62 protein-coding genes and 1 tRNA gene are annotated in these 54468 nt (G+C 70.1%); 35 read left to right on the top strand and 28 right to left on the bottom strand.

What is annotated here, in order from left to right; translation table 11 throughout:
- Together ACWPOB_RS26340 and ACWPOB_RS26335 are read right to left on the bottom strand one after the other, a co-directional pair.
- Nucleotides 1-748: 4-hydroxyphenylacetate 3-hydroxylase N-terminal domain-containing protein (locus ACWPOB_RS26340; RefSeq protein ID WP_455402628.1), on the bottom strand; the 748-nt coding region annotated here is incomplete at its 3' end.
- Nucleotides 749-798: 50 nt separating this feature from the next.
- Nucleotides 799-1362 carry a flavin reductase family protein gene (locus ACWPOB_RS26335; protein ID WP_100055493.1) on the bottom strand — a complete coding sequence of 188 codons (564 nt, stop codon included), beginning with the start codon at nt 1360-1362 and terminating at the stop codon, nt 799-801.
- 243 nt (nt 1363-1605) lie between these two features.
- Between ACWPOB_RS26335 and ACWPOB_RS26330 the strand changes: the two genes are divergently transcribed.
- Nucleotides 1606-2535 carry an AraC family transcriptional regulator gene (locus ACWPOB_RS26330; protein WP_455402627.1) on the top strand — a complete coding sequence of 310 codons (930 nt, stop codon included), beginning with the start codon at nt 1606-1608 and terminating at the stop codon, nt 2533-2535.
- Nucleotides 2536-2541: 6 nt separating this feature from the next.
- On the opposite strand, the gene ACWPOB_RS26325 is transcribed toward ACWPOB_RS26330, so the two are convergent.
- Nucleotides 2542-3312: an IclR family transcriptional regulator domain-containing protein gene (locus ACWPOB_RS26325; RefSeq protein WP_455402626.1), complete on the bottom strand. Its 771-nt coding sequence runs from the start codon at nt 3310-3312 to the stop codon at nt 2542-2544.
- Between the two features lie 196 nt (nt 3313-3508).
- On the opposite strand from ACWPOB_RS26325, the gene catA reads away from it, so the two are divergent.
- The 5 genes from catA (at nt 3509) to ACWPOB_RS26300 (ending at nt 8185) form a co-directional block, all read left to right on the top strand.
- Nucleotides 3509-4360, top strand: a complete 852-nt coding sequence (gene catA, locus ACWPOB_RS26320) for a catechol 1,2-dioxygenase (RefSeq protein WP_100055490.1) — start codon at nt 3509-3511, stop codon at nt 4358-4360.
- 129 nt (nt 4361-4489) lie between these two features.
- Nucleotides 4490-5617, top strand: coding sequence for a muconate/chloromuconate family cycloisomerase (locus ACWPOB_RS26315; protein WP_100055489.1), 1128 nt, complete (start codon nt 4490-4492; stop codon nt 5615-5617).
- A gap of 69 nt (nt 5618-5686) precedes the next feature.
- Nucleotides 5687-5971: a muconolactone Delta-isomerase gene (catC, locus tag ACWPOB_RS26310; RefSeq protein ID WP_029546509.1), complete on the top strand. Its 285-nt coding sequence runs from the start codon at nt 5687-5689 to the stop codon at nt 5969-5971.
- Nucleotides 5972-5998: 27 nt separating this feature from the next.
- The gene (locus tag ACWPOB_RS26305; RefSeq protein ID WP_455402625.1) at nt 5999-7132 is read left to right on the top strand and encodes an alkaline phosphatase family protein; all 1134 of its coding nucleotides are present in this window, start codon (nt 5999-6001) and stop codon (nt 7130-7132) included.
- Nucleotides 7133-7207: 75 nt separating this feature from the next.
- On the top strand, nt 7208-8185 hold the full coding sequence (locus ACWPOB_RS26300) for an alpha/beta hydrolase (protein ID WP_455402624.1): 978 nt from the start codon (nt 7208-7210) through the stop codon (nt 8183-8185).
- Between the two features lie 97 nt (nt 8186-8282).
- On the opposite strand, the gene ygiD is transcribed toward ACWPOB_RS26300, so the two are convergent.
- The 3 genes from ygiD to ACWPOB_RS26285 form a co-directional block, all read right to left on the bottom strand.
- Nucleotides 8283-9125, bottom strand: a complete 843-nt coding sequence (ygiD, locus tag ACWPOB_RS26295; protein WP_100055501.1) for a 4,5-DOPA-extradiol-dioxygenase — start codon at nt 9123-9125, stop codon at nt 8283-8285.
- 25 nt (nt 9126-9150) lie between these two features.
- Complete coding sequence (locus tag ACWPOB_RS26290; protein WP_100055487.1) at nt 9151-9987, bottom strand: alpha/beta hydrolase; 837 nt, start codon at nt 9985-9987, stop codon at nt 9151-9153.
- A 99-nt stretch (nt 9988-10086) separates the two neighbouring features.
- Nucleotides 10087-10989, bottom strand: a complete 903-nt coding sequence (locus ACWPOB_RS26285; RefSeq protein ID WP_100055486.1) for a LysR family transcriptional regulator — start codon at nt 10987-10989, stop codon at nt 10087-10089.
- A gap of 142 nt (nt 10990-11131) precedes the next feature.
- Between ACWPOB_RS26285 and ACWPOB_RS26280 the strand changes: the two genes are divergently transcribed.
- Nucleotides 11132-12499: an NAD(P)/FAD-dependent oxidoreductase gene (locus ACWPOB_RS26280; protein ID WP_455402630.1), complete on the top strand. Its 1368-nt coding sequence runs from the start codon at nt 11132-11134 to the stop codon at nt 12497-12499.
- A gap of 177 nt (nt 12500-12676) precedes the next feature.
- On the top strand, nt 12677-13429 hold the full coding sequence (locus tag ACWPOB_RS26275; RefSeq protein WP_455402623.1) for an isocitrate lyase/PEP mutase family protein: 753 nt from the start codon (nt 12677-12679) through the stop codon (nt 13427-13429).
- A 64-nt stretch (nt 13430-13493) separates the two neighbouring features.
- On the opposite strand, the gene ACWPOB_RS26270 is transcribed toward ACWPOB_RS26275, so the two are convergent.
- Nucleotides 13494-13907: a VOC family protein gene (locus tag ACWPOB_RS26270; protein ID WP_455402622.1), complete on the bottom strand. Its 414-nt coding sequence runs from the start codon at nt 13905-13907 to the stop codon at nt 13494-13496.
- Nucleotides 13908-13995: 88 nt separating this feature from the next.
- Here ACWPOB_RS26270 and ACWPOB_RS26265 point away from each other — a divergent pair, with 88 nt between their 5' ends.
- The 17 genes from ACWPOB_RS26265 (at nt 13996) to ACWPOB_RS26185 (ending at nt 28471) form a co-directional block, all read left to right on the top strand.
- Nucleotides 13996-14979: a helix-turn-helix transcriptional regulator gene (locus tag ACWPOB_RS26265; RefSeq protein ID WP_455402621.1), complete on the top strand. Its 984-nt coding sequence runs from the start codon at nt 13996-13998 to the stop codon at nt 14977-14979.
- A 265-nt stretch (nt 14980-15244) separates the two neighbouring features.
- Nucleotides 15245-15781: a MarR family winged helix-turn-helix transcriptional regulator gene (locus ACWPOB_RS26260; RefSeq protein ID WP_006938322.1), complete on the top strand. Its 537-nt coding sequence runs from the start codon at nt 15245-15247 to the stop codon at nt 15779-15781.
- Between the two features lie 256 nt (nt 15782-16037).
- Entirely contained in the window at nt 16038-17600 is a 1563-nt protein-coding gene (locus ACWPOB_RS26255; protein ID WP_455402620.1) for an aldehyde dehydrogenase, read from the top strand.
- Nucleotides 17597-17968 carry a RidA family protein gene (locus ACWPOB_RS26250; protein ID WP_455402619.1) on the top strand — a complete coding sequence of 124 codons (372 nt, stop codon included), beginning with the start codon at nt 17597-17599 and terminating at the stop codon, nt 17966-17968. Before ACWPOB_RS26255 ends, ACWPOB_RS26250 begins: the two co-directional genes overlap by 4 nt.
- Nucleotides 17969-17998: 30 nt before the next feature.
- On the top strand, nt 17999-18517 hold the full coding sequence (locus ACWPOB_RS26245; protein ID WP_006938328.1) for a cupin domain-containing protein: 519 nt from the start codon (nt 17999-18001) through the stop codon (nt 18515-18517).
- A 108-nt stretch (nt 18518-18625) separates the two neighbouring features.
- Nucleotides 18626-19513, top strand: coding sequence for a PDR/VanB family oxidoreductase (locus ACWPOB_RS26240; protein ID WP_455402629.1), 888 nt, complete (start codon nt 18626-18628; stop codon nt 19511-19513).
- Between the two features lie 17 nt (nt 19514-19530).
- Complete coding sequence (locus ACWPOB_RS26235; RefSeq protein ID WP_455402618.1) at nt 19531-20532, top strand: VOC family protein; 1002 nt, start codon at nt 19531-19533, stop codon at nt 20530-20532.
- A complete protein-coding gene (locus ACWPOB_RS26230; protein ID WP_455402617.1) occupies nt 20529-21314 on the top strand; it encodes an alpha/beta fold hydrolase in 786 nt (261 codons plus the stop codon). Before ACWPOB_RS26235 ends, ACWPOB_RS26230 begins: the two co-directional genes overlap by 4 nt.
- Nucleotides 21314-22051 carry an SDR family oxidoreductase gene (locus ACWPOB_RS26225; RefSeq protein WP_100058844.1) on the top strand — a complete coding sequence of 246 codons (738 nt, stop codon included), beginning with the start codon at nt 21314-21316 and terminating at the stop codon, nt 22049-22051. The genes ACWPOB_RS26230 and ACWPOB_RS26225 overlap by 1 nt, the downstream gene beginning before the upstream one ends.
- Before the next feature lie 40 nt (nt 22052-22091).
- Entirely contained in the window at nt 22092-22877 is a 786-nt protein-coding gene (locus ACWPOB_RS26220; protein ID WP_100058843.1) for an SDR family oxidoreductase, read from the top strand.
- Nucleotides 22878-22908: 31 nt separating this feature from the next.
- Nucleotides 22909-24594 carry a thiamine pyrophosphate-binding protein gene (locus ACWPOB_RS26215; RefSeq protein WP_455402616.1) on the top strand — a complete coding sequence of 562 codons (1686 nt, stop codon included), beginning with the start codon at nt 22909-22911 and terminating at the stop codon, nt 24592-24594.
- Entirely contained in the window at nt 24591-25061 is a 471-nt protein-coding gene (locus ACWPOB_RS26210) for an alpha/beta fold hydrolase (protein WP_455402615.1), read from the top strand. The genes ACWPOB_RS26215 and ACWPOB_RS26210 overlap by 4 nt, the downstream gene beginning before the upstream one ends.
- Entirely contained in the window at nt 25058-25300 is a 243-nt protein-coding gene (locus ACWPOB_RS26205) for a recombinase-like helix-turn-helix domain-containing protein (RefSeq protein WP_100058459.1), read from the top strand. Before ACWPOB_RS26210 ends, ACWPOB_RS26205 begins: the two co-directional genes overlap by 4 nt.
- A gap of 1 nt (nt 25301) precedes the next feature.
- On the top strand, nt 25302-26399 hold the full coding sequence (locus ACWPOB_RS26200) for a Rieske 2Fe-2S domain-containing protein (protein ID WP_100058460.1): 1098 nt from the start codon (nt 25302-25304) through the stop codon (nt 26397-26399).
- An 11-nt stretch (nt 26400-26410) separates the two neighbouring features.
- Nucleotides 26411-26728 carry a hypothetical protein gene (locus ACWPOB_RS26195; RefSeq protein WP_043802519.1) on the top strand — a complete coding sequence of 106 codons (318 nt, stop codon included), beginning with the start codon at nt 26411-26413 and terminating at the stop codon, nt 26726-26728.
- The gene (locus ACWPOB_RS26190; protein WP_029546490.1) at nt 26725-27129 is read left to right on the top strand and encodes a RidA family protein; all 405 of its coding nucleotides are present in this window, start codon (nt 26725-26727) and stop codon (nt 27127-27129) included. The genes ACWPOB_RS26195 and ACWPOB_RS26190 overlap by 4 nt, the downstream gene beginning before the upstream one ends.
- A gap of 52 nt (nt 27130-27181) precedes the next feature.
- Nucleotides 27182-28471: an MFS transporter gene (locus ACWPOB_RS26185; protein WP_455402614.1), complete on the top strand. Its 1290-nt coding sequence runs from the start codon at nt 27182-27184 to the stop codon at nt 28469-28471.
- Between the two features lie 54 nt (nt 28472-28525).
- On the opposite strand, the gene ACWPOB_RS26180 is transcribed toward ACWPOB_RS26185, so the two are convergent.
- From ACWPOB_RS26180 to pcaH, 6 genes are read right to left on the bottom strand one after another with little or no spacing between them, the layout of a single operon-like run.
- A complete protein-coding gene (locus ACWPOB_RS26180; RefSeq protein WP_455402613.1) occupies nt 28526-29734 on the bottom strand; it encodes an acetyl-CoA C-acetyltransferase in 1209 nt (402 codons plus the stop codon).
- Nucleotides 29735-29760: 26 nt separating this feature from the next.
- Entirely contained in the window at nt 29761-30567 is an 807-nt protein-coding gene (locus ACWPOB_RS26175) for an IclR family transcriptional regulator (RefSeq protein WP_100058421.1), read from the bottom strand.
- Nucleotides 30564-31733, bottom strand: coding sequence for a bifunctional 3-oxoadipate enol-lactonase/4-carboxymuconolactone decarboxylase PcaDC (pcaDC, locus tag ACWPOB_RS26170; RefSeq protein WP_100058420.1), 1170 nt, complete (start codon nt 31731-31733; stop codon nt 30564-30566). Before pcaDC ends, ACWPOB_RS26175 begins: the two co-directional genes overlap by 4 nt.
- Nucleotides 31730-33082: a lyase family protein gene (locus tag ACWPOB_RS26165; RefSeq protein WP_455402612.1), complete on the bottom strand. Its 1353-nt coding sequence runs from the start codon at nt 33080-33082 to the stop codon at nt 31730-31732. The genes pcaDC and ACWPOB_RS26165 overlap by 4 nt, the downstream gene beginning before the upstream one ends.
- 13 nt (nt 33083-33095) lie before the next feature.
- Nucleotides 33096-33689: a protocatechuate 3,4-dioxygenase subunit alpha gene (pcaG, locus tag ACWPOB_RS26160; protein ID WP_455402611.1), complete on the bottom strand. Its 594-nt coding sequence runs from the start codon at nt 33687-33689 to the stop codon at nt 33096-33098.
- Nucleotides 33682-34401, bottom strand: a complete 720-nt coding sequence (gene pcaH / locus ACWPOB_RS26155) for a protocatechuate 3,4-dioxygenase subunit beta (protein WP_100056364.1) — start codon at nt 34399-34401, stop codon at nt 33682-33684. Before pcaH ends, pcaG begins: the two co-directional genes overlap by 8 nt.
- Nucleotides 34402-34570: 169 nt before the next feature.
- Between pcaH and ACWPOB_RS26150 the strand changes: the two genes are divergently transcribed.
- Together ACWPOB_RS26150 and ACWPOB_RS26145 are read left to right on the top strand one after the other, a co-directional pair.
- Nucleotides 34571-35317, top strand: coding sequence for a CoA transferase subunit A (locus ACWPOB_RS26150; RefSeq protein ID WP_455402610.1), 747 nt, complete (start codon nt 34571-34573; stop codon nt 35315-35317).
- Nucleotides 35314-35967: a CoA transferase subunit B gene (locus tag ACWPOB_RS26145; protein ID WP_455402609.1), complete on the top strand. Its 654-nt coding sequence runs from the start codon at nt 35314-35316 to the stop codon at nt 35965-35967. Before ACWPOB_RS26150 ends, ACWPOB_RS26145 begins: the two co-directional genes overlap by 4 nt.
- Before the next feature lie 75 nt (nt 35968-36042).
- On the opposite strand, the gene ACWPOB_RS26140 is transcribed toward ACWPOB_RS26145, so the two are convergent.
- The gene (locus tag ACWPOB_RS26140) at nt 36043-36609 is read right to left on the bottom strand and encodes a carboxymuconolactone decarboxylase family protein (RefSeq protein ID WP_455402608.1); all 567 of its coding nucleotides are present in this window, start codon (nt 36607-36609) and stop codon (nt 36043-36045) included.
- Between ACWPOB_RS26140 and ACWPOB_RS26135 the strand changes: the two genes are divergently transcribed.
- Together ACWPOB_RS26135 and ACWPOB_RS26130 are read left to right on the top strand one after the other, a co-directional pair.
- Nucleotides 36602-37135 carry a MarR family winged helix-turn-helix transcriptional regulator gene (locus ACWPOB_RS26135; RefSeq protein ID WP_455402607.1) on the top strand — a complete coding sequence of 178 codons (534 nt, stop codon included), beginning with the start codon at nt 36602-36604 and terminating at the stop codon, nt 37133-37135. The genes ACWPOB_RS26140 and ACWPOB_RS26135 overlap by 8 nt on opposite strands.
- 104 nt (nt 37136-37239) lie before the next feature.
- Nucleotides 37240-37791 carry a peroxidase-related enzyme gene (locus ACWPOB_RS26130; RefSeq protein WP_100056368.1) on the top strand — a complete coding sequence of 184 codons (552 nt, stop codon included), beginning with the start codon at nt 37240-37242 and terminating at the stop codon, nt 37789-37791.
- A 3-nt stretch (nt 37792-37794) separates the two neighbouring features.
- On the opposite strand, the gene ACWPOB_RS26125 is transcribed toward ACWPOB_RS26130, so the two are convergent.
- From ACWPOB_RS26125 to ACWPOB_RS26115, 3 genes are all read right to left on the bottom strand, one after another.
- A complete protein-coding gene (locus tag ACWPOB_RS26125; RefSeq protein ID WP_455402606.1) occupies nt 37795-38934 on the bottom strand; it encodes an AI-2E family transporter in 1140 nt (379 codons plus the stop codon).
- Nucleotides 38935-39118: 184 nt separating this feature from the next.
- Nucleotides 39119-39195: transfer RNA gene (locus ACWPOB_RS26120), tRNA-Met, on the bottom strand.
- Nucleotides 39196-39207: 12 nt separating this feature from the next.
- A complete protein-coding gene (locus ACWPOB_RS26115) occupies nt 39208-39948 on the bottom strand; it encodes a FadR/GntR family transcriptional regulator (protein ID WP_100056370.1) in 741 nt (246 codons plus the stop codon).
- Nucleotides 39949-40025: 77 nt separating this feature from the next.
- On the opposite strand from ACWPOB_RS26115, the gene ACWPOB_RS26110 reads away from it, so the two are divergent.
- On the top strand, nt 40026-40427 hold the full coding sequence (locus tag ACWPOB_RS26110) for a PPOX class F420-dependent oxidoreductase (protein WP_100056371.1): 402 nt from the start codon (nt 40026-40028) through the stop codon (nt 40425-40427).
- 7 nt (nt 40428-40434) lie between these two features.
- Here the strand turns inward: ACWPOB_RS26110 and ACWPOB_RS26105 are convergent, their stop codons facing one another.
- Nucleotides 40435-42102, bottom strand: coding sequence for an L-lactate permease (locus ACWPOB_RS26105; protein WP_455402605.1), 1668 nt, complete (start codon nt 42100-42102; stop codon nt 40435-40437).
- Nucleotides 42103-42289: 187 nt separating this feature from the next.
- Between ACWPOB_RS26105 and ACWPOB_RS26100 the strand changes: the two genes are divergently transcribed.
- From ACWPOB_RS26100 to ACWPOB_RS26090, 3 genes are read left to right on the top strand one after another with little or no spacing between them, the layout of a single operon-like run.
- Nucleotides 42290-43054 carry a (Fe-S)-binding protein gene (locus ACWPOB_RS26100; protein WP_455402604.1) on the top strand — a complete coding sequence of 255 codons (765 nt, stop codon included), beginning with the start codon at nt 42290-42292 and terminating at the stop codon, nt 43052-43054.
- A complete protein-coding gene (locus tag ACWPOB_RS26095; protein ID WP_455402603.1) occupies nt 43051-44553 on the top strand; it encodes a LutB/LldF family L-lactate oxidation iron-sulfur protein in 1503 nt (500 codons plus the stop codon). Before ACWPOB_RS26100 ends, ACWPOB_RS26095 begins: the two co-directional genes overlap by 4 nt.
- The gene (locus ACWPOB_RS26090; RefSeq protein WP_100056373.1) at nt 44550-45173 is read left to right on the top strand and encodes a LutC/YkgG family protein; all 624 of its coding nucleotides are present in this window, start codon (nt 44550-44552) and stop codon (nt 45171-45173) included. The genes ACWPOB_RS26095 and ACWPOB_RS26090 overlap by 4 nt, the downstream gene beginning before the upstream one ends.
- 91 nt (nt 45174-45264) lie before the next feature.
- Here ACWPOB_RS26090 and ACWPOB_RS26085 read toward each other — a convergent pair whose 3' ends face one another.
- The 10 genes from ACWPOB_RS26085 to ACWPOB_RS26040 form a co-directional block, all read right to left on the bottom strand.
- Complete coding sequence (locus ACWPOB_RS26085) at nt 45265-45636, bottom strand: hypothetical protein (RefSeq protein ID WP_455402602.1); 372 nt, start codon at nt 45634-45636, stop codon at nt 45265-45267.
- Nucleotides 45633-46853: a hypothetical protein gene (locus tag ACWPOB_RS26080; RefSeq protein ID WP_455402601.1), complete on the bottom strand. Its 1221-nt coding sequence runs from the start codon at nt 46851-46853 to the stop codon at nt 45633-45635. Before ACWPOB_RS26080 ends, ACWPOB_RS26085 begins: the two co-directional genes overlap by 4 nt.
- Complete coding sequence (locus ACWPOB_RS26075; RefSeq protein ID WP_455402600.1) at nt 46853-47221, bottom strand: hypothetical protein; 369 nt, start codon at nt 47219-47221, stop codon at nt 46853-46855. Before ACWPOB_RS26075 ends, ACWPOB_RS26080 begins: the two co-directional genes overlap by 1 nt.
- A 666-nt stretch (nt 47222-47887) precedes the next feature.
- Complete coding sequence (locus tag ACWPOB_RS26070) at nt 47888-48508, bottom strand: LON peptidase substrate-binding domain-containing protein (protein WP_100056377.1); 621 nt, start codon at nt 48506-48508, stop codon at nt 47888-47890.
- Nucleotides 48508-48981 (bottom strand): DUF309 domain-containing protein, encoded by a 474-nt coding sequence (locus ACWPOB_RS26065; RefSeq protein ID WP_006940659.1) that lies wholly within the window; start codon nt 48979-48981, stop codon nt 48508-48510. The genes ACWPOB_RS26070 and ACWPOB_RS26065 overlap by 1 nt, the downstream gene beginning before the upstream one ends.
- Nucleotides 48974-49732, bottom strand: a complete 759-nt coding sequence (locus ACWPOB_RS26060; RefSeq protein ID WP_455402599.1) for an ESX secretion-associated protein EspG — start codon at nt 49730-49732, stop codon at nt 48974-48976. The genes ACWPOB_RS26065 and ACWPOB_RS26060 overlap by 8 nt, the downstream gene beginning before the upstream one ends.
- Nucleotides 49729-51006: a WXG100 family type VII secretion target gene (locus tag ACWPOB_RS26055; protein ID WP_455402598.1), complete on the bottom strand. Its 1278-nt coding sequence runs from the start codon at nt 51004-51006 to the stop codon at nt 49729-49731. Before ACWPOB_RS26055 ends, ACWPOB_RS26060 begins: the two co-directional genes overlap by 4 nt.
- Before the next feature lie 294 nt (nt 51007-51300).
- Nucleotides 51301-51627, bottom strand: coding sequence for a hypothetical protein (locus ACWPOB_RS26050; RefSeq protein WP_100056341.1), 327 nt, complete (start codon nt 51625-51627; stop codon nt 51301-51303).
- Between the two features lie 9 nt (nt 51628-51636).
- Nucleotides 51637-52320 carry a DUF3558 domain-containing protein gene (locus ACWPOB_RS26045; protein ID WP_455402597.1) on the bottom strand — a complete coding sequence of 228 codons (684 nt, stop codon included), beginning with the start codon at nt 52318-52320 and terminating at the stop codon, nt 51637-51639.
- A 32-nt stretch (nt 52321-52352) separates the two neighbouring features.
- A complete protein-coding gene (locus ACWPOB_RS26040; protein WP_100056343.1) occupies nt 52353-52955 on the bottom strand; it encodes a TetR/AcrR family transcriptional regulator in 603 nt (200 codons plus the stop codon).
- A gap of 110 nt (nt 52956-53065) precedes the next feature.
- On the opposite strand from ACWPOB_RS26040, the gene ACWPOB_RS26035 reads away from it, so the two are divergent.
- Both ACWPOB_RS26035 and ACWPOB_RS26030 read left to right on the top strand, forming a co-directional pair.
- Entirely contained in the window at nt 53066-54211 is a 1146-nt protein-coding gene (locus ACWPOB_RS26035; protein ID WP_006940667.1) for an acyl-CoA dehydrogenase family protein, read from the top strand.
- A 36-nt stretch (nt 54212-54247) separates the two neighbouring features.
- The coding region (locus tag ACWPOB_RS26030; protein WP_455402596.1) for a thiolase family protein at nt 54248-54468 on the top strand (221 nt) is incomplete at its 3' end.

Genomic DNA, 54468 nt, shown 5'->3' with positions numbered 1-54468 from the left:
CCATCGGCACCGTGCAGATCAGGGCGAATTCCTTCTTCTTGATCGGCAGGCCGTAGTGGGCGATGAAGTTGTAGTTGGTGATCGCCGAGCCGGTGGCGACGACCTTGGCGCCGGAGACGATCAGGCCGGCGTCGGTCTCCTTCTCGACCTTCATGAACACGTCGCCGACCTGGTCCGGGGGCAGCTGCCGGTCCACCGGGGGGTTGATGATGGCGTGGTTCCAGTACAGGACCTTTTCCTGCGATTCGCGGTACCAGCGCTTGGCGTTGTCCTGGAACGGGGCGTAGAGCTCGCTGTTGGCGTTGAGGGTGCCGAGGAAGGAGGCCTTGTAGTCGGGGGACCGGCCCATCCAGCCGTAGGTCATCCGCGCCCAGGTGGCGATGGCGTCGCGCTCGGCGAGCAGGTCGTCGGCGGAGGTGGGGGTGCGGAAGAACGGCATGGTCACCCCGCCGTTGCCGGTGTCGGTGGGACAGGTGAGGGTGTCGACGTGCTCGCCGGTGTGCAGCGAGTCGTAGAGGCGGGCGGTCATGCGGATGGAGTTGCGGAACGCCGGATGGTTGGTGAAGTCCCTGACCCGCTCGCCGTGCAGCCAGATCTCGCGGCCGTCCTTGATCGATTCGATGTACTCGTCCCCGGTCATCGGCCGCGTGGCGAAATTCTGCTGCCGGTTCGCCGGGGAGTCGGCGGCGACGTTCACTGTGGAGCGGTCGATCGTGTTCTCGCCGGGACGGGACTCGAGAGTGGTCATGGATATCTCCTTGCGGGTGAAGGGAACTGGTAAGTGGTTCCGGGCGGTGGTCAGTTCACCGCGGCATCGAGGTGGAGCGGGGTGAACCGGGTCCGAGCGTCGAACCAGCCGCTGTGCGGATCGTCCATCGAGCCGTTCCATGCGGCGGAGGCGCTCGGCGCGCCGAGTTCGTGGAAGGTGCTCCGGTAGAACAGCAGCGGGGCGGTGTCGCGGCACTGGGCGTCGACGATCTCGCCGATGTAGATCACGTGGTCGCCGCCGTCGTACTCGCGCCACGGCACGCAGGACAGGGTCGCCGCGGCCCCGGCGAGCACCGGCGCCGTGGGTCCGTCCTCGAACACCGGACCGGGGGTCTGGGGCCGGCCGGCGAAGTGCAGGGCGGTGTCGACCTGATCCGCGGCGAGGATGTTCACCGCGAACGGTGCGCCGGAGAGGAAGCCGCACGCCTTCGACGTGCGGGTCAGGGTGACCTGGCACAGCCGGGGCTCGAGGGACACGGCGGTGAACGCGGTGACCGTCGCGCCGTGGGGTGTGCCCTCCTGGTTGGCGCAGGTGATCACGGTGACGCCACTTGCGAACTGTCCGAAGATGTTCCGGAGCCGACGCTGTTCCATTTCGGCGCTCCTCCCGGGTCGATCCGTGCTGGTGTGATGTAGACCATAGGAGCGGGTGGGCGCCGGCTGCGATCCGCTGAACGCGGTCGCTATCCGGTTTGCGCGGTCGGCGTGACCGATGGCCTCGTTTGCCCGGAGACGTGTTGCCCATCACACTGGGCAGTGGGTCCCGGGTATACCGGGACGAAGGTCCCGAGTGGCGAACAGCGCCGAAGGTCCCGGGGACGGAAACGGAGGTACAGGGTGAGGTCGACGCCTGATCCGGCCGATTGGGGCGAAGCCGAGCATGTGGTGTCCGACGCGTACTTCCCGCACACCCTGGCTCCGCTGGCCGCCGGCACGGAACCGCACGTCGATGTCCGCGCGCTGCAGCTGGGTCCGCTGCGGCTGGCGCGAATCGGATGGGGCGCCGAGGTCACGGTGCAGTCGGACCATCCGGGTGCCTATGCGGTCAACATCCCCCTGTCCGGGCGCATCGAATCGGTGACGGCGGGCCGCGAGGTGGTCTCGGTGCAGGGACAGGCGTCGGTGTTCCGGCCGGACACCGCCGCCACCATCACCCGCTGGACCGACGACTGCGAGATCGTCGGCGTCAAGCTCGACCGCGACTACCTGGACCGTGAGTTGGCGCGGATCCTGGGACGTCCCGACCTGCAGTTGCCGGAGCAGGTGGACCTGACCGGGGAGGCCGGGCAGAGCTGGATGACCCTGTTGCGGTCGGTGGTCGACCAGCTGCGCGCGGACGAGGAGCTGTGGCGCAACCCATTGGTCGCCGAGCAGCTCTCCGGCGCCCTGACCTCGGCATTCGTGCTCGCGGTGATGCCCGAGGGCGGGACCGGCACCGCGGCGCGACCGCGGATCGTCAAGCGGGTCCTCGACCGCATCCACGAGGATCCGGCCCAGCCGTGGACGTCCGCGGACATGGCCGAGCTGGCGGGCGTGAGCGTGCGCCGCCTCCAGGAGGGATTCCGCGAGTACCTGGGGGTCTGTCCCCGCGACTACCTGCTCGACCTGCGCCTCGAGCGGATCCACCAGGAGCTCGCGGCCGGTGACCCGGCGGCGACGTCGGTCACGGAGGTGGCCATGCGCTGGGGGATGACGCACACCGGCCGCTTCGCCGCCGCCTACCGCCGCAAGTACGGTGTGACCCCGTCCGCGACCCTGCGCGGCTGACGAGACCTACCCGCGGTACCCGAGGTCGGCGCTGAGGGCGTTCGCGGACTTCACCAGGCAGTCCGCGGCGAGCGCGCGGAATTCCTCGGGCGTGTGCCGGGCCGTCGACGTCGAGCAGGCGAGCACACCGACCACGGTGCCGGCGGCGTCGCGCACCGGCGCCGCGGCCGAGATGAGGCCCTCCTCGAGCTCGGCGGAGGTGAGCGCGTAGCCCTGGGCGCGCACCCGGGCCAGCTCGGCCCGCAGTTCGTCCGCGTTGCCGACGGTCGCGGTGGCGAGCTTCTCGAAACTCGTGTCGGCGACGACCTGCTCGACGGTGTCGGTGGGAGCCCACGCCAGCAGCGCCCGGCCCATCGACGTCGCGTATGCGGGGACCCGGGTGCCCACCGAGACGTTGATGCTCATGATGCGCCGTACCGGGACCCGGGCGGCGTACACCACCTCGGCGCCGTCGAGAACGCCGAGGGAGGCGGATTCGCCGGTGTACTCGGAGATCTCGACCAGCCGCGGCATGGCGGCCTCGACCAGGGTGTGCGAGGCGGAGTAGTGCTGACCGATGCTGAGCACGCGCGGGGTCAGTGACCATCGGCTGCCCGTGTTGCTCACGTAGCCGAGCTTCTGCAGGGTCAACAGGATGCGGCGGACCGCGGGCCGGGACAGGTCGGTCTTCGCTGCCAGTTCGGCGAGGGACGGGTTGGGGTGCTGTTCGTCGAACGCGAGCAGCACTGCGAAGCCGCGCTCGATGCTTTGGACGAAATCCCGGTCCTGGCTAGGCATTGCTGGCTCCTACCTGCGGTTTCGGCGCCCGGGGTCACCCGGGTGTTGACAATCACCTGTGACTGGACGCACAGTATGTGTACGCACTGCGATACACAAGTACGCACAGCGTACAACCCGAGTGGCGAGAGCGCCAGCCCCGCGATCACCACGACAGCTTTCGTGACCATCGTTCGAGCCTCGCCGAGGAGGACACATGACCACCACCGAGAACCCCACCGCCCACGCGTCCGGCAATGCGGCCACCGACAAGTTCAAGAACGAGCGCGTCTCGTCGGACACGTCGGTCGAGCGTGCCGCCGCCATCTACAAGGATGTGCTCGGGGCGTTCGCCGAGATCATCCACAAGCACGAGGTCACCTACGACGAGTACCGCGTGCTCAAGCAGTGGATGATCGACGTGGGCGAGTACGGCGAGTGGCCGCTGTGGCTGGACGTCTTCGTCGAGCACGAGATCGAAGAGGTGCACTACAACCGCAAGCACTTCACCGGCACCAAGGGCAGCATCGAGGGCCCGTACTACGTGGCCGACTCCCCGAAGCTGCCGGCCAAGTGCACCATGCCGATGCGTGAGCAGGACAAGGCGGCCGACTCCCTGATCTTCCAGGGCCGGGTCACCGACCTCGAGGGCAACGGACTGCAGGGCGCCACCATCGAGTTGTGGCACGCCGACGCGGAGGGCCTCTACTCCCAGTTCGCCCCCGGCATCCCCGAGTGGAACCTGCGCGGCACCGTCGAGTGCGACGACGAGGGCAACTTCGAGATCACCACCCTCAAGCCCGCCCCCTACAAGATCCCCGCCGACGGCCCGACCGGATGGTTCATCGAGTCCTACGGTGGACACCCGTGGCGCCCCGCCCACCTGCACCTGATGGTGAAGGCCCCCGGCAAGCGCTCGATCACCACCCAGCTGTACTTCCAGGGTGGCGAGTGGGTCGAGGACGACGTCGCGACCGCGACCAAGCCCGAGCTCATCCTCGATCCGCAGCCGAACGCCGAGGGCGTCGACGAGGTGACCTACAACTTCGTGCTCGACCCCGAGGCCTGATCGTCTCCATGGACCGGGTCCACGTGAGTTGACGAATGCCGGTGTCCACCAAGAGGACACCGGCATTCGTCGTCCCCGAGGGTCCACTGTTGCCCGCACCACCGCCGATATCCGATTGTGAGCTGTTCGATGTCCGACCCCGACCTGAAGATCGTCTCGATCGACACGACGATCATCGACGTGCCGCTGGTGCGTCCGCACAAGTTCGCCACCACCACCGCCGAGAAACAGCCCATCCTGCTCGTGGCGATCACCACCGCGGGCGGCGTCACCGGTTACGGCGAGGGCGTCGTGCCCGGCGGTCCGTGGTGGGGTGGTGAATCCGTCGAGACGATGAAGGCGATCGTCGACGGCTACATCGCCCCCTACATCGCCGGCCGCGCCGTCGACGAGATCAGCGGCATCATGGTCGACATCGAACGCGTCGTCTCCGGCGCCCGGTTCGCGAAGGCCGCCGTCGACGTCGCCCTGCACGACGCCTGGGCCCGCGCCCTCGGCGTCGGCGTGCACGCCCTGCTCGGCGGCGCCTTCCGCACCGGGGTCGACGTGCGCTGGGCGCTCGGCGCCGCGCCGGTCGAGGAGATCCTCGAGGAGGTCGAGGAGAAGATGGCGGCACGCCTGAACTTCGCGTTCAAGCTCAAGATGGGCGCGCTCGACCCGAAGGTCGACACCGAACGTGTCGTCACGATCGCGCAGGCCCTCGAGGGCAAGGCCGGCGTCAGCATCGACGTCAACGCCCGCTGGGACCGGTTCACCGCGCTGCGGTACGTCCCGCAACTCGTCGACGGCGGCGTCGAGCTCATCGAACAGCCGACCCCCGGCGAGCAGCGCGAGGTCCTCGCCGAGATCAACCACCTGGTGTCCGCCCCGGTCATGGCCGACGAGTCCGTGCAGACGCCGCATGACGCGCTCGAGATCGCCAAGCTCGGCGCCGCCGACGTCATCGCCCTCAAGACCACCAAGTGCGGTGGGCTGCAACGCAGCAAGGAGGTCGTGGCCGTCGCCAAGGCGGCCGGAATCCGCTGCCACGGCGCCACCTCGATCGAGGGGCCCATCGGCACTGCGGCGTCCATCCACTTCGCCTGCGCCGAGCCCGGGATCAACTACGGCACCGAGCTGTTCGGGCCGCAGCTGTTCGCCGTCGAGCTGCTGCAGACCCCGCTCGACTATTCCGACGGGCAGGTGCACCTGCCGCAGGGTCCCGGCCTCGGCGTCGAACTCGACATGGACGTCGTCAAGCACCTCGCCCGCGACTGACCCCACCCGTGCGCGGTTTCGGTAGGAACAGCTACCGAAACCGCGCACGGCCCGAAAGGAGTACTCACCATGGCACTGTTCCACGTTCGCATGGACGTCGACATCCCCCGCGACCTCGACCCCGAGGTGCGGGCCGAGACCGTCGCGCGGGAGAAGGCCTACAGCCAGGAACTGCAGCGCGAGGGCAAGTGGCGGGAGATCTGGCGCATCGTCGGCAAGTACAGCAACATCAGCATCTTCGACGTCGACTCCGCCGACGAACTCCACGAGATCCTGTGGAACCTGCCGCTGTTCCCGTACATGAACATCGAGATCATGCCGCTGACCAAGCACGGATCCGACATCAAGGACTAGTGGCCGCCGGCAGGCCATACTCGGGTGATGGACCTGCCGCTGCACGACGTCTATGCCGAACCCACCCTCGCGGACCTGATGCCGTCCGTGCTCGCGTCCGCGGGGGTGCCCGGCGAGGCCAACCGTCTCGCGCTCGACGAGCAGTCCCGCACCGTCGTGTTGCTCGTCGACGGCATGGGTTGGAACCTGCTGCGGCGCAATACCGCCGCCGCCCCGTTTCTCACCGGACTCGACGGCCGGCCGATCCGCGCCGGATTCCCCACCACCACCGCTGTGAGCATCGCGTCGCTGGGCACCGGCCTGGCCTCCGGCGCCCACGCCATCACCGGTTACCAGTCCTACGTCGAGGAGATCGACGCCCCGTTCAACTGGCTGCGCTGGACCCTCGCCGGGACCGCGGTCGACCAGCGTGAGCGGCTCGTCCCCGAATGGGTGCAGCCCCACCCGACGGCGTTCGAACGCGCCGACGCCGCCGGGCTCACCGTGACCACCGTCGTGCCCCGCAGCTTCGACGGCAGCGGGCTCACCCGGGCCGTGCTGCGCGGCGGCAACTTCGTCGGTGTCTCCGCCTACGGCGACCTGCTCGCCCACGTCGTCGCTGCCGTCGCCGCCGACGACCGCACCCTCGTCTACTGCTACCTCGGCGAGGTCGACACGATCGGCCACCTCTACGGACCCGAGTCCCCGTCCTGGACCGCGCAGCTCACCGTCGTCGACCGGTTCGTCGAGCAGCTCGTCGCGGCCCTGCCCGCCGGGGCGCGGCTGCTGATCACCGCCGACCACGGCATGGTCGACGCCTCCCGCGGACGTCGCGCCGACTTCGACCACATCTCCGGCCTCTCGGAGGACGTCGACGCGATCGCGGGCGAACCCCGCTGCCGGCACGTGCACACCCGGCGGCCCGACGCAGTGCTGGAGCGGTGGCGCAACGAACTCGGCGACGACATGTGGACCGGCACCCGCGACGACGTGATCGCCGGCGGCCTGTTCGGCCCGGACCCGTCACCCGCCGCGTGCCGACGCATCGGTGACGTCGTCGCGATCGGCCTCGGCGAGTCCACGGTGATCCGCTCCGACGGCGAGCTGGTCATGTCGCAGCTGCCCGGACAGCACGGTGCGCTGACCGAGGAGGAGCTGCTGGTGCCGTTGCTGCAGGTCTGAGAGCCGAGGGGCCGGCAGATACGTGTGACGGAGAGTACCTCGACCGGGTACCGGCCTCGTCCTATCGTGGCGTACATGCACACCCACGGATCGACGATCTGGCACTGGACGGTGAGCCTGCGGGCGATCCTCGTCTTCTGGTTCGTGCGGATCTTCGTGAAGCCGCTCTTCACCTGGTGGCCTGCCACCGACCGGGGCATCGAGACCCTCAGCCGGCTCGACCGTCGCGTCGACAAGCTGCTGCCCCGCCCGCGTGGCGTCGACATCAACCCCCTGACCCTCGGCGGGGTGCCCAGCGAGCGCATCGAACCGCCGCGCCCCGCCCGGGACTCGCTCGCCGGGGCCACCATCCTGTACTTCCACGGCGGCGCCTTCGTGTTCTGCGGCCTCGCCACCCACCGCACCGTGTGCTCACTGCTCGCCGCCGAGTCGGGGGTTCCGGTGTACTCCGTCGCCTACCGGCAGCTTCCCGTGGGCTCGATCGGTACCTCCGTCATCGACGCGATGGCTGCTTACACCGCGCTGCTCGAGACGGTCGAGGACCCCACCCGCATCGTCGTCGCCGGTGACTCGGCCGGCGGCTACCTGGCGATGAAGGTCGCCGAGATCGCCGCGCTGCGCGGCATGATCCGGCCGGCCGCGGTGATCGGCTACTCGCCGCTGCTCAACCTCGAACTCGAGGAGCACGACCCCGACTTCATGAAGCGCGACGCGTACCTGCCGATGCGGCAGGTCGAGAAGCTGCGCGACCGCTGGCTCGCCGGTCCCGACTACATCGAGGGCGAGGAGTCGCCCGTCCGGGCCGATCCGGCGCTGTTCCCGCCCGTGTTCTTCTCCGTCGCCGAGTACGAGATCACCCGACCCGACGTCGAGATCATGACCGGCGCCTTCGACGAGGTGGGCGCGACGGTCGAGACCCACCTGTGGGCCGGTCAGGTGCACGCCTTCCCGGTGATAGGGCAGGTGCTGCCCGAGGCCCGCACGCTGCTGCACTACAGCATCGACTTCGTGCGGCGCACCGTCGTCGCGCAGGAGCGTCGCCATACGGCATGACCCCGTGGTGGCGGCCCGATGTCACATCCATTCGATCCGAGCGACGCGGTGTGACATTCGGTCGCATGCCCGAGCGGTCGGTCGCACGCCCGAGCGGTCAGGTGTTGGTGTCGGACGGGTTCGGGGTCTCGGGGAACCCGGCGGACGGGGGCCCGTCGTCGCCGGCCGTGCACGTGACCCCGAGGGTGTAGGCGCTCATCGACAGCGATCCGTACGCGAAGCCGTCGACCAGTGGCTCGACGAGATCGTCGCCCACACCCGCCAGGCCCGCGAGGTACAGCAGCGGCAGGAAGTGATCCGTGGTGGGGACCGCGTGGTCGAAGTCGGCGTGCCCGTCGAGACTCGCGACGCCGTCGGGGCGGTCCATGATCATGACCCGCGCCGCCGCGTCGAACCGGTGCGCCCAGTCGAACCCCTCGTCCGGGAGGCGCCGATCCATGCCGGCGAGGTTGTGCACGATGTTGCCGCTGGCCACGACGAGCACGCCCCGTTCGCGTAGCGGCGCGAGCTTCGCGCCGAGTTCGAGGTGGTAGTCGAAATCCTTGTAGGCGTTCAGGCTCAGCTGCACGACCGGCACGTCCGCAGCCGGGAAGGCGTGGGTGAGCACCGACCAGGTGCCGTGGTCGATGCCCCACGAGTCGACGTCCGCGCCGACCCAGGTCGGATGCACGGCGTCGGCGATCTCCTCGGCCAGTTCGGGCAGCCCCGGCGCCGGGTACTGCACGTCGAACAGTCGCTGCTCGAAGCCGAAGAAGTCGTGGATCGTGCGCGGGCTGGGCATGGCGGTGACGGCGGTGGCGTTGATGAACCAGTGCGCCGAGATCGCGAGGATCGCGCGCGGCGTGGGGACCGCGCGCCCGAACTCCCGCCACGCCTGGGTGTAGCGGTTCGCGTCGAGCGCGTTGCGGGGGCTGCCGTGCCCGAGGAACGCGGCCGGCATGCGCGCGGACGGTTCGGCGGCCACGTCAGGTGAGCCTCGGCCGGAGCCATTCCACGAGGTCGTCGAGGACCTGCTTCTTCTCCGGTTCGTTGAACACCTCGTGGTAGAGGCCGTCGTACAACTTCAGGGTCACGTCCGGCGACCCGACCCGCTCGGCGACGAGCCGGCTGCCGGCCGGGGCGGTCAACCGGTCCTCGGCGCCGTGCTGCAGCAGGACCGGCAGGTTCAGCGCAGGCAGCCGGTCGGGGAGGCTCTCCCCGGTGACGACGAGGGCCCGCGCGATGCCGGCGGGCACGAGCCCGTGGTGCACCAGCGGATCGGCTTCGTACGCGGCGACGACGTCGGGGTCGCGGGAGACGCCCGCGGAGTCGAGCTTCTGCACCGGTAGCTGCGGCAGCACGCGCCCAATGAGCTTGCCGAGTTCGACGACGACGCGCGGCGTGCCGGAGGTGACGTCGACCGCGGGGCCGGAGAGGACGAGGGCGGTGAGCTCGTCGGGATGTTCGAGCGCGTAGGCCAGGGCGACGGCCCCGCCCATGGAGTGGCCGAGCAGGAACCGCGGCAGGCCGGGGTTGTCGAAGGAGGCGATGCCGAACAGCCGGTTCACGTCGCCGGTGTACTCGGCCATCTCCCGCAGATATACGCGCCTGCCGCCGGAGCGGCCGTGCCCGCGGTGGTCGAGCGCGTACACCGTGAGGCCGAGATCGCCGAGGCGCTCGATCACGTGGTCGTATCTACGTGCGTGTTCGCCGAATCCGTGACACAGCACGAGCACGCCGGTCGGGTCCCCGCCGGGCGACCACACGTCGTAGACGATGCGGGTGCCGTCGGCACTGGTGAACGAAGTCTCGGTTCGCTGCATGATCGCTCCTCACCGCGTGGATCCGCCGCCGGATCGGGTCATCCTTCCACGAAACGCCGCCGGATCGGTGCGCATTGCGGCGACCGCGCGGCTGCGTGTTCAGTCCTCGGGTCCCGGCGGTGCCTCGCTGGTCATCGACCGTCGCAGCGCGAGGATCAGGCTCGACATGGCCGACGAGCGGGGCGCGTCGCTGCGGACCACGCCGCACACCGGGACGCTGAGGCGATTGCGCGCCTCGCGCATGTAGGCCAGGCCCGTCCGGGGGGTCTCCGCGGCGGTGCTCGGGTACAGGACCGTCCACGCCCGCGGATTGGTGATGACGTCGAGGGTGGCGGTGTGGTCGCTCGCGATCGACGGCCCGAGCTGCACCCGGCGTCCCACCGCGCGGAAGGCGTCCTCGATCACCGTGTGGATGAGCACCTGGCTGGGCCGGGGCGGCAGCAGCAGCGGGTAGGGCGCCAGGTCGCCGAGGTCGACGGTGGAGAACGCGGAAAGCGGGTGCCGGCTCGACGTGACGATGACCAGGTCCTCGATCCCCAGTTCCACGGTCTCGAGACCCGGGCGGTCGACGCCGCCGCGGATCAGGGCGACGTCGGCGTCGCCGCCGGCGACGGCGTCGATCCGGTCGGCGAAGCTCTTGATGACGAACTCGATGTCGATCGCCGGGTACTGCTCGCGGACGTGGGCGATGGCATCGAGGCTCTGGGACGCGAAGGTCATGTTGGCGGCGATGCGGATGCGGTTGCGTGGTTCGCGCGCCACCGCATACGCCTGCGCCTCGAGGCTGAGCACCTGCTGCGCGATGGGGACCAGCCGCGAACCGGCGGGGGTCAACCGCACCACCCGGGTGGACCGCTCGAACAGCGACGTATCGAGTTCCTTCTCGAGCCGGGTGATCTGGTGACTGATGGCGGACTGGGAAATGAAGCACTTCTGCGCGGCCCTGCTGAAGCTCAGCTCCTCGCTCACGGCGAGGAAGTAACGCAGCTGCCGGAAGTCCATGCCCCCATCCTACTTATGAGCGATCGAGATAAGACTTCCGCGAATACGGCAGGTTGGTGGTCATCGGACTGTCTCCTCCATACGGTGGTTGTCATACATCGACTTCAAGGTGGAGGTAGAGGTAATCGTGGGTAGCGCAGCAGTGACCGATCGGACCGAGGTCGTCGTCGTCGGTTCGGGCTTCGGCGCGCTGGCAACGGCGAAGAAGCTCGCCAAGGCCGGGACGCCGTTCGTCCTGATTTCGGAGACCACCGAACATCTCTTCCAGCCCCTGCTGTACCAGGTCGCCACCGGCGTGCTCTCGGCCGGCGAGATCGCCCCGTCGATCCGCTCCATCCTCGCCAAGTACCCCAGCGCGGACGTCCGCCTCGGCCGGGTCGTCGACGTGCGGCCCGACGTGCACGAGGTCGACTACGTTGCCGGCGGCGTCGTCCACACCGTCGGGTACCGCTCGCTCGTCGCGGCGACCGGTGCGCGCCAGGCGTACTTCGGCCGCGACGAGTTCGAGAAGGTCACCTACGCCCTCAAGACCGTCGAGGACGCCGAGCGGCTGCGCCGGCAGATCCTGCGGTGCTTCGAGGAGGCGCACACCACCACCGACCCGGAGCGCCGCCGCAACCTGCTGAGCTTCGTGGTCATCGGTGCCGGCGCGACGGGCGTCGAGCTCGCCGGCCAGATCAAGGAACTCGCGGGCCGCTACTTCGAGCAGTCGTTCCACGACATCAGCGCCGACGACGTCTCCGTCACCCTCGTCGAGGGCGCGGGCGAGGCCCTCCCGGCCTTCGGTGGCAAGCTCAGCGAGTACACCAAGCAGTCGCTGCAGAAGTCGGGTGTCGACGTCGTGCTCGGCACCTTCGTCACCGACATCGACGAGCACGGTGCCACGCTCAAGGCGGGCGACGAGGAGCGCCGGATCACCGCCGAGACGATCATCTGGTCGGCCGGCGTGCGCGCCAACGACTTCGCCGGAGTCCTCGCCGAGCGCACCGGCTGCGCCACCGACCGTGCGGGCCGGCTGCTGGTCAACCCGGACCTCACCGTGGGCGGCTACGCCGACGTGTACGCCATCGGCGACATGACGTCGCTGAACAACCTGCCCGGGCAGTCGCCCGTCGCGATGCAGGGTGGCCGCCACGTCGCGCGGACCATCCTCGGCAAGCAGCCGGTGGGCACCCGGTTCAAGTACCGGGACAAGGGCAGCATGGCCATCATCAACCGCTTCCGCGCGATCACCCGCGTCGGAAAGATCGAGCTGAGCGGCTTCGTCGCCTGGGTGCTGTGGCTGGCCGTGCACCTGGTCTACATGGTGGGCTTCCGCAACCGCTACGTCGCGGTGATGTCGTGGTTCGGATCCTTCCTCGGCCACCGGCGCCCGCACTTCCACTACGCGCAGGAGCCGCACCGGCTCGACGCCGACGTCCCCGACGACGTGACCGTCTCCGCTGCACCTGCCCAGGTGGACCGCGCTCCCGAGAAGAAGCCGGAACCCGAGAAGGTCAGCGTCCGATAGGACGACTCGACGAGAACCGGGCCCCGTGCCGTTCACTGCGAACGGCACGGGGCCCGGTCTTCTCGCTGCCCCTGCCCCCTGCCCCCTGCCCCCTGCCTCGGCACCCGGCGCTCATCCGCACTCGGGGTGCGGTGCGTTCGCCGGGAAGGCTGTGGGACGTGTGTGGTTGGATGCGGCATGACGACTCTTGCCGAGAAGGCTGTAGCGCTGAAGTCTCTGCACGTTCCGGGTGACCCGGTGGTGCTGCCGACCGTGTGGGATGCCTGGTCGGCGAATCTGGCGGTGCAGGCCGGATTCGCCGCGTTGACGATGGGCAGTCACCCGGTGGCCGACTCGGTCGGCAAGCCGGACAACGAGGGTATGACGTTCGAGGAGCTGCTGACCCGGGTCCGGCAGGTCACCGCAGCGGTCGACGTGCCGATCTCGGTGGATGTGGAGGCCGGTTACGGCGAGGCCCCCGCTCGGATCGTCGAGGGGCTGCTCGGGGCGGGCGCTGTCGGATTGAACGTCGAGGACACCGTGCACAGTGAGGGTGGCCGGCTGCGCGAGCCGGCCGAGCACGCCGAGTACGTGGCCGGGTTGCGTGCCGCCGCCGACGCCGCCGGTGTGCACCTGGTGGTCAATGCCCGCACCGATCTGTTCGTCAAGAAGATCGGTGACGAGTCCGACCGGGTGGACCGGGCGATCGACCGCTTGAAGCTGGCCGCAGATGCCGGCGCCGATGTGCTCTATCCGGTGGGCTTCCACAGCGACGAGATCCAGCGGCGCCTGACGTCGGAGCTGCCGCTGCCGGTCAATGCGATCGCCCACCCGGCGAAGAACGATCTCGCGTCGTTCGCTGCGCTCGGCGTCGCCCGGATCAGCTTCGGGCCGTTGCTGCAGGCCAGCCTGGCCGAGCGGGCGGGTGAGCTGCTGGGGCGGTGGCGCTGAACGATTGCGTGGCCCGCGCCGCCGACATCCCACCCCGCGTCGCTCGGCGACCGCCGACGGTCCGTCACGGCTCCGTCCGCGCCAGCACGTCCAGGTAGTGCTGGTTGTACATCACGCCGAGCACGTTGCCGAACGGGTCGACCACCGAGGCGGTGACGAATCCGGGTCCGTGCTCGACCGGCTTGTCGTGCACCGTCGCGCCCATCGATTCGAGCCGCTCGAGGGCGGCCGCGGGATCGTCGACGTGCCAGTAGGTCGTCGCGGGGCCGGGCTGCGCGGGGCGGTCGTGGGCGACGAACCGGCTGTCGATGATCCCGAGTTCGTGCCCGTGGTCGCCGGTGCGGAACTCGAGGTACGCAAGCCGGCCCTCGACGGAGCGTCGGAAGTACGGCTCGACGCCGAGCAGTTCGGTGTACCAGGCACCGGCGGCCGTCAGGTCATCGGCGAAGAAGCTGACGGTGGAGAGTCCTCGCAGCATGGCTCGTTCCTTTCCTCGGGGGTGTCGACATCCATCCTGCGGGCGAAAGCGCTCACCTTCCGAGCACTTTTCGTGAGACATTTCGGGGGTGCGCGCCGACCGTCTCGTCGCCGCCCTGCTGCTCCTGCAGAGCCGTGGGCGGGTGACCGCCGCCGAACTCGCCGCCGAACTCGAGGTATCCGTGGCCACTGCGCGCCGCGACCTCGAGGCGCTGTCCGCGGCGGGGATCCCGGTGTATCCGCAGCCTGGACGCGGCGGTGGGTGGTCGCTCGTCGGCGGCGCCCGCACCGACCTCAGCGGGCTCTCGGTTGCCGAGGCGCAGGCACTGTTCCTGCTCGTCGGCCCCGCGGCGGCCGTCTCCGGTGAGGTCAAGTCCGCCCTGCGCAAGCTGGTGCGGGCGCTGCCGTCGACGTTCCGGGCCGACGCCGAGGCCGCTGCGGACGCCACGATGATCGATCCCGCCCGGTGGGGCGCGCGAGACCGGCACCGGCCCGAGACGGTCGATGTTCTGCAGGCCGCCGTCGTGCGGCGACGGAGAGTGCGCCTCGTGTACACCGACAGCGCGCGCGAGCGTAGTGAGCGGCTGGTGGACCCGTGGGGTCTCGTCGACAAGGACGACATCTGGTACCTGATCGCGGGGACCGATCGCGGACAGCGCACCTTTCGCGTCGATCGGATCGTCCGGGCCGAACCGACCGACGAACCGGCCGCGCGCCCGGACGGCTTCGCGCTCGACGCCGCGTGGCGGCAGGTCGTCGGCGAGGTCGAGCAGCGGCGGTCACGTACGTGGGCGACCGTACTGCTCGCGGCCCGGTTCGTGCCGATCCTGCGCGACCACTTCGGCCGGCACTGCCACGCCGCCGGCGAACTCGGCGACGGGCGCGTCCGGGTCCGCGTCGCCGCACCGACGCCGCTGGACATCGCTCGCACTCTCGCCGGCTGGGGCGCGATGATCGAGGTGACCGAACCGCCTTCCGTCCGGGCGGAACTCGCCCGGATCGGCGCGGAGCTCATCGGCCGCTACCGCGATCCGGAAAGCACCGGTGCGGCACCGGAACGGGATTGCCGGTAGATCCGGGCTCGCGGAAGAGGTGTGCAGGTCTCTCGTGGTGGCAACGATCCGGCGTGCCGGGCGGGTATTCGGTGACGTGGACGATCGGCGGGTCGAATCGGCTTGTGCGAGAAGAAGTGACGGCGACGACGAGCGGCGGCGATCCGTTCGGCGTCCCCTCCGTCGCGCCCGCACTGCGCGGCCCGCTGTGCGTGGCCGGACGGGTTCTCGGTCGTGCCGGGGGTAGACTCCCGGCATTGTGGGAGAGCCTGGGGATCGCGACGCCGTGGACGCCATCGTCGCGCATTGGGCCGTGGCCCGTCCCGAACTCGACGTGTCGGGGCTGAAGGTGTTCGGCCGCCTCCATCGGAGCTTCCTCGTCTACAAGTCCCGCATCGCGCCCACGTTCGAGGAGCACGGGATCAACGATTCGGGGTTCGACGTTCTCGCCTGCCTGCGTCGCGCCGTGCCGCATCATCGGCTCACCGCGGGGGAGCTGGCCGATCAGACGCTGGTCACCACCGGCGGGCTGTCGCTGCGCGTCAATCGGCTCGAGCAGGCGGGCCTGGTGACCCGATCGAAGGACAGCCAGGACGCCCGGGTGGTGTATGTCGAGCTCACACCCGCCGGTGCCGCGCTCGTCGACTCGGTCGCCGACGCGCACTTCGCCAAGTTGCGCGCGATGCTCGGCGACCTCGACGCCGGCGAGCGCGAGACGCTGGCGCGCCTGCTCGCCCGTCTGGAGCACTCCGCCCGAGCGGCCGAGTTCGAGGACTCGGGCACCGGTGTGGGCGTGGACTCGGACGCCGATCGGCCGGTCTGACACCGCAGTCGGGCGTCCGCCGAGAAAAATTTCGAGACCTCTATGGTGCCCGCCACACCGCTGTGACCTGCGTCTCCTCCGTTTCGGCCCCGTAAATCCGGCGTAAGGACCGGCTGATCTGGGGATTCGGCTATTGACCTCTTTGCGCTAAGACGATACAAATCTCTTAGTGCAAAGATATCGACTCGGCGCGCACCACCCTCCGGTTCCGAGAGCAGCGTGGTCCGCGTCCGTCCCGACCGAACGGACCTCCCTCATGCCCATTGCTTACGCGTCCCCTCTCCAGGTGGGATCCGCCGAGCACGAGCCCGAGTCCGTCGACACGGTCGACGAGATCCTCGTCGCCGGCCGATGGCAGCGTGGACTCGGTGAGTGCATCGAGTCCGTCGACCCCGCCACCGGCCGGGTCTTCGCGAGCCTGCACACCGCGACCGTCGACGACGTCGACCGGGCCGTCACCGAAGGTCTGCGCGCCGCCCACGGCGGGTGGTCGACACTGCTCCCGCACGAGCGTGCACGGGTCCTGCACCGCGTCGGCAACGCCCTCGACGACGAGGCCGAACGGGTGGCACGGCTCCAGACCCTCGACACCGGTAAGGTGCTGACCGAGACCCGGGCCCTGGTTGCCAGCGCCGCCAACACGTTTCGTTACACCGCGGCCGCACTCGAGACGATGGACTCCGCACTGACCACGCCCCGCGGGCCGTGGTTGACCATGTCGACGTACCAGCCGATGGGCGTCGTCGCCGCGATCACGCCGTGGAACTCACCGATCGCGTCCGACGCCCAGAAGATCGCCCCGGCCCTCGCGGCCGGCAACGCCGTCGTGAGCAAGCCCCCGGTGTGGGCGCCGTGGGTGACGCTGCGTCTCGCCCGCATCTGCGAGGCGGCCGGGCTGCCCGCCGGGGTGCTCTCGGTCCTGCCGGGCTCCGGGCGTACCGTCGGCGAGGCGCTGGTCCGGCACCCGGACGTCGCCAAGGTCACCTTCACCGGCGGCACCGAAACCGGCCGGCACCTCGCGCATCTCGCCGCCGACAAGCTCATGCCGATCACTCTCGAACTCGGCGGCAAGTCCCCGACGATCGTGTTCGAGGACGCCGATCTCGAACAGGCCCTCGCCGGCGTCCTCTACGGCGTCTTCTCCTCGTCCGGGCAGAGCTGCATCGCCGGATCCCGGATCTTCGTCCACCGCAGCATCGCCGAGACCTTCACCGGCGAACTCGTCCGGCGCGCAGCGGCCCTGCGTCTCGGCCCCGGCACGGACCCGCGCACCCGGGTGGCTCCGATGGTCACCTTCGCGCATCGGGACCGGGTGGCCGCGATGGTCGACGACGCCGTCGCCGCCGGGGCCCGGGCGTTGTGCGGGGGCGCGATCCCGGCCGACGAACGGCTCTCGTCCGGCGCGTACTACCCGCCCACGGTGCTCACCGGAGTCGACAACTCCGCGACGATCTGCCGCGAGGAGGTCTTCGGTCCGGTGGCCGTCGTGCTGTCCTTCGACGACGAGGAGGACCTGATCGCGCAGGCGAACGACTCGGTGTACGGGTTGGCCTGCGGCATCTGGACCTCCGACTACCGGCGGGCGTGGCGCGTGGCCGGCGCGGTGAAGGCGGGCACCGTCTGGATCAACACCTACAAGCAGTTCAGCATCTCGACGCCCTTCACCGGTCTCGGCGACAGCGGTCTCGGCACCGAGAAGGGACGCGAGGGCATCCGCCAGTACTGCGATCAGAAGAGCATCTACCTCGACCTGTCCGGCGAACCGATCGCCTGGGCCACCCCCGACCCGACAGAAACCCGAAAGGACCCTTCCCGGTGACCGATTCGATGACCGCGACCCACGACCGCGCCGCCCACCCGTACAGCCCCGCCTACGCCGTCGCAGGCTTCGGGTTCGTCTCCGGCGCCCTGTCGGTCGACGAGCACGGAATCGCCGTCGACGGTACGACCGCCGCCCTCGACGCCGCGATCGCCCGCCTCGGCGAGCGCCTCGCGACCATCGGCATGACCCTGGCCGACGTCGTCAAGACCACGTACTTCGTGACCGACGTGACGCTCCGCGACGAGGCGAACCGCCACTACGAGAAGGTCTTCGCCGAGCCCCGGCCCGCCCGCTCGTTCGTCGAGGTCGCCGCCCTGCCCTACGGCGCCACCGTCGAGATCGAAGCCGTCGCGCATCGCGCCTGAACCCCCCACCGCACGAAAGGACCCACCGTCATGGCCGCACCCGAGAAGACCACCGTCGACCTCGAAGCCCTCATCGACTCCTGCATCGCCAGCCGCGACAGCCGCTACGAGGACTGGGACACCCTCGGCTTCCAGGCCGCCAAGGGCGGAGATCGCTTCAAGCGCGCCCAGATCCGCTATATCGGCTCCGGTGCCACCGGCAACCACGAGGGCGACGCCCGCACGCTGCCCGCCGAGCACTTCACCCTGTCCAACATGCGGCTGCCCGCCGGTGCGGTCGGCCCCGAGCACACCCACCACGACGTCGAGGAGGTGTTCTTCGTGCTCGAGGGCGAGCTCGAGGTCGCGGTCCACGACGTCGAGGACGGCACCCGGAAGGCCGTCCGACGGCTCGGCTACCGCGACATGATCCGGGTTCCCGCCGGCGTGCCGCGCAGCCTCGCGAACGTGGGCGACACCGACGCCCTGTTCTGCGTGATCATCGGCGCCGCGAAGCCGCAGCTGCCCACCTATCCGCCGAGCTCGGAGATGTACGGCGTCACCCGCTGACGCCTCCGAGAAGACCCTCCACCGACAGGGAGATCACCGATGGAGCAGTCCGTCCGACGTCGCCTCCGCGTCCACCAGAAGACCTGGGAGGCAGACGGAGTCACCAGCGTGACGTTCGTCGATCCGACCGGTGCGCCGTTGCCGCAGTGGCAGCCGGGCGCGCATCTCGCCCTGCACCTGCCGAACGGTGTGGTGCGCGAGTACTCGCTGTGCTCGGATCCGCGGGACATCACGCGCTGGACGGTCGCCGTGCTGCGCGCCGAGCGCTCCCGCGGGGGCAGCGCCTACGTGCACGAGTCGCTGCAGATCGGCGCGGAGATCGACGTCGACGGACCGCGCAGCGCCTTCGCCCTCGACGCCGTCGCGACCGACCACGTCCTCGTGGCCGGCGGCATCGGCATCACCCCGATCGTCGCGATGATGCGGGAACTGCGGGCGACGGGACGGCCGTGGCGCCTGCTCTACGCCGGACGCTCCCGGCGGGCCATGGCGTTCGTCGACGAGATCGCCGCCCATCCCGCCGAGCAGGTGACCGTCCACGCCGACGACGAGGCCGGGGGCCTGCCGGACCTCGCCGGGCTGCTGTCCGGCCTGCCGCCGACCGCCGTCGTCTACTGCTGTGGTCCCGCCCCCCTCATGGACGCGGTGGCCGCGACCGTCCCGGACCCCGGTCAGGTGCGCACCGAACGGTTCGCGGCCCCGGAACCGGCGCCGCGCTCGGGAGAGGACACCGCCTTCGACGTGATCGTCGAGAGCACCGGCCGCCGCATCCCGGTGCCGCCTACCGTGTCGGTGCTCGACGCCCTCGCCGCCGCCGGTGTGCCCGTACCCAGCTCGTGCACCGAAGGCATCTGCGGGACGTGCGAGGTCGCGGTGATCAAGGGCGACGTGGACCACCGCGACTTCCTGCTCACCGAGTCCGAACACGCCGCCGGATCGACGATGTTCCCGTGCGTGTCCCGTTGCCGCTCCGCCGAACTCGTACTGGATCTGTGAGAAGGGAACCGGAACGCATGTACCACCACCAACTTCCGCGCTACAGTGACTCGCCCGTCTGCCGGCTGCGCGCCCTGCGCTCGGTGACCCTCTCGGTGCCGGACCCCGCCGCGTCGCGGGACTTCTACCACGAGGCATGGGGACTGACGACCGTCGAGGCCGACGGCGACCGATTCTGGCTGCGCGCCACCGGACCCGAGCACCACGTGCTCGCGGTCGAACGGGCGGACGTCAACGCGCTGGGACGGATCAGCTTCGCCCTCGCCACCCCGCGCGAGGTCGACGACGCCGCACTGGCCCTCGACCGGCTCGGCATCCCGATGCTGCGCACGCCGGGCCCGCTCGACGACGCCGGTGGCGGCTACGGGCTGCAACTGGTCGATCCGGAGGGGCGGTGCCTCGAGTTGTCGGCCGACACCCACGCGGTGACCGAGCAGGAACCGGCCGGCCGCCGGGCCATCCCCCGCAAGATCGCCCACGTCGTGCTCAACACGACCGACATCGAACGCACCACCGCCTTCTACACGCAGGTGCTCGGCATGCGGATCTCCGACTGGTCGGAACGGCAGATGTCCTTCCTCCGCTGCAACTCCGACCACCACGTCATTGCGCTCAACCGGGCGTCGTGGCCCTCGCTCAACCATGTGGCGTACGAGATGCAGAGCCTCGATCACTTCATGCGCGGCATCGGCGGGCTCCGGGCGCACGGCATCGCGCCGCAGTGGGGCCCGGGCCGGCACGGCCCCGGCGACAACACCTTCTCCTACTTCACCGACCCCGCGGGCCTGGTGTGCGAGTACACCTCCGAGGTCGCCCAGATCGACGAGGACGCCTGGCTGTGCCGCACGTGGAAGCGCACACCGGAACTGTCCGACCAGTGGGGGACGGCCGGGCCACCCACCACGACCGTGCGCGCCGCCATGGCCGGCAGCCCCGACCCGGGCCACCGCGACCGCGTCGAGGCCCGCGACCCCGACTACTTCTACGGGGCCGGCCTCGCGGCCGGAGCGCCGTCGTGACCGCGGACGCCGCGGTGACCGGGCACCTGCACGTCGAGCGGCTCGGGACGGGGGATCCGGTGCTCCTGCTGCACGGCATCGGCGGCAACGCGAACTCGTGTGCACCGCTCGCGGCGGAACTCGCCGCCCGCGGACACGCGACGTACCGGCTCGACGCCGCGGGGTACGGCCGCTCCGCCGACCCCGCCGGAATGCAGCACGAGCACGCCTCGGACGTCCTACGCGTCCTCGACGACATCGACCCGGTCCGGCCCGTGCACCTGGTGGGCACGTCGTGGGGCGGAGTCGTCGCGCTCGAGGTCGCGCGGCGCCGGCCCGACCGGGTACGCACGCTCGTCCTCGCCGACAGCACCCGGGGATCGGGCACGTCGCCCGAACGCGCCGCCGCCATGCGCGACCGCATCCGCGCCCTGCGCGAGGCCGGCGCCGACCGGTTCGCGGCGGAGCGGGCACCGAAACTCACGGCGCCCGGAGCGCCCGACGCCGTCCGCTCACGCGTCGCCGCCGACATGGCCGCCGTGCGCCTCGCCGGATACGCGGCGGCCGCGGAAGGCATGGCGACCACCGACCACGGGCCCATCCTGCCCACCCTGACCGTCCCCACCCTGGTCCTCGTCGGCGAACACGACGTCGTCACCGGCGTCGCCGAATCGCAGCTCCTGGCGGACGCGATCCCCGGGGCGCGGCTCGTCGTCGTCGCCGATGCGGGTCACGCGGCGATCCAGGAGCAGCCCCGCACGGTCGCCTGCGAACTCGTCCGATTCTGGGAAGGAGCCGCGTGATGAGCGGAACCGTCGTGGTGACCGGGGCCGGCCGCGGCCTCGGCTACTGCATCGCCGAGCGGTTGTGTGCCGACGGACGCCGGGTGGTGATCGCCGAGCGCAACGCGGACACCGCCGAGGGCGCCGCCCGTGCCCTGCGCGAACGCGGCGGCGACGCGATCGCGGTGGTCACGGACATCGCGGATGCCGGCTCCGTGCGCGCTCTCGCGACGCGACTGGCGGACGAGGGTCCGCTGACGGGCCTGGTCAACAACGCGGCCATCGCCGACGGCGTCGGCGGGGACGCGTTCTGGGAACTGTCCGAGAGCGAATTCGACCGCATCACCTCGGTCAACGTGCGCGGCACCTGGATGGTGACCAAGCACCTGTGGCCGCTGCTCGCCGCCAACCGGGGCGCGATCGTGAACATGGCGTCCGACGTGGCCTTCTACGGATCGCCCCGGCTGATCCACTACGTCGCCTCCAAGGGCGCCGTCGTCGCGATGACCCGTTCGATGGCCCGGGACGCCGGCCCGCACGGGGTGCGGGTCAACGCCGTCGCCCCCGGGCTCGTCCGGGTCGAGGCCACCGAATCCGTTCCCGCCGCCCGCTACGCCACCTACGCGCAGGGCCGCGCCCTCCCGCGTGACCAGACCCCCGAGGACGTCGCCGGGGTCGTCCGGTTCCTCCTGTCGGAGGACGCCGCCTTCGTCACCGGCCAGACCGTCGTCGTCGACGGCGGATTCGTCCTGAACTGACCTGCTCGCCCGGCGAGCACCCGAACCCCACGGAGATCCCATGGACCTGCACCTCACCGGACGCACGGTGATCGTCACCGGCGCGAGTTCCGGTGTCGGCCTCGCCACCGCCCGGATGCTCGCCGCAGAAGGCGCCCGAGTGGCACTGTGCGCGCGGGACCTCGACCGCCTGCGCGCCGCCGCCGGCACGTTGACGGCCGACCCGGCCGATGTCCTCACCGTCGCGTGCGACGTCACCGACCGGAACTCCGTGCAGGCCTTCGCCGATGCGGTCGTCGACCGGTTCGGGGGGATCGACGGGGTGGTGTGCAACGCCGGACGCTCGCTGATGTCCACCCTCACCGACACCACCGACGAGCAGATCCGGGACGAGTTCGAACTCAAGATCTTCGGCGCCCTGCATCTGATCCGCGCGGCACGGCCGGCGCTCGCGAAGTCCGATGCGGCCTCCGTGGTGATCGTCAACGCGATCCTCGCGCGGCAACCCGAGTTGCGGCTCGCCGTCACCTCGGCGGCCCGTGCCGGACTGCTCAACCTGGCGCAGTCCCTGTCCGGGGAACTCGCACCCGACGGCATCCGCGTCAACTCGGTGCTGCTCGGCCTCGTCGACACCGGTCAGTGGCAGCGCCGCCACGCCGAATCCGGTGACGGCCGCGCCTTCGACGAGTGGAGCGCCGAGATCGCCGCAGACCGCGGGATCGGACTGGGCCGCTTCGGAATCGCGGACGAGGTCGCCTTCCCCGTCACCACCCTGCTCTCACCCCGCAACAGCTACGTGACCGGCGCGACCGTCGACGTCGGCGGCGGTGTCGGGCGCTACGTCTGACCCGCCAGTGGTCATCTGCATCGGAGGAAACATGGACACCCCCTCATCCGCGTCGGGTCGGCGCGCCACCGGCGGCGACGTCCTCGTGTCGGTCATGCGCCGGCACGGCATCGACACCGCGTTCGGCGTCGTCAGCATCCACAACCTGCCCCTCGTCGAGGCCGTCGCCCGCGACCTGAACTTCGTCGAGGTGCGGCACGAGGCCGCCGCGGTCAACGCCGCGGACGGGTACGCCCGCGCCTCGGGCCGCATCGGCGTGGCGCTGACGAGCACCGGCACCGGCGCCGGCAACGCCGCCGGATCGATGATCGAGGCCCTCACCGCCGGCAGCCGCGTCCTGCACGTGACCGGCCAGATCGAAAGCGAATACCTCACGCCCGAACCGGCCGCGTCGAGCCGCGGCGTGATCCACGAATTCCCCCGGCAACGGCAGATGCTCGACGCCGTCTCCCGGTACGCGGCGACGATCACCGACGCCAAGGACGCCGAGGCGGAACTCGAGGCCGCGATCGCCCGCATCCTGTCGGCGCCGCAGGGACCCGCCAGCGTCGAATGGCCCACCGACCTGCAGTATCTGGCGTCGCCGGACGAACAGCGAGTGGCGGAGGCCCGGATCGCGCAGCCACCGGCCCCCCACGCTGCTGCGCTGGACCACGCCGCCGCGGTGCTCGCCTCCGCCGAGCGGCCGCTGCTGTGGCTCGGTGGGGGCGCCGCCGGCGCCGGCGACGAACTGCGCGCCCTCGCCCACCGGCTCGGGGCCGGGATTCTCACCAGCAACTCCGGACGGGGCATCGTGTCCGAGGACGACGACCTCGTCGTCGGGAACTTCGCGGCGTCCCCCGAGGTCGCCGGGCTCCTCGCCGACGCCGACGTCCTGCTCGCCGTCGGAACCCACTTCCGGTCCAACGAGACCAAGAGCTACCACCTCGCGCTGCCTGCGACACAGGTGCAGATCGACATCGATTCCGCCGCGATCGGCCGGGTGTATCCGGCCACGGTCGGAATCGTCGCCGACGCCCGCACGGCACTGCGCGGCATCCTCGACGCGCTCGACGGCACCGTCCGGCGCGACGAGTGGGCGGCCCGGGTCCAGGCGGCGCGGAAGCGCAGCCGGGCCGCGCTCACCGCATACATCGGCGGCTACGCCGAGATCTGCGAGGGCATGCGCCGCGTGCTGCCCCGCCGGTCGGTGGTCGCCCGCGATGTGACGATCCCGTCCAGCCAGTGGGGCAACCGCCTGCTGCCGTTCTACGAGCGCGAGACCAACATCTTCCCGCTCGGCGGCGGCATCGGGCAGGGCCTCGCCATGGGGCTCGGTGCGGCCCATGCCCGCCGGGACGTTCCGACGGTCGTGATGGCCGGGGACGGGGGTCTGGCCGTGCACCTCGGCGAGCTCGCCTCGCTCGCCGGGTCCGACGCCTGGTGCGTCGTGCTGGTGTTCAACGACGGCGGCTACGGCGTTCTCCGGAACATGCAGGAGGCCAACGGCTTCCGCCGGTCCGGGGTGGATCTGCACACGCCGCGGTTCGATCTGCTCGCCGCCTCGATGGGCATGCCGTACACCCTCGTGCAGCGGCCCGGCGTCTTCGAGTCCGCGTTCGGGGAGGCGATCGCGACGCGCCGGCCCACGCTGATCGAGGTCGACGTGACCGCCCTCGACCCGCAGCCCGGACCGTTCGTGCCACCGGTGCACGTGCCGACGGGAGGTGCCCGATGACCCCGCTGATTCGCGCCGAGGCGGCCTGGTGGACCGACGGGCAGGCCGCCGCGGCGCTGCGCGACGGCCGCGCGGTGCACCTGTACGCCGCGGGCGCCGACGCCGAACCCGCCCTGCGCGCGGCCGATCGTCACGGCACCCTGCTGCGCAGCCTGATCCTGGCCGATCCCGTGTGCGACGTCGACGCCGTCGCCGACCTCCTCGGCCGGATCACCGTCCCCACACTGGTGGTCGCCTCCGCTGTCGGCGACGACACCGATCTGTCCGTGCCGCAGCGGCTCGCGGGTGAGATCGACAACGGAGTCTTCGTCGTCGTCGACGGTTGCCCGGCGCCAATCCACCTCACCCGGCCCGAGTCCTTCACGGAATGGGCGGGCGCCTTCGCCGCCATCGCCGAGGGACTCGCCGCCCGCTACCGGTCCGGGCTCGCCGCCCCCACCCCCCACATCGAAGGAGTTCTCGCGTGAACCGCACTGCGCCGGCACGATTCACAGAACCGTACCTGGAACCACGACAGACCCATCCCGATCCGCTGACCCCCTACGAGGACAAGCTCGCCGGATCACTCATGGAGATCTTCGGGACCGGCACCCACGACCTGCCCGGTGTCGTCGAGGGACTCAACGGCCTGGGCCTGCACGGCCCCGACGGCCGGCCCTGGACCGAGGACACCTTCCGCGCCGAAATGCGACGACTGGGGAGATGACATGACCACCTTCGAGACTGCACAGACCACCACCAGCGGCGCCCCGCGCCCGGCCGGACCGCGGTTCGCCGTCGGTACCCGCCGGCCGATGGACGCCGACGAGATCGCGGCGACCGGCCTGCGCGACCGCTGGTACCCGATCCTTCCGTCGCGCATGGTTGAACCGGGCGCGATGGTCAAGGTCACCCGCCTCGGCGTGGACTGGCTGCTGTTCCGCGACGCCCGGGGCGGGGCCCACATGCTCGAGGACCGGTGCCCGCACCGCAGCGCCCCGCTGTCGGTGGGGCAGCACCTCGGTGACCGCGTCGCCTGCCTGTACCACGGCGTGCAGGTCGACGGAACCGGCACCGTCGTCTCCGTGCCCGGCATGCCCGGATGCGCGCTCGAGGGCAAACGCGCGACCGCCTCGCTGTCGGTGGTCGAGGCCGCCGACACGATCTTCGCGTTCGTGCCCCTGACCCACGACTCCGTGCCGACGCCGTTCGTCCTGCCGGACCGGCTTGCGGACGAGGAGGTGTCGTGGTTCCCCAACTACGCCGAGTGGGCCGGGCCGTGGCGCTTCTACATGGACAACGTGCTCGATCCGATGCACGGGGCCTTCCTGCACCGCAACTCGCACTCGATGTTCGGCGGCGACACCTCGGCGCGGTTCCGGATCCGCGAGACCGACCGCGGGTTCTTCTTCGAGAAGACCGACCAGCGCGGCGTGAACTTCGACTGGGTCGAGTTCGTGCGCGGATCGATGGACTACGTGGACCTCGAGATCCCCTACGCCCCCAATGCCGGTCCCGGCGGCGTGTTCGGCATCGTCGGCATGTGCACCCCGATCGACCGGGACCACTCCGCCATCTTCCACTGGCGCACCCGGCGGGTGTCGGGCTGGGAGCGGGAGGCGTGGCGTTTCCTGTACCGGACCCGGCTCGAGGAACGGCACTGGGAGGTGCTCGAACAGGACCGCGCCGTCCTGGAGGCGCTGGCCGCGGACGCCGACGTCGAGGAACACCTCTACCAGCACGACCTCGGTGTCTCCCGGATCCGCCGGATCTACCGAGCCGACGCGAAGCAGCAGGCGGCGGTGCTCGCGGGAGTGCCGGCGTGAGCGGCGAGACCATGATGCTCACCGTGGTCCTGCGGCACGATCAGAGCCGGAACCTCGAACAGTTGCAGGGCCGGCTCGACGACGCGGACTGGTGGCACGGGTTCCCGCCCGAGGGGTGCGAGGTCGTTTCGTGGGTGGTCGCGATGGGGATCGGGCAGATCGTGACCCTGCGGCTGCCCGCCGATCGGCTGGCCGCCGTCAACGTCGAACTCGAGCGCCGCGCGTGGGGCGTGTTCCGCACCGAGTGCTACCCGACCTACGACTTCGTGCCGGTGCGGGAGCGGCTGACCCGCGAATCCGACGAACGTCGCGGCGCGGTGCTGCGATGACCCGGGTGGGACACCCGGCCGTCCCGGAGCCGCCGCGGCCGGACATGTTCAGCAACGCCCGCGTCGTCGGCCGGCACTTCTTCGTCTCCGGCATGCACGCCGGCACTCCCGACGGTCCCGTCGGCGGTGCCGACGTCTACCGCCAGGCGCGGGAGGCGTTCCGACGCACCCGCGCGCTGGTGGAGGCCTGCGGCGCGCAGGTCGACGACATCCTCGCGCTGCGCATCTACGTCACGGACATCGGAGCCAAAGCCGCCGTCGGGCGGGCCCGCGCCGAGATGTTCCGCGGCGACTTCCCGTGCTCGACCCTGGTCGCGGTGTCGGCCCTGGTCGAGGACGGCCTCAGCGTCGAGGTCGAAGCACAGGGAATCATCTCAGCGGCCGCGACGGCGGACGCGTAACCTTCTGACTCGACGCCCCTGGCAGGGCATCGACCGACCCGAGGACGCCACCATGCGCGGACCCAACACCACATCGTCCACTCCCCGAACCGACGAGGCAGCGCCGAACTGGCCCGTCCTCGTCCTGACCTTCGTCGCCGTCGTACTCGACGGTTACGACACGATCGCCCTGGGCCTGTCGGTCCCGGCGCTCGCGAAGGACTGGGACGTCGCACCGTCCCACTTCACCCCCGCACTGTCCCTGACCAGCGTCGGCGTGGCACTCGGTTACCTCGCCTGCGGCCGGATCGTCGCACGGTTCGGCGCCCGGCGCGTCGTGCTGGCCGCGGTGGTGGTGTTCACCGTCGGCTCGCTGCTGACCGCGTTCGCGTCGACGATCACCGAACTCACCGCCCTGCGCGTGCTGACCGGCCTCGGCCTCGGTGCGGTCCTGCCGGCGGCCGTCTCCCACGCGACGGCCCTCAATCCCGCCCGGCTGCGGCAGTCGATCGCCGTGTTCGTCACCATGGGCATCTCCCTCGGTGCGCTGATCGCCGGGGTGCTGGGCACGCGCCTGATCGGCGCGTTCGGCTGGGAATCGGTGTTCCTCGTCGGCGCCGCGGCCTCGGCCGTCCTGTTGCCGCTGCTGTGGATCGGCCTTCCCGACGGACGCGCCGCCGCCGGCGAGCCCGCGCCGGCCGCCGCCGCGACCGCGTCGGCGGTGCGCGAGGCGTCCGTCGCGCGCCTGTTCGACCCGGGTCTGCGGAGCCGCACGCTGCTGCTGTGGGGCTTCTCGTTCCTGATGTTCACCGTGTACTACGTCTTCTCGTCGTGGTTGCCGACGCTGCTGACGAGCTACGGGTTCTCGGCTGGGCTGGCACCGTTGGGCTCGGCTGCGCTCGGGGTCGGCAGCATCGTCGGTGCGGCGGTCCTCATGATCGGTGCGCTGCGGTTCCGGATGTCGTCGGTGCTCCTGGTCACCACGTCGCTGGCGATCGTCTTCCTCGTCGTGTCCGCGTTCCTCGGTCCCGACAAGGTGCTCTTGCTGATCGTGTTCGGCGGCGTGGGCCTCGGCATCCAGGCCGGCATGATCGGTCAGACCGCGCTGTCGGTGTCGATGTACCCGCAGGGCACTGCGACGACCGCGGTCGGCTGGTCCGCGTCCATGGGACGGCTCGGCTCGGTCGTCGGCCCGGTGGTGGGCGGCGCGCTCATCGGCCTCGGGGTCCCGACCGGCACCATCGTGCTGGTGGCGTGCGTTCCGGTCCTGGCCGCACTGGTCCTCATCGCGGTGCTCGGCTGGATCACCGCTCCGAAGACCCTCTCGAAGTCGGCACCGGCGGCCGTGCCCGCAGGCCGCTGACGCGGCCGGTGTGTCCTTCGGGCTGCTGGAACAGCCCGAAGGACACACGTGCGTCTACACCCGCTCGAACACCGCGGCCAGGCCCTGGCCACCGCCGATGCACATCGTCTCGAGGCCGTAGCGGCCCTCGCGGCGGTCGAGCTCGCGCAGCAGGGTGGCGAGGATGCGGCCGCCGGTCGCGCCGACGGGGTGGCCGAGCGAGATGCCCGACCCGTGGGGGTTCAGGCGCGCGTCGTCGGGCTCGAGGCCCCAGCTGCGGGTCACGGCGAGGGTCTGCGCGGCGAACGCCTCGTTGAGCTCGATCACGTCCATGTCCGCCAGGCTCAGGCCGAGGCGGCCGAGGGCCTTCTCCGTGGCCGGAACCGGGCCGATGCCCATGGTGCGCGGCGGCACGCCGGCCACCGCCCAGCTCGCCAGCCGGGCCAGCGGGCGCAGGCCCAGCTGCGCGGCCTTCTCGGCGGTGGTGACGATCGCCAGCGCGGCACCGTCGTTCTGACCGCTGGCGTTGCCGGCGGTGACGGTCGACTCCGGGTCGATCCTGCCGCGGATCGGGCGCAGCTTGGCGAGGGACTCGACGCGGGTGTCGGCGCGCGGGTGCTCGTCGGTGTCGACGACGAGCGGATCACCCTTGCGCTGGGGCACGGCCACCGGGACGATCTCCTGCGCGAACACGCCGTCCTGCTGCGCGGCCACGGCGCGCTGGTGCGACTGGACCGCCAGGGCGTCCTGGTCGGCGCGGCTGATGGCGAACTCGGCGCGCAGGTTCTCGGCCGTTTCGATCATGCCGCCCGGCACGGGGAAGTCGCGGCCGCCGGCGGTGACCCGGGCGCGGGCCAGGCGGTCGGACAGGGCCACGGCCTCACCCTTGACGCCCCAGCGCATGCCGGTGGCGTAGAACTCGGCCTGGCTCATGGACTCGGCACCACCCGCGAGGATCAGGTCGCTGCCGCCGGACTGGACCTGCATGACGGCCTGCAGGACGGCCTGCAGCCCCGAGCCGCAGCGACGGTCGACCTGCTGGCCCGGAACCTCCACGCCGAGACCGGCGTTGAGGGCGGCGACGCGGCCGAGGGCGGGGGCTTCCCCGTTGGGCGAGGCCTGGCCGAGGATCACGTCGTCGACGTCGGAGCCGGAGATGCCGGTGCGGGCGACGAGCTCGCGAATCACGTTGGCGGCGAGGTCTTCCGGTGCGACGTCCTTCAGGACGCCACCGAAGCGGCCGACGGGGGTACGGAGGGGTTCGCAGATCACTACGTCGCGCATGGCAGTTTCCTTGTCGGTATTCGGGTTCAGTGTTTCTGGGTCCGGGCGAGATCGGCCGAGATCGCCGCTGCCGTCTCGATCACGGCGGGCACGAGTTCGCTCCGCACGGCGTCGAGGCTGTAGCGGGCGGCCTGGGTGGAGATGTTCACGGCGGCGACGACGGCGCCGGAGGCGTCGCGGATGGGCGCGGCCAGCGAGCGGAGCCCCTCCTCGAGTTCCTGGTCGACGATGCAGTAGCCGTCGCGCCGGATCCGGTCGAGCTCCGCGCGCAACCCGTCGGCCGTGATCAGGGTGCGGGAGGTGAGCGGCTCGAGCGTCGCGGTGGCGAGGTACGCGTCGAGTTCGGCGGGGGAGAGCCCGGCGAGCAGGACGCGCCCCATCGAGGTGGCGTGTGCGGGAAAGCGCGTGCCGATGGTGATGGAGACGGTCATGATGCGGCTGACCGGAACCCGTGCGACGTAGACGACGTCGCCGGCGTCGAGCACAGACACCGACGTCGACTCGTGGACCTTCTGCGCCAGCGCCTCGAGGTGCGGGCGCGCCACCTCCGGCAGCGTCAGGCTCGACAGGTAGCTGTAGCCGAGCTCGAGCACGCGCGGGGTCAGCCAGAACTGGGAGCCGTCCGTACGTACGTATCCGAGCTCGACCAGCGTGAGCAGGAACCGTCGCGCGGTGGCCCGGGTCAGGTCGGTGGCCCTGGCCACCTCGCTGAGGGTGCGCCTGGGGTGCTCGGCGTCGAACGCCTTGATGACGGACAGTCCGCGCGCGAGCGACTGCACGTAGTCCGGCGACGCTGCGGTCGCCGCGATCGGGTCGCCGTCGGTGATCGTCATGGTGTAGTGCTCCCCTCGCCGTCTGCGAGCGCCTGCCTGCCGAGCGCGAACGCCCGGTTGCTGTTCGGCACTCCCGCGTAGATCGCGGTGTGCAGGAATACTTCCACGAGCTCGTCGGGGTCGAGACCGGCGCGCAGGGCCGCCCGGATGTGCATGTCGAGTTCGTGCTCGTTGCCGACGGCGGTGAGGATCGCCAGCGTCAGCAGCCGGCGGGTGTGATGGTCCAGTCCGGGCCGGGACCAGACGTCGCCCCACGCGGTGCGGGTGATGAAGTCCTGGAACGGCTCGGTGAACGCAGTGGCCGCCGACATCGCCCGGTCGACGTGCGCGTCGCCGAGCACCGAGCGCCGCACCCGCATGCCCTGCTCGAAGGCGGCGGTGCGCTGCGCGCCGGCGGGGGTGGCGCGGGTGATGTGCTCGCGGATCAGGGCGGTGATCCGGCCCGCCTGTTCGACGTTGGCCAGGTGCGCGCCCGGGTCGACGACGTGGAAGGCGGCGCCGGCGATGCCGTCGGCGATCTGCTCCATGGTGGCCGGCGGGGTGGCCGGGTCCTGGGCACCGGCGACGACGAGGGTCGGCGCGACGATGCGGGCGAGGTCGGGGCGCCCGTCCCACGTCGCCAGCGCCTCGCAGCACGCGGCGTAGCCCTCGTCGCTGGTGCCTGCCACCATCTCGACGTGCCGCGCGACCAGATCGGGGTCGCGTTCGGCGAGGCCCGGGGTGAACCAGCGGCCGACGATGGACTCGGCGATGGACGCCAGCCCGTCGGCGCGGACCGTGGCGGCGCGGTCGAGCCACGGCTGGGCCGGGGCGAAGGCGGCGGACGTGCACAGCAGGGTCAGGGTGCGGACGCGTTCGGGGTGGTGCGCGGCGAGCCACTGGCCGACGGCGCCACCGAGCGACAGGCCCACGAAGTGCACCGAGCCGAGGCCGAGCGAGTCGAGCAGCGCGACGACGTCGCCGCCGAGATCGGCCATCGTGTAGGGGCCGTCGACGACGGGGGACTTGCCGTGCCCGCGGTGGTCGACGGCGACGACGTTGGCGATCGGGGACAGCGCGGTGATCTGCGGCGCCCACATCGACAGGTCGGAGCCGAGGGACCCGAGCAGCACCACCGGCGGAGCGGTGGGGTCGCCGTGCTGTTCGTAGTTGAGCGTGACGGTCATGCCTGTCCTCCAAGGGGCCGGTCGGCGGTGGTGTCGTGGTGGGCCAGGGCGCGGTCGACGAGGTCGCCGGCGTGGCCGAGATAGCGGCTGGGATCGAGCAGGGCGCGGACCCGGTCGGCGCCGAGGTGCTCGACGATGCCGGGATCGCGGTCGAGCGGAGTGCCGGCGCGGACCGCCGCGGTGACGATCTCGCGCGCCGAGCCGGTGTGCTCGGACAGCGCCGCGGCGACCTTCTCCGCGAGGATCGCTCCGCCGGTGAGTTCGAGGTTGCGGGTCAACGCGTCGGCGTGGACGTGCAGCCCGGTCAGGCTGACCGAAAGCTGATGGGCCGCACCACCGGTCAGCCGGAGCAGGTCGGTGAGCGTCTCCCACTCGGCATGCCAGGCGCCCGCGGCGCGGGCGAACTCGTGGTCCGTCGACGCGAGGGCGGTCGCGACGAGGCCGGGCACGCGCCGCGCGGCCGCCCGGGCGGTGATCGCCGCGACCGGATTGCGCTTGTGCGGCATCGCCGACGATCCGCCCGGCGCGTCCTCGCTGACCTCGCCGAGTTCGGTTGCGGCCATGAGGACGACGTCGGTGGCGGGTTTGGCGACCGCGCCCGCGGCGACCCCCAGGGCGGCCGCCAGCCCGGTCACGGGGGTACGCGCGGTGTGCCACGGCACGAGGGGCCTGGCCAGCCCGAGCAGGTCCGCCAGGGTGTCCGCGAACGCGAGGCCGTCCGGGTGTACTGCGGCGAGAGTGCCTGCTGCGCCGCCATATTGGGCGGGCAGTGAGACGAGGGCGCGGTCGAGCGAGGCGGTGGCGTCGTCGAGCGCGACGAGCCACGTCGCGGCGAGGGCCCCGAACGTGGTGGGCAGCGCCTGCTGCCCGAGGGTGCGCGCGACCATCGGGGTGTCGCGGTGCCGGCGGGCCAGGCGTGCCGCCGCCTCGGCGGCGCCGCGCAGCTCGGCGACGACGAGCCGGCCGGCCTTGTGCGCCAGCAACATCAGCGCGGTGTCGAGTACGTCCTGGCTCGTGGCCCCGACGTGCACCGCGGCGGCGGGGGCCTGCGCGCGCTCCCGCAGGATCTTCACCAGTGGGATCACCGGATTGCCCCCGGCCGCGGAGAGCCGGCCCAGTTCGGCCGGGTCCAGTTCGCGGGTGAGTTCCCCGGCCGCCGCGGCGACGGCCGTGACGTCGGCGGCGGTGGCGCGACCGTGCTTCTCGGCGGCGCGCGTGATCGCCACCTCGACGTCGAGCAGGGCGGCGATCCACGCCCGGTCGGACAGCAGCGGTGCGAGGTCGCCGGCCCCGAACACGGGGTCGAAGAGGGCACCGCGGGTGTTGTCGGACTGCGCCGGCACGGTCAAGGCACGCTCCCGTCTAGATCGCGAAGAACGGCGTCTCCACACCGTTCGGATCGAGGTCCTGAACGTATACGGTCCAGGCGTAGCCGTCGTCGGACTTGTCGGCGATCAGCTTGTGCCGCTGCGACTCCGGCAGCGCGGTGAGCACCGGGTCGGAGGCGTGCGCGGCGAGGTCCTCCGGGAAGTACATGCGGGTGCAGAGGCGGTCGAGCATGCCGCGCGCGAAGATCCCGACGTTCAGGTGCGGCGCCTCGTCGGCCTCGGTGTCGGACTCGTGGGCGCCGGGCTTGACCGTGTGGATCGCGGCGGTGCCGGTGTCGTCGGCGGCGCTGCGGGCGAAGCCGCGGAAGCCCTCGGCGCCGAACCGGCCCTCGGCGTCGGCCTGCCAGGTCTCGACCATGGCGTCGGCGATCGGCTCGCGGTTCCCGTCGATCACGGTGATGCGCACGGTGATCCGGCCGGGGGTGTCGGCGGGGACGACGTCCGCGCCGTCGGCCCACTCGAGGCCGATCTTCCAGTACGGACCGACGGTCTGCGACGGCGTGGGGCCGAAGGCGGCGGTGCTCTGGTCGCCCGGGGTGACGGGGTAACGAGGAGCGAACTCACTCATCGTCGTCCTCCTCGTTCTCGAAGGGGGTGGCCTCGCGTCCGCGCAGGACGATGTCGAAGCGGAAGCCGAGGGCCCAGTTGTCGACGGTGGCGTCGTAGTCGAAGACGCTGACCATCCGGTGCCGCGCCTCGGCAGGCACCGCGTTGTAGATGGGGTCCTGGAAGAACATCGGGTCGTCGGGGAAGTACATCTGGGTGACGAGCCGCTGCGTGAACGCCGTGCCGAACAACGAGAAGTGGATGTGGGCGGGACGCCAGGCGTTGTGGTGGTTGCGCCACGGGTAGGCCCCGGGCTTGACGGTGGTGAACCGGTATCGGCCCGCCGCGTCGGTGACGCAGCGGCCGACGCCGTTGAAGAACGGGTCCAGCGGGGCGGGCCAGTTGTCGTCGACGTGCCGGTAGCGGCCGGCGGCGTTGGCCTGCCACACCTCGAGCAGCGCGTGGGGGACGGGCTTGCCGTCGCCGTCGAGGACGCGGCCGTGCACGATGATCCGCTGGCCGGCGGCCTCGCCGCCGTTGGCGATGCTCAGGTCGGCGTCCCCCTCCTGCACGCGGTCCTCGCCGAGGACCGGCCCGGTGAGCTCGCCGAGCCGCTGCGGGACGAGCGTCAGCGGCTGCGCCGGACGGCGCCGCGCGGTGGTCCTGTAGTCGGGGAAGTCGAGCGGCGGGTGCACGCCTTCGGGGCGGGCGAAGCGCGGCGGCAGGTGAAGCATGGGACCTCGGTGTTCGATGCGTGTTCGCGATATGGACGGAGGGACGCTATGCGTACGAGGCTAGTGGGTCGTCCTGGCCGAATCAATATTCGGAAATGAAACAGTCCCGAAATGGTTCGTACTACGGACGAGGGTTCACATTACGCACAACTACCGCTATCGTAGAGGCATGGACAAAGTCGTTGCCACCGCCGCCGAGGCCGTAGCCGACATCCCGAACGGCGTCACCATCGCCGTGGGCGGATTCGGTCTGGTCGGCGTTCCGGAAATCCTGATCAACGCGCTGCTCGAACAGGGCGCCACCGACCTCGAGACGGTCAGCAACAACTGCGGCACCGACGGCTTCGGCCTCGGGGTGCTGCTGGAGAAGGGCCGCATCCGCCGCACCATCTCCTCCTACGTCGGCTCCAACAAGGAGTTCGCGCGGCAGTACCTCTCCGGCGAACTCGAGGTGGAGCTGACCCCGCAGGGCACCCTCGCGGAGCGGCTGCGCGCCGGCGGCGCCGGCATCCCCGCGTTCTTCACCCCCGCGGGCGTCGGCACCCAGGTCGAGGAGGGTGGCCTGCCGCTGCGCTACGACGGCAAGGGCGGTATCGCCGTCGCGTCCCCGCCGAAGGAGACCCGCGAGTTCGACGGCGAGACCTACGTCATGGAACGCGGAATCGTCGCCGACTACGCCCTGGTCCACGCCTGGAAGGGCGACCGGCACGGCAACCTCGTCTACCGCACGAGCGCCCGCAACTTCAACCCGCCCGCCGCCACGTCGGGCCGCATCACCATCGCGCAGGTCGAGCACCTCGTCGAACCCGGCGAGCTCGACCCCAACGAGATCCATACCCCCGGCATCCACGTCCAGCGCGTCGTGCACGTCGGCCCCGTCACTGTCGGCATCGAGAATCGGACGGTCCGTTCATGACCCAGGCAGCCACCACCATCCAGAAGCTCACCCGTGAGCAGATGGCCGCGCGCGTGGCCGCGGAACTCTCGGACGGCCAGTACGTCAACCTCGGCATCGGCATGCCGACCCTGGTGCCCAACTACCTCGACCCGGACGTCGAGGTGATCCTGCACTCGGAGAACGGCGTGCTCGGTGTCGGGCCGTATCCGACCGAGGACGAGCTCGACCCCGAGCTCATCAACGCCGGCAAGGAGACCATCACGGTCATCCCCGGGGCTTCGTTCTTCGACTCGGCGGAGTCCTTCGGCATGATCCGCGGCGGTCAGATCGACGTCGCCGTCCTCGGCGCGATGCAGGTCTCCGCCAAGGGCGACATCGCCAACTGGATGATTCCCGGCGCGATGGTCAAGGGCATGGGCGGCGCGATGGACCTCGTCCACGGCGCCAAGCGCGTCATCGTGATGATGGAGCACGTCACCAAGAAGGGCGAGCCCAAGATCTTCGAGGAGTGCACCCTGCCGCTCACCGGCAAGCACTGCGTCCAGCGGATCATCACCGACATGGCGGTCATCGACGTCACCGACGAGGGCCTGAAGCTCGTCGAGACCGCGCCCGGCGTGAGTGTCGATGACGTCGTGGCCGCGACCGCCGCGAAGCTCATCGTCTGACCCTTCCTCCCCTGACGGGCCGAATGTCACACGCGTTCGATCTGACTGAACTCGTGTGACATTCGGCCGTCTGCGTTACGGGGCGACCTCCTCGCGTCGCCACGCGAACGGCGCGAGCGGCGGGTCCAGCTCGGCGTCGGTGAGGCGGTTGGCGAGCGTCGAGAGGGTGAAGGTGCCGACACCGAGGACCACCTCGAGTGCGTTGCGCGCCGTGAACCCCGCCGCGGTGAACTCGGCCCACCGGTCGTCGGGCACCGCACCGGCCGAATCGAGTACCGCCAGGGTGAACCTCCGCAGGACCTCGAGTCGTTCGTCGGCGAGGGCCCGGCCGGTGCGCAGTGCGTCGACGAGGTCCCCGGGTGCCCCTATCCTGGCGAGCTTCGCGCTGTGCAGGGCGACGCACACGTGGCATTCGTTGCGGGTGGCGATTGTCAGCACCAGCACCTCCCGCTCGATCTCGCCGAGGCTGCTGCGCTCGAACAGTGCGTTGGCGCGGGTGAAGGCCGACAGCAGTTCGGGGGATTCGGCCATGAGCGCGACGGGGTCGGGCACGAATCCGAACTCTCGTCCGATCGCCGACATGATCGGCCGGGCTGCGGGCGACGCGGTCTCGGGGCTGTGACGGGTGAAGGTGGTGGGCATCGAACCGTTCTCCGTTAAGATAGACAACATGGTTGACGAAATGGTAAACCAGGTTGTCGAATCGGCGCAAGGCCCCGGCTACGAGCTGCCACTCCTGCTGTTCGCGGGATTCCGTGCCCTGGTCGACGCTCTGCATCGGCAGCTCGCCGAGGAGGGGCATCCGGACGTGCGCCCCGCGCACGGCTTCGCGATGCAGGCCATCGGAACCGCCGGCGCCTCGGCCAGCGAGGTCGGCCGCCGTCTCGGCGTGTCCAAGCAGGCGGCGGGCAAGACGGTGGATCGGCTCGAGCAACTCGGGTACGTGCGGCGGGAGGCGGATCCCTCCGATGCGCGCGCGAAGACCGTCGTCCTCACCGACCGAGGCCTCGACTGCCTCCGGCGCTCCGCGGTGATCTTCGACGAACTCCGTGGCCGGTGGGACCGGACGTTGGGCTCCGAGCGCCTGCGGCAGCTCGAAGCCGATCTGCGCACGGTCGTCGGCGCGGAAGGCTTCCGTCTCGACGCGCAGTCGTGGTTCGACCGGTGACCGCCGCGGCGCGGCGATCTGGACAATTCGGTTAATTCCCGTTAACTTCAGGGTCCGTTGTCCCGACCGGACCAGGAGACCTTGTGAGCACGCGCTTTCCCGCCATGGAACTGAAGGATCTGCCCGAGGACATCGCAGCGCGCGTCCTCGAAGTACAGGAGAAGTCGGGGTTCGTGCCCAACGTGTTCCTCACCTTCGCGCGACGTCCCGCCGAGTGGCGGGCCTTCTTCGCGTACCACGACGCGATCATGTTGCGGGAGGACTCTGGCCTGACCAAGGGCGACCGGGAGATGATCGTGACCACGATCTCCGCCGCCAACAACTGCCTGTACTGCGTCGTGGCGCACGGCGCGATTCTGCGGATCTACGAGAAGAAGCCGACGGTGGCCGACCAGGTGGCGGTCAACTACCGCACCGCCGACATCACTCCGCGGCAACGCGCGATGCTCGACTTCGCCACCAAGGTCAACGAGCGGGCCTACGACGTCGACGACGCCGACTTCGCGGCCCTGCACGCCCACGGCTTCACCGACGAGGACGCGTGGGACATCGCCGCGATCACCGCGTTCTTCGGCCTGAGCAACAAGATGGCCAGCGTGACCGGAATGATGCCCAATCCCGAGTTCTATCTCATGGGCCGGGTGCCGCGGCAGTAACGTTCAGCCGTCCTCGTCGTCGCGGGGTTCCGGCTCGGGCTTCGTCCTGCCGGTGGGGTCGACGACGAGTTCGTAGCGGCGTCCGTATGTTTCGACCAACGCCTGCAGCACGGCGACGACGGGCACCGACACCAGCGCCCCGATCGCACCGAACAGCGACGCGCCGACGATCACCGAACCGAACGCGACGGCCGGGTGGATCGACACGGTCTTCGACGTGATCCGCGGGTGCAGTACGTAGTTCTCGACCTGCTGATAGGCAGTGCCGAACAACACGACCCACAGCCCGTCGATCGGCTGGTTGGCCGCGGCGATGATCGCCGGCAGCGCGATTGCGAGATACGTCCCGAGGGTGGGCACGAACTGCGACACGACCCCGGTCCACAGCGCGAGCGGCAGCCAGTACGGCACACCGATCACCATCAGGAAGATGCCGGTGCCCACGGCGCTGACCGCACCCAGGATGAGCCGCGAGACGACGTATCCGCCGGCCTTCTCGACGGAGGTCTCCCACACCGTCGAGATCACCTGCTGCTGCCGGGCCGGGAACCAGCTCGAGATCGTGCGGCGCATCGCCGGTCCCTCAGCCGACATGTAGAACACGAACAGCAGCATCGTCATGGCCTGGAAGACCACTCCCACCACAGACGACACCACCCCCAGGACCCCGGGGGTGAACCGCTGGACCAGCTCCCGGACGGTCTCCGGGGTCAGGCGGAGGAGCTCGGGACCGGTGGCGAAATTCGTGTCGAAGACGCGGTTGGCCCATTCGGTGACCGCGGTGAGGGCGTCCGGCAGGGCCTTCAGCAGCTGGCCCAGCTGCTCGACGAACAGGGTGCCGAACAGCGCGACGAACCCGATCGCGAAGGCCAGCAGAGAGAAGAGCACCAGGCCGGTGGCGGCGCCGCGCCGCATGCCGACGCGTTCGAGCCAATCGACGACCGGCTCGAGGGTGATGCTCAGCAACCACGCCAGGAACAGCAGGCCCAGGAAGCCGCGCAGATTGTGGAACAGCCAACCCGAGAGCTGATAGGCGGCGACGGCGAACAGCACGTACACGATTGCCGGCCGCAGCCAGCGGGGAGCACGCCGGCCGGCGTTCTCACGCTGCGCCGGTCGCCCGCCCGGGTCGTCCTCGCTCATCGCACACTCCGCGGTCGCCCGACTGATCCGTACACAGCGGGAATGTACCCGCCTGCTCGCCCTGGCTCGGAGCGAATGTATCGGTCGCTACCGCTGTCGAGATGAGCGATACATTCGCTCGGCCCACAGAGTTTCGCACGGGACAACGAAACCGGCCCGGACTCGTGAGAGTCCGGGCCGGTGGTGGTAGCGGGGACAGGATTTGAACCTGCGACCTCTGGGTTATGAGCCCAGCGAGCTACCGAGCTGCTCCACCCCGCGTTGCATCGCCAACTATACACGAGGTCGAGGGTGCTCGCGTTCAGGGGCATCCGGGCGCCCCAGGCTCTCCGCGTAGTAGCCGCGAATGTGCTCGACGATACGAGCGCGGGCCAGCTCGGGATCGCCCGCCCGAACGGCTTCGAGCAGCCCGCGGTGCTCGCAGCGCAGCCGGGTGCACGTCGTGGGCCACGTGGTCAGTGGGGCGCCGGCGAGCACGTAGCTTTCGATCGAGTCGCGCAGGCCCGTCATCATCGCCGCGATCACCTGGTTTCCGGCCGCGTCCGCCATCGCGATGTGGAACCGGGCGTCGAGCACCAGGAATTCGTGTGCGGCGAGCGTCGCGTCGTCCATCGCGTCGAGCAGTTGCTCGGCGTGCGACAGGTCCGGGGTGGGGTCGCTCGCGGCCAGCGCGCGCATCACCTCGGTCTCGAGGACGAGACGGGTCTGCACCACGTCCGACACCGGGAAATTCTGCGCTGCCACCTGCAGGCGCATGAGCATAGACATGCCGCCGGTGGGCCGCGAGACGATCATCGCGCCCGCGGTGGGCCCGGAGCCGGTCTGCGCGGTGAGCAACCCGAGCGCTTCCATCACGCGCAGTGCCTCCCGCACCGACGAACGGCCCACCCCGAGCTCGGCGGCCAGGACGCGTTCCCCGGGCAACCGCTGGCCGGGGGCGAGCTGTCCCGAGACCAGTTGCTGCTCGAGGTGGTTCAACACGGTCTCCCATGCGCGGGGCTCGGACTGCGACATGGTGCGAGCCTATGCCGTTTGCCGGTCGCACCGAACGCGCGGATCCTGGGAGACAGTGATCGTTGTGAGGAGCAGTCATGACCGAACCGATTCCTCCCGAGCTCGAACCGTTCGTCGCCGAGAAGGTGGTGCTGCTGCAGACCCGGAAACGGGACGGCAGCTGGGTCGACACCCCCGTCAACATCGCGGTGCGGGGCGATCGCGCCTATTTCCGTACGCCCGGGCGGGCATCGAAGAACAAGCGGTTGAAGAACTTTCCCGAGGTGCGCATCAGTCCGTGCACGTGGCGGGGGAGGGTCACCGGATCCGCGGTCGAGGCCACCGCCCGGCTGCTGTCGGGCGCCGAGTCGGTGGCCGCGGCACGCGCGATCGACCGCAAGTATCCCGTGCTGCAGCACTACCTGGTGCGTGCCGCCCACAAGGTCATGCGCACGCCCACACTGCACTACGAGCTGACCGGGCTGCACCCGCCCCGGTAGTGCCGGCTCACGGCAGCATCCACGACAGCACCGGAGTCGACTGGAGATACACCAGCACACACAACAGAGCGAGCATCCCGACGCTGTAGCCGACGACCTTGCGCAGCAGCAGCGGCTCGCTCCCCGGCCGGGCGACTGCGGTCGCCGCGATGGTGAGGTTCTGCGGGCTGATCAGCTTGCCGACGACACCGCCGGAGGTGTTCGCCGCGACCAGCAGCGTCGGATCGATACCCGCGGCCTGGCCCGCGGTCTGCTGCAGCCGCGCGAACAGCGCGTTCGCCGAGGTGTCCGAGCCGGTGACGGCGGTACCCAGCCAGCCGAGGATCGGCGACAGCAACGCGAAGATCGCGCCGGTGCCGGCGAGCCACGTACCGATCGCGACGGTCTGCCCGGAGTGGTTCATCACGTACGCCAGGCCGAGCACGGTCGCCACTGTGGCGATGGAAAGCCGCATCTTCCACAGTGTTTCGGCGAAGGTGCGGAAAGTGAGCCGGACGGTCATCGGGAACCGTCCGCCGTCGCTGTACACCGTGTACACGACACCGACGATGATCCCCGAGAGCAGCAGGAGCGTACCGGGATTCGACAACCACGGCAGCGTGTAGATCGCCCCGGTCGACGGATCCCCGCTCGCGGTGAGCAGGTTCCCGTACAGCCCGGGCCACTCGATCTTGATGTCGTTGCCCGACAGCCACTTCGGTACGTCGACGCCGAGTGTCCACAGCTTGGCGATGCCGAACACCACGATGACGAGCAGGTACGGGAACAGGGCCATCGCCGTGCGCACGGCGCCGATCGGTTCGGCCGTGACGTGCGAATGCTGGTCCTCGGGCGTGGTGGGCCGCCAGAACCGCAGCATGAGGACGGCGGCGGCGAGCCCGACGAGGGACGCGACGACGTCGGTGAGTTCGTACGAGAAGTGGCTCGAGCACCAGTACTGGGCGACCGCGAAGGCGAAACCGGTGACCAGCGCGATCGGCCACACCTGCCGGACGCCGCGCCGGCCGTCGACCAGTAGCAGCAACAGCAACGGCACGAACCACGCCAGGACCGGCGTCTGCCGGCCGACGACGGCCGCGATCTCGGTCGGCGGGATGCCGGTGAGGTTGCCGGCGGTGGTGATCGGAATTGCCATGGCGCCGAACGCAACCGGTGCGGTATTCGCGACGAGCACGGTGACGGCGGCGCGGATCGGGGGCATGCCGATCGCGATGAGCATCGCGCCGGTGATGGCGACCGGCGCGCCGAATCCGGCGAGCGCCTCGAGCATGCCGCCGAAGCAGAATGCGATGAGCATCGCCTGGATGCGCATGTCGCCGTGACCGACCGAGTTGAACACGTGCCGCAAGTCCTCGAAACGTCCACTGACAACGGTGAGTTCGTAGAACCAGATTGCGGTCACCACGATCCACATGACCGGGAACAGGCCGAACGTGATGCCCTGCAGCGCAGACAGCCCGGCCAGCGGTGCCGGCATGCCGAAGCCGACGACGGCGACGACGAGTGCGACGGCGAGCGCGCCGAGCCCGGAGTACCAGGCCTTGAGCTTGAGGCCGGCGAGCAGCACGAAGAACGTCAGTAGGGGGACCAGGCCCAGCAGGGCCGTCGCGGTGAGGTTGCCGGCGACGGCGGTGGTCGACGGCGTGTACGTCACCGCCAGCAATTCGGTTTCCACATGAAACTCCCGGTTTGCGCCGCAGACCGCGGCGGGTTCTGTGGTCAGACCACAGGACCGTACACCATGACCCCGGTCACAATCGAGCGCCGGAGCGTTCCGGGAGAATTTCGGCCGAGGGGGTGACGCACCGCACCGACCATGCGTTACTGTGGTCTGACCACATAGACCCGATGCGGAGATCCACATGCGAATCGCCCTGTTCGCGACGTGCCTCGGGGACACGATGTTCCCCGGTGCCGTCTCGGCCACCGCCCTGCTCCTCACCCGGCTCGGCCACGACGTCGTCTTCCCCGAAGGCCAGACCTGCTGCGGCCAGATGCACGTCAACACCGGCTACCAGCCCGACGCGCTGCCCCTCGTCGAGAACTACGCCGACACCTTCGGCGACACCCACATCGACGCGATCGTCGCGCCGTCCGGATCCTGCGTCGGTTCCGTGCGGCACCAGCACGAGATCGTCGCCACCCGCTACGGCTCGCCGTCGCTGTGCGGCCGCGTCGACACGGTGAAGGCGAAGACGTACGAGCTGTCCGAGTTCCTCGTCGACGTCCTCGGCGTCACCGACGTCGGCGCCTACTTCCCGCACCGGGTCACCTACCACCCCACCTGCCATTCGCTGCGCATGCTGCGCGTCGGCGACAAACCGCTGCAACTGCTGCGGGCGGTCCGCGAGATCGACCTCGTCGAACTGCCCGAGGCCGACTCCTGCTGCGGGTTCGGCGGCACCTTCGCGATCAAGAACGCCGAGACCTCCACCGCGATGCTCGCGGACAAACTGTGCAACATCACCGCGACCGGCGCCGAATACTGCAGCGCCGGCGACTCGTCGTGCCTGATGCACATCGGCGGCGGGCTCTCGCGCCTGCGCACCGGGACCCGCACCATCCACCTCGCGGAGATCCTCGCCTCCGTCGAACCGGCCGTCGCGCCGAAGGGAGTGCCCGCATGACCGTTCTCGGCATGCCCGCCGTCCCCCCGCGCGGCTCCGGCAACCTGCGCGGCACCGAGAAGTTCCCCGCCGCAGCGCATCACGAACTCGCGAACACCCAGCTGCGCCGCAACATCGGCAAGGCCACCCACACCATCCGGGCCAAGCGGCTGAACGTGACCGACGAACTGCCCGACTGGCAGCAGCTCCGCGACGCCGGCGCCGCCGTCAAGCGCGACGTGCTCAGCCGGCTGCCGGAACTGCTCATCGAGCTCGAGGCGGCGGTCGTCGCCCGCGGTGGCGTCGTGCACTGGGCGGCCGACGCCGCCGAGGCCAACGCCATCGTCACCGACCTGGTCCGCAAGACCGGCTCGGACGAGGTCATCAAGGTCAAGTCGATGGCCACGCAGGAAATCGGGCTCAACGAGCATCTCGAGGACCACGGGATTACGGCCTACGAGACCGATCTCGCCGAACTCATCGTCCAGTTGGGTCACGACAAGCCGTCGCACATCCTCGTCCCCGCCATCCACCGCAACCGCGCCGAGATCCGCGAGATCTTCCTGCGCGAGATGCCCGATGTCGACCCCGATCTCGACGACAACCCGGCACATCTCGCGGCCGCGGCCCGCAAGTTCCTGCGCCGGAAATTCATGACCGTGCCTGTCGCGGTGTCGGGCGCGAACTTCGGGATCGCCGAGACCGGCACGCTCGCCGTCGTCGAATCCGAGGGCAACGGTCGCATGTGCCTGACCCTGCCGCAGACCCTCATCACGGTGATGGGCATCGAGAAGCTGCTGCCGACCTTCCGGGACCTCGAGGTGTTCCTGCAACTGCTGCCGCGGTCGTCGACGGGGGAGCGGATGAACCCGTACACGTCGATGTGGACCGGCGTCACCCCCGGCGACGGACCGCAGGAGTTCCACCTCGTGCTGCTCGACAACGGCCGCACCGCCGCGCTCGCCGACGGGGTGGGACGCGAAGCGCTGCACTGCATCCGGTGCTCGGCCTGCCTGAACGTGTGCCCGGTGTACGAGCGCACCGGCGGGCACGCCTACGGCTCGACGTATCCCGGACCGATCGGCGCCGTGCTCAGCCCGCAACTCGCCGGCATGGACACACCGGGTGACCCCAACGCGACCCTGCCGTTCGCGTCGAGCCTGTGCGGGGCATGTTTCGACGCGTGCCCGGTCAAGATCGACATCCCGTCGCTGCTGGTCGAACTGCGGCACCAGAAGGTCGAGCACGCGCCGTTCGGGGTCGAGGCCGCGGCGATGAAGGCGGCCTCGCTGGCGATGTCGTCGTCGCGCCGGTGGACGGCCGCGCAGAAGGCCGCCGGACTCGGCCGGCTCCTCGCCGGGAGGAAGGGGAAGATCACGACGCTGCCCGGGCCGCTGGGAGGCTGGACCGAGGCGCGCGACATTCCGGCACCACCGAAACAGACGTTCCGGCAATGGTGGAACTCGGACGAGGGGCGGGCCGCGCTGGCGCAGGCTCGCGAGAAGGGACGACAGCAGTGAGCACCCGGGATGTGGTCCTCGGCCGGATCCGCGACGCCCTGACCCTGGCTCCGCCGGAGCCCGTGCAGGTTCCGCGCGACTATCGCACCGGACGCACCCTGCCCGACGCGCAGCGCCGGGAACTGCTCGTGGACCGGCTCGTCGACTACAAGGCACACGTGCACGAGTGCACGCCCGGCGACCTGCCCGACGTGCTCGCACGGGTTCTCGCGGAGCGGGGTGTGCGGCGCGTGGGAATTCCCGCCGGACTTGATCCCTCGTGGCTGGCGCGGTTCGACGGTGACGTGGTGGTGGACTCGGCCGAGATCCCCGCGCCGGACCTCGGCGCACTCGACGGCGTCGTCACCGCCTCCGCCGTCACGTGCGCCGAGACCGGCACGATCTTCCTCGACGGGAGCCCGGGCCAGGGGCGGCGTGCGCTGACCCTGGTGCCGGACCTGCACGTGTGCGTGGTGCCGCTCGCCGACGTCGAGGTCGGGGTCCCGGAGGCACTGGCCCGGCTGGTTCCGGAGCGGCCCACCACCATGATCAGCGGCCCGTCCGCAACCTCCGACATCGAACTCGAACGAGTAGAGGGCGTGCACGGGCCGCGGACCCTGGACGTGGTGATCGTCGGGTGACGGTGCTGAGCGACCGCACCCGGCCGGTGTGTCCTTCGGGCTGTCCTGGCAGCCCGAAGGACACACCGCCGCGGCCACCACGGTAGGGGAGCTACTGCCAGGGGATCCGGTAGGACTCCCATTCCTGCCCGGCTGCAGTCGAGGTACGCGGCGGCTCCGGGAACCACCGGAGCCGCGGATTCGTCTTCAGTTCGGCCACCTCCGGCGGAACCGGAAGCGCCGTCACCTCGATCTCGGACCACCGGCACTGTCCGGCAGCGACTCTCGACGCATACAGCCGCAACTCGGGGGACGCGTCCGCGGTCGCTGCGAGTTGTTCCATCAACGCATCGTCGACCTCGATGCGTCGGTCCCGGTCGGCGCCGGCGAACCGTCGTGCGCGGATCACGGCGGCTTCGAGGTCGGTCACGGCCTGGTGGATTCGCCGCAGTGGACTGTCGAGGTGCGGCGGTACTTCCCTCATATCGCATCCGCCCACGGGTCCTCACCGACCGAATACGCGCTGGAGGGCTTGTTCACGGGGCCGCTCACGTCTGCGACGCCGGCGAGGTCGATGGCCACCGCCGCCCTGTGCTCGGTGCGCTCGTGCGCCTCGGTCAGCGGCGCCAGCTTCTGCTCGACCCGATCCTTCAGGACGTCCGCCGGCGACGACAGTGCGTCGAGGAATTCCTTCAGTGCGTCGGCGAGCTCGCGGATCCGGTCCACTACATCGTCGACGAATTCCATCGTGTTCTGAACGATTTGGGTGATCGTGACGATCTGTGCGGCCGTACCGACGAACGGAGTCTTCTTCAGCAGGAACTTCAACTTCTGCAACGCGTCGTCGAATGCCACTTCTTCTTCGAGCATCTCCTTCAGTGACCGAACCGCGGTGACGATCCCTTCCCGGATCTTCTCCGCAACCAGGTAGCACGTCTCCTTGATGACGCGTCCGACCGGTCCCTCCCAACGGAGGGCATCGACGATGCGGTCGGCGTAGTCCGTGAACGCCCGGGCGGCCAGCCCGCCCCAGTGGGGATCCAGGGTCCGGACGACGGCGGCAAGGTTCCCGCCGCTGGTTTCTACCGCCTCCCCGGCGATGCGGTAGGCGTCGCCGAGGCGCTCGAGTTCGTTCCAGTTTCCGCCCAGCGGTTCGACGACCTGCGCGATCGGGCTCCACCCGGTCAGCATGTCGATCGCCTCGTCGACATCGCCGAGCCAACCGGCTGCATCCGCGACGACCTGACGGACGTCCTCGGGGAGGGTTTCGGGGTGACCGAGCTCGATCCGGTCCGGACCGCCATACGGGAAGGTGCCGGGATACGGCCGCGCCGGACCGGCCGCCGGTGTATCGGGATCGAATGCGTCGACCGACTCCGGGAAGAGCATGTTGGCATTGAGCCGTTCGTAATTCCGTGCCTCGGTGTCGTCGTACATCCACGCGCATCGGTTCAGTTCGATGCTGGTCTTCAGGCAGAGATCGGCAACCTGGAAGTATCGAGACTGTGCCGACGGGAGAACCGACTGGAACCCGGCCCGGATCGTCTGCAACAGCACACCGTCGAAATTGCCGTTCGGCTCACCGTGGACGGCGAGGTACCGGTTCGCCCGCACAACATCGTGTCCGATCTCCTGCACGGCGACGGCAGCGCCGGCGATTTGGCGTGTGGTGGCGGAGAATTCCTCGTGCGTCCCGGACATCACGATCTCCTCAGCGACGCGACGAGATCGTCGATAGAGCTGTCGTCGAGCTGTCCGGCCACACCGCGATCCGCCCGGACGACGAAGACCGCGACCTCCGCTGTTGCAAGGCCGATGGTGGCCACGACGTCCAATCGCGCTGCCGGCGGGTCACATTCGTCGGTGGGAGGGATGTCGGACACCAGCGCCGTGAGCCGGACTGCCGGGTTTCCGGAAATCTCGAAATGGACGGGGTCCGAATAGTTGATCGTCGGCAGTCGTCCCTCGTCGGAGTACATCCATTCGACCGCCCGGACTTCGTGAGCAGCGACGGTCAGGAGGTCGCCCGCGGGGCGCCCCGTGATCCCCACTGCGGCCAGCATCGACATGTCGTCCGCCTCGCAGTGCTCCTTCCCGAAAGCGGATGCCGAACCGATCACCATCGCTGCACCGTCCCGGCTTCTCCAGCCCATGACCGATTGGCCCTGCCCGAACCAGCCGGCTGGAGTGGTGTACGTGAGCCCGAACCGTGTCGGTACCGGTTGCGGTTCCCCTTCGGGAACCTCCGGCGGGAGCGGAGCGCGCTCCATCGACGGGAAACCCGGGGGGAGTTCGCGTGGTGGTGTTGCGGCAGTGGGCGACTCGGTGCGTGTCGTCGTGATCGGTGGTGGCGGCGCCCAGCCGGAATCCGGAAGGTCCGGCCTCAGCAGGCTCGCTGCTGCCGATATTCCACCGATGGCCAGCAAGCCTCCCACATACCACAACGCCACCTTGGCCAACTGCAGGACAACGACGCCCCATTTCGACATTGTTCGATCCCCCCTATCGACGGCAGAACCATACCAGTTGATGTGTTCCGCATGGGGATTGAACTTTTCTGGTCCGCGCAGATCCCCGGATCGTCGTGTGTTCGTTCCCGGCTGTCGGGATGCAACTGCCGGCGACGTGCGCGGTCATCCTGGCAACCGACGGGGTGCGGCAGCGGTTGATCGGCAGACGCGCGGGTGCGGTCGAGGGAGGTCATGCGCTGTCCGTGAGGCTGGTCGCCCTCGCCCTCACGTACTGTCGAGGCGCCACTGCGCGAGTTGGACAGCGTTCGAGACGCATTCGGTCAGCACGGCCAACCGTTCGGCGGGTCCGTGCGCCGTGAGCACCTGCAGCCGGTCGGCCTCACCCATAGGGACGAAGCGTGCCAGCGCGAACAGCCGGGCACCCGGCTCGTCGGGCAGTTCGGTGATGCTCGGGGGTTCGATCCGGCCGCCCGACAGGCGGTCGAGCAGACCGTACAGCCGGCCGAGCCCCACGCTCAGGCCGGAGAAGTCCACCGGACCGGACTCCGTGTCCGGCCACGGCTCGACCTCCGCCCGCGGATACGGGTCGTCCGGTAGCCAGTCGATCACCCGGATGCGTTCCTCGCCGATGCATTCCAGGAAGTAGCGACCGTCGTCGAGTTCGGTGTCCATCACGATCCGCGCGACGGTGCCGACGTCGTGGCGGGTCTCGCCCCCACCCACCTCGTGGCCTCGCTCGATGAGCACCACGCCGAACCGCGGCCCGTCCGGTTCTGCGAGGCAGTCCCGGACCAGCTCGCGATACCTCGGTTCGAACACGTGGAGTGGAAGGGCGTCGCCCGGAAGCAGCGCGGTTCCCAGCGGGAACATCGGGAGCACGGGCATCAGGGCAGCCGCAGCCGCGGTATCGGCGGCGCCGGGATCGGCTCGCCGCGCGCGATCTCCGTCAGCAGGTGTTCCGCCCACGCCGCGAGGCCGTCGATGTCCAGCCCGTGCGGCGGCTCGTCCTCGTAATGCCGGATCCGAGCCTCCCCCTGCCGTAGCAGCGACGCGGCCCCGGCCGGATTGTCCCGCAGCAGATGCGTCAGCCCCACGGTGAGCTGCGCCAAGCCCTGCCACAGCGTCCGCTCGTCGGCCGGCGCCGACTTCCACGTGCCCTCCAGCACCTCGTGCGCATGGAACGGATACCCGTGGTCGAGCAGCCGCTGCGCCTCGGTGATCGCCTCGTCGGGCTCGAGTTGCAGGTCCTCCGGGACCCGTTCGACTCCCTCCTCGCCGTAGGGCAACGGGCGCCCCAGCGCGTCGCGCGGGCGGGCGTTCTGCGGTTTGCCGTCGACCGTTCGATCCCGTTCAGCCATGCACCCAGCGTAAACCGGCAGCGCCGACGCGACCCCGCTTCTCGCGCGCCCCGTCGACCGCGTAGGCCAGCTCGTCGCGCAGCAGCTCCGGGGTGGCCGGGCAGACGTGGGTGTGGTGGCCGGTCCGGAACAGGTACCGCCCGTCGCCCGCGACGTCGAACCAGCCGAGATCGGTGACCGGCGTGAAGTTCAGACCGTCCGGTGAGCACAGCACCCGTACGCTGCCCGTCCCGGACCGCGGATCGGTCAGCAGCCGCCGCAACCGGACGGCCGGGGGCGCCTGCGCGGTCCGGAGCACCTGCGTCGGGCGCGCGAACTCCGCCACTTCCGCGGTGGGTGCCGACAGCGCCGGCGCCGTACCCGGAGGCGCGCCGGGTAGGCACTGCACGACCGCCTCCGCCAGCGTGTACGCCGCCGTCGCCGTCACGACGAGATCGCCGGCACGTCCCGGATCCTGCCGCGCCAGAACGGCGGAGTCGTGCCGGATGCATCCCCGCAGCCGCAACTCGGAGCCCTGCGAGAGCTGCCCGTACACCTCGACGGCGACCTCCGCGTACCGCATCGTCGCTATCGCCGCGGTGAGCCGCTCGTCGGGATTCGCGCGCCGCCACCGGTGGGCCGCCTCGAGGTTCGCGGCGTGCTCGTCCTCCCACAGCGCGGTGGAGCGGTAGCGCAGAGGAAACGGAATCTCGTCGAGTCCCGTCGCGGTCCACAGGGCCAGGAACCGGTCGGGGGTGAGCCGCCACCTCATGCCGGATCGACCCCCAGCACCGGCGGCGCGGTGAGCGGCATCGGACCGACGAGCTCGTTCCCGTTGTCGGCGCCCACCAGATAACTGGGCACCGTGCGGGCGGCCTCGTCGTCGCGCGTAGGACGCGCCGGGGCGCCCAGCATGCCCGGGTACATGCCGCCCGGGCGGCCCGACCCGGCGCGGGAGCCGGCGCCCGGCGTCGCCGGGTTCGTCGTACCGTTCGCGACCGGTAGGCCACCCACGGGTCCGAGCCCGCCGGGGCCGGCAGCGCCGGAGCCGCCGCTTCCACCGCCGGCGCCTCCGGGCGTTGGACCACCGGGTCCGCCCGGAGGTCCACCCGAACCCGGGTATCGCTCCGGACCCGACGTCGCGCCGGCCGTCGTCGCGGCCGGGGTGGTGGCTGAAGGCTCGCCGCCGCCCGGCGCGGGGCCGCCCGGGTCTGCTTCACCGTCTGTCGCGGAGGTGCCGCGGGAGGGAGCGCCCGTGATCTGCCCGTCGTCCGTGGCGGCCACCGATGCCGAGGGCCCGGTGCCGGCCACCGAGGCCGAGGGGCCGGTGCCGCCGCCCCGGCCGTCCGCGCTGCCCGAGGGGTGGCGCGACAGGTCTGCCCCGACCGGACCGGATCCTGCCGGCGCCTCGTGCGGCGACGGCAGGACCGGAACCGCCGTGCCGGATTCCCGGTAGTGCGGGACGTAGAGCGATTCCATGACGCGTACCGCCTCGGCGTGCGCCGCCTCCGCCGCCCGCGCGAACTCGGCCGTGTCCTGGGGCACCACCACGCCCAACGGCATCGGAATCTGCGCCGGCGGTGGTTGCACGTTGTTCCGCACAGCCGAAGCGACCTCCGATGCCGCAGCGAGTTTGGTCGACACCGCAAGCAGCGCGGTCACGAGTTGTTCGGTCGACCTCGCGAAGGAGCGGGTCGCCGCCACGGCGTGCCGCGCCGCGTCACCCTCCCACCCCTCGGCAATCTTGTTGCAGATCATCTGGGTTCCGAAGATGAAGCCGACGCTCATGTCGGTCGCGATCTTGCGCCAGCTCTCCGCCAGGCTGCGCATCGCGCCCGGGTCCATTCTCTGGACGTCTCGATAGATGGCGTCGTGCTCCATGCTGTGGAAGTTCTCGAATGCGGTGGCGTAGTCGGGATCGAAGCTGCCTTCGAGCCGTGCCACTAATCTGGTGTGCCAGTCCGCCAGCGCGCCGACCCGCTCCGGTACCCGATGCTCGAGCAGCGGTTCGAGCATCGCTGCGACGGGATTCTCGTTCTCCGGCACCCTATTCGGTACTTCCGCTCACGGTCGCGACGTGCTGCGCCGTGCGTCTTCCGGTGCCGTGCAAAAAATCAAGTGACGTGTCCATGGAGTCCCCCCGATTCCGTGGTAGTGCGCAGCATCGTAGCGGACCGTGCGGTCTCGTGGCGAGTCGTGCCGAGGAACGAACGGCATCAGCCATCGGCGACTTTCCCAGTCATACGCTCCCCCAATTGTGTTCGCGGACGACCGGAACCCGTGCGGATATAGCACGACTCGTGGAATTCTCCAGGTTCCGGAGTGATGCGCAGTGGCGGTTCACGCGGAGTCGGTGGTGCCGAGTTGCCGGGCCCAGTCGTAGTCGGCGTCGAGGAAGCCCTGTCCACCGGCGGCGAACGTGTCGCGCATGCGGGAGAGGACCTCGTGGAACTGGGTGAGACGCTCGTAGGCGGACTCGGGGGTGCCTCTGGCCTTGGTGAGGAAACCTTTCCGAAGCTGTTCCGCGGACTCGAATCCACCGAAGCTTCCGACCGCGGTCAACTCGTCGGTTCGGTCTATCGCATGGCGGAGATTGGCGAGCATGGTCTCGCAGATGGCGACGATCTCGTCGATCGTTTGTGGGTCGAGTCGTAGCGGTTTGCTCACGTCGGTCCTTCAGTTGGCGAGTTGAGCGGCGATGCGTGACGTCGTGTCTTCAATTCCGGCGCATAGCTCGTCTTGCGGCACTTCGGCGGAGTGGTCGGGGTGATAGACACGGGAAACGATGAGGACACCGAAGGAGGTCTCGACGTTGACCGTGCACGACCATGACCGGCCCGGGTCTCGTTCGAGCAATGCACGCCGACCGTTGATCTCGATGGGAGTGGAGTACTCGGCGACCTTCACCTGCACCTCGGCGAAAGTGATGTTGCCGGACATGACGTTGAGTCCGTACCGGCGCAGAACGCCGGGGATATGCAGGGTGCCCTCGTAGCGGCAGGTGAGGAAGGTGTAGTGCGTCGCGGCGAAGTCGCTGATCTCCTCCGACCTCGGGTCGTAGCCCGCCTCGACGAGCACTCGGTCGGGGATGTCGAGGCAGGGGTCGAACGTGACTGGGGGGCGGTCGGATTCGTCGACGATGCGGGGTGTGCGTGTCGTCGTGGTGGTGGCGGGTGGTCCCGCGGGTGCCGCGGGCGTGACGGCGGTGCACGCGCTGACCGCGGCCGCGACGAGGGCGACGATCCATCCGCGAGTGCGCAGGTGTCGTCGTCGCTCTCGTTCGCGCGCTTCCCGGTCACACGCGACATCGATTGCGGGCGCGAACGACCGACAGCCGCGCGAACATTGCCCCCCGCCCATGGACCCCCCGATCCGTCGTGTGGGGACAGATGCTAGCGGACGGCGCCCACGAGCCGGAGGGCGAGATCGGAGTAGAGGTGCGCGAGGGCGTGGGGCTCGTGGTAGCGGCCGGAGGGGTACCAGCGGCAGATGTCGACGCACAGCGACATCAGGGCAAGGGTGACGCCCTCGGTGTCGGGGACGGTGAACTCACCCGAGGCGACGCCGGCGTCGACGATGGTGCGGACGACCTGGGTGGTGCGCCGGCGCAAGCCGGTGATGACGCGGTAGTGCTCGGGCGTCAGGGCGGTGAGCTCGTACTGGACGACGCGGGCACGGCGGTGGTGCTCGGCCTGCCACTCGGCGAACCGGCCGATGACGGTGGCCAGCCGAGTGGTGGCGTCCTCGCCGGGGAGGTCGGCGTCGCGCACGACCTCGAGGGCCAGGTCGTGGCCCTCGTAGCTGATCGCGTAGAGCAGCTCTTCCTTGGACTTGTAGTGGGGATACATCGCGGCCGGGCTCATGTCGAGGCGGGCGGCGATCAGCCTGGTGGTGGTGCCGCCGTAGCCGTTCTCGGCGAACACCTCGACGGCCGCCTCGCGTAGGCGGGCCGCGGCCTTCGATCCGCTGATCACCGCGTCCCTCGATGTGCTCACGTCCTGCTCCCGTTCCTGCTACGGCCCTGGTTGACAAGATAGCGGCCGCGGTTCACTATAAGCGCACGCTTAGAAAATAAGCAGATGCTTACAGATTTGAGGAGCGGTTGATGCAACGCACCCTGTACGGCCCCGATCACGAGGCGTTCCGCGAGTCGGCGCGCGAGTTCGTGAACCGGTTCGTCATGCCCCGTGCGGAGGAGCTCATCGAACGTCACGAGATTCCCCGTGACATCTGGATCGAGGCCGGTAAGGCCGGCTTCCTGGGACTCGAGATCCCGGAGCGCTTCGGTGGCATGGAGGCGAACGACTACCGCTTCAACGCCATCCTCGGCGAGGAGTTCGCCCGCGCGAACATGGCGCTGTCGTCGTCGATGGGCATCCACTCGGACATCACCGTTCCTTACATCGTCCACCTGGGCAACGAGGAACAGCGTGAGCGCTGGCTGCCGCGCTGCGCCACCGGTGAGCTCATCTGCGCCATCGGTATGACCGAGCCGTCCGGCGGTTCCGACCTCGCCAACCTGAAGACCACCGCCGTGCGCGACGGTGACGACTGGATCCTCAACGGCGCCAAGACCTTCATCACCAACGGTTACAACTGTGACCTCGTCGTCGTCGCGGCCCGCACCGACCCGTCGAAGGGCGCGAAGGGCATCTCCCTGTTCGCCGTCGAGCGCGGCATGGAGGGCTTCGAGAACGGCCGCAAGCTCGACAAGGTCGGCCAACCCGAGGCCGACACCGCGGAGCTGTTCTTCAAGGACGTCCGCGTCCCGCACGCCAACCTCATCGGCGAGGAGGGCATGGGCTTCATCTCGATGATGAAGATGCTGCCGCAGGAGCGGCTCGGCTCCGCGGTCAACAACGTGCACCACGCCAAGCACATCCTGCTCGAGACCATCGAGTACGCGAAGGAGCGCAAGGCGTTCGGCCAGGCCATCGGCGCCATGCAGTACAACAAGTTCCTGCTCGCCGAGCTGATCACCAAGATCGAGGTGGCCGAGGCCTACGTCGACCAGGCCGTCGAGGCCCACGCCGACGGCAAGCTCACCGCCGTGGACGCCGCCAAGGCCAAGTGGTGGACCGCGCAGACGCAGTCCGAGGTTCTGGACGCGTGCGTGCAGATCCACGGTGGCTACGGCTTCATGAACGAGTACCGTGTGGCTCGTGCATGGAAGGACGCCCGCGTCACCAAGATCTGGGCCGGCACCAACGAGATCATGAAGGAACTCATCGGCCGCGATCTGGGCCTGTAGAGACTCGAAGCGTCAACACAAAACAAGGAGCACGTGATGCCCGAAGCTGTGATTGTGTCCGCCGCCCGTTCTCCCATCGGGCGGGCGATGAAGGGGTCGCTCAGGACGGTGCGCCCGGACGACCTGGCCACCCAGATGGTCGCGGCCGCCCTGGCGAAGGTGCCGGAGCTGGACCCGACCCAGATCGACGACCTGATGCTCGGCTGCGGCCAGCCCGCCGGCCAGTCCGGGTTCAACATCGCCCGCGTCGTCGCGGT

The organism is Rhodococcus sp. 2H158 (assembly GCF_053764755.1).
This window is presented reverse-complemented; position numbering and strand designations above follow the sequence as displayed.

Bases quoted from the DNA above. Each gene is read 5' to 3' on its own strand.
- ACWPOB_RS26335 (WP_100055493.1), bottom strand. From the start codon at position 1,362: ATGGAACAGCGTCGGCTCCGGAACATCTTCGGACAGTTCGCAAGTGGC.
- ACWPOB_RS26325 (WP_455402626.1), bottom strand. From the start codon at position 3,312: ATGCCTAGCCAGGACCGGGATTTCGTCCAAAGCATCGAGCGCGGCTTC.
- catA (WP_100055490.1), top strand. From the start codon at position 3,509: ATGACCACCACCGAGAACCCCACCGCCCACGCGTCCGGCAATGCGGCC.
- ACWPOB_RS26315 (WP_100055489.1), top strand. From the start codon at position 4,490: ATGTCCGACCCCGACCTGAAGATCGTCTCGATCGACACGACGATCATC.
- catC (WP_029546509.1), top strand. From the start codon at position 5,687: ATGGCACTGTTCCACGTTCGCATGGACGTCGACATCCCCCGCGACCTC.
- ACWPOB_RS26305 (WP_455402625.1), top strand. From the start codon at position 5,999: ATGGACCTGCCGCTGCACGACGTCTATGCCGAACCCACCCTCGCGGAC.
- ACWPOB_RS26300 (WP_455402624.1), top strand. From the start codon at position 7,208: ATGCACACCCACGGATCGACGATCTGGCACTGGACGGTGAGCCTGCGG.
- ygiD (WP_100055501.1), bottom strand. From the start codon at position 9,125: ATGCCGGCCGCGTTCCTCGGGCACGGCAGCCCCCGCAACGCGCTCGAC.
- ACWPOB_RS26290 (WP_100055487.1), bottom strand. From the start codon at position 9,987: ATGCAGCGAACCGAGACTTCGTTCACCAGTGCCGACGGCACCCGCATC.
- ACWPOB_RS26285 (WP_100055486.1), bottom strand. From the start codon at position 10,989: ATGGACTTCCGGCAGCTGCGTTACTTCCTCGCCGTGAGCGAGGAGCTG.
- ACWPOB_RS26275 (WP_455402623.1), top strand. From the start codon at position 12,677: ATGACGACTCTTGCCGAGAAGGCTGTAGCGCTGAAGTCTCTGCACGTT.
- ACWPOB_RS26270 (WP_455402622.1), bottom strand. From the start codon at position 13,907: ATGCTGCGAGGACTCTCCACCGTCAGCTTCTTCGCCGATGACCTGACG.
- ACWPOB_RS26255 (WP_455402620.1), top strand. From the start codon at position 16,038: ATGCCCATTGCTTACGCGTCCCCTCTCCAGGTGGGATCCGCCGAGCAC.
- ACWPOB_RS26245 (WP_006938328.1), top strand. From the start codon at position 17,999: ATGGCCGCACCCGAGAAGACCACCGTCGACCTCGAAGCCCTCATCGAC.
- ACWPOB_RS26235 (WP_455402618.1), top strand. From the start codon at position 19,531: ATGTACCACCACCAACTTCCGCGCTACAGTGACTCGCCCGTCTGCCGG.
- ACWPOB_RS26225 (WP_100058844.1), top strand. From the start codon at position 21,314: ATGAGCGGAACCGTCGTGGTGACCGGGGCCGGCCGCGGCCTCGGCTAC.
- ACWPOB_RS26220 (WP_100058843.1), top strand. From the start codon at position 22,092: ATGGACCTGCACCTCACCGGACGCACGGTGATCGTCACCGGCGCGAGT.
- ACWPOB_RS26215 (WP_455402616.1), top strand. From the start codon at position 22,909: ATGGACACCCCCTCATCCGCGTCGGGTCGGCGCGCCACCGGCGGCGAC.
- ACWPOB_RS26210 (WP_455402615.1), top strand. From the start codon at position 24,591: ATGACCCCGCTGATTCGCGCCGAGGCGGCCTGGTGGACCGACGGGCAG.
- ACWPOB_RS26200 (WP_100058460.1), top strand. From the start codon at position 25,302: ATGACCACCTTCGAGACTGCACAGACCACCACCAGCGGCGCCCCGCGC.
- ACWPOB_RS26195 (WP_043802519.1), top strand. From the start codon at position 26,411: ATGATGCTCACCGTGGTCCTGCGGCACGATCAGAGCCGGAACCTCGAA.
- ACWPOB_RS26190 (WP_029546490.1), top strand. From the start codon at position 26,725: ATGACCCGGGTGGGACACCCGGCCGTCCCGGAGCCGCCGCGGCCGGAC.
- ACWPOB_RS26185 (WP_455402614.1), top strand. From the start codon at position 27,182: ATGCGCGGACCCAACACCACATCGTCCACTCCCCGAACCGACGAGGCA.
- ACWPOB_RS26180 (WP_455402613.1), bottom strand. From the start codon at position 29,734: ATGCGCGACGTAGTGATCTGCGAACCCCTCCGTACCCCCGTCGGCCGC.
- ACWPOB_RS26175 (WP_100058421.1), bottom strand. From the start codon at position 30,567: ATGACGATCACCGACGGCGACCCGATCGCGGCGACCGCAGCGTCGCCG.
- pcaDC (WP_100058420.1), bottom strand. From the start codon at position 31,733: ATGACCGTCACGCTCAACTACGAACAGCACGGCGACCCCACCGCTCCG.
- pcaG (WP_455402611.1), bottom strand. From the start codon at position 33,689: ATGAGTGAGTTCGCTCCTCGTTACCCCGTCACCCCGGGCGACCAGAGC.
- pcaH (WP_100056364.1), bottom strand. From the start codon at position 34,401: ATGCTTCACCTGCCGCCGCGCTTCGCCCGCCCCGAAGGCGTGCACCCG.
- ACWPOB_RS26150 (WP_455402610.1), top strand. From the start codon at position 34,571: ATGGACAAAGTCGTTGCCACCGCCGCCGAGGCCGTAGCCGACATCCCG.
- ACWPOB_RS26145 (WP_455402609.1), top strand. From the start codon at position 35,314: ATGACCCAGGCAGCCACCACCATCCAGAAGCTCACCCGTGAGCAGATG.
- ACWPOB_RS26140 (WP_455402608.1), bottom strand. From the start codon at position 36,609: ATGCCCACCACCTTCACCCGTCACAGCCCCGAGACCGCGTCGCCCGCA.
- ACWPOB_RS26130 (WP_100056368.1), top strand. From the start codon at position 37,240: ATGGAACTGAAGGATCTGCCCGAGGACATCGCAGCGCGCGTCCTCGAA.
- ACWPOB_RS26125 (WP_455402606.1), bottom strand. From the start codon at position 38,934: ATGAGCGAGGACGACCCGGGCGGGCGACCGGCGCAGCGTGAGAACGCC.
- ACWPOB_RS26115 (WP_100056370.1), bottom strand. From the start codon at position 39,948: ATGTCGCAGTCCGAGCCCCGCGCATGGGAGACCGTGTTGAACCACCTC.
- ACWPOB_RS26110 (WP_100056371.1), top strand. From the start codon at position 40,026: ATGACCGAACCGATTCCTCCCGAGCTCGAACCGTTCGTCGCCGAGAAG.
- ACWPOB_RS26100 (WP_455402604.1), top strand. From the start codon at position 42,290: ATGCGAATCGCCCTGTTCGCGACGTGCCTCGGGGACACGATGTTCCCC.
- ACWPOB_RS26095 (WP_455402603.1), top strand. From the start codon at position 43,051: ATGACCGTTCTCGGCATGCCCGCCGTCCCCCCGCGCGGCTCCGGCAAC.
- ACWPOB_RS26085 (WP_455402602.1), bottom strand. From the start codon at position 45,636: ATGAGGGAAGTACCGCCGCACCTCGACAGTCCACTGCGGCGAATCCAC.
- ACWPOB_RS26080 (WP_455402601.1), bottom strand. From the start codon at position 46,853: ATGTCCGGGACGCACGAGGAATTCTCCGCCACCACACGCCAAATCGCC.
- ACWPOB_RS26075 (WP_455402600.1), bottom strand. From the start codon at position 47,221: ATGTCGATGCTGGCCGCAGTGGGGATCACGGGGCGCCCCGCGGGCGAC.
- ACWPOB_RS26070 (WP_100056377.1), bottom strand. From the start codon at position 48,508: ATGCCCGTGCTCCCGATGTTCCCGCTGGGAACCGCGCTGCTTCCGGGC.
- ACWPOB_RS26065 (WP_006940659.1), bottom strand. From the start codon at position 48,981: ATGGCTGAACGGGATCGAACGGTCGACGGCAAACCGCAGAACGCCCGC.
- ACWPOB_RS26060 (WP_455402599.1), bottom strand. From the start codon at position 49,732: ATGAGGTGGCGGCTCACCCCCGACCGGTTCCTGGCCCTGTGGACCGCG.
- ACWPOB_RS26045 (WP_455402597.1), bottom strand. From the start codon at position 52,320: ATGGGCGGGGGGCAATGTTCGCGCGGCTGTCGGTCGTTCGCGCCCGCA.
- ACWPOB_RS26035 (WP_006940667.1), top strand. From the start codon at position 53,066: ATGCAACGCACCCTGTACGGCCCCGATCACGAGGCGTTCCGCGAGTCG.